General features: G+C 71.7%; 14 protein-coding genes and 11 pseudogenes (1 of these 25 only partly in view). 24 read left to right on the forward strand and 1 reads right to left on the reverse strand.

Translation table 11 applies throughout. The features are described from left to right. From Pflav_RS48380 to Pflav_RS44820, 15 genes and pseudogenes are all read left to right on the forward strand, one after another. Positions 1 to 5953, forward strand: a pseudogene (locus Pflav_RS48380) (SDR family NAD(P)-dependent oxidoreductase) (its annotated part extends 12194 nt beyond the left edge of the window); the annotation flags it as partial. A gap of 137 nt (positions 5954 to 6090) precedes the next feature. Further along, positions 6091 to 9318: an SDR family NAD(P)-dependent oxidoreductase gene (locus tag Pflav_RS49235; protein WP_197937896.1), complete on the forward strand. Its 3228-nt coding sequence runs from the start codon at positions 6091 to 6093 to the stop codon at positions 9316 to 9318. A 43-nt stretch (positions 9319 to 9361) separates the two neighbouring features. Further along, positions 9362 to 12099 (forward strand): annotated as a pseudogene (locus Pflav_RS48400) (type I polyketide synthase). A gap of 37 nt (positions 12100 to 12136) precedes the next feature. Beyond that, a pseudogene (locus Pflav_RS49240) lies at positions 12137 to 12922 on the forward strand (polyketide synthase dehydratase domain-containing protein); the annotation flags it as partial. Positions 12923 to 13138: 216 nt separating this feature from the next. Then, positions 13139 to 23244 (forward strand): annotated as a pseudogene (locus Pflav_RS47840) (type I polyketide synthase); the annotation flags it as partial. Positions 23245 to 23554: 310 nt separating this feature from the next. Next, a complete protein-coding gene (locus Pflav_RS44795) occupies positions 23555 to 24514 on the forward strand; it encodes a beta-ketoacyl synthase N-terminal-like domain-containing protein (protein ID WP_173033796.1) in 960 nt (319 codons plus the stop codon). After that, positions 24511 to 24720 (forward strand): annotated as a pseudogene (locus tag Pflav_RS44800) (hypothetical protein); the annotation flags it as partial. The gene Pflav_RS44795 and the pseudogene Pflav_RS44800, both read left to right, overlap by 4 nt. 350 nt (positions 24721 to 25070) lie before the next feature. Further along, positions 25071 to 32183: pseudogene (locus Pflav_RS44805) on the forward strand (SDR family NAD(P)-dependent oxidoreductase); the annotation flags it as partial. 206 nt (positions 32184 to 32389) lie between these two features. Further along, a pseudogene (locus tag Pflav_RS03905) lies at positions 32390 to 37141 on the forward strand (type I polyketide synthase); the annotation flags it as partial. 215 nt (positions 37142 to 37356) lie between these two features. Next, positions 37357 to 37641 (forward strand): annotated as a pseudogene (locus Pflav_RS48415) (polyketide synthase dehydratase domain-containing protein); the annotation flags it as partial. An 80-nt stretch (positions 37642 to 37721) separates the two neighbouring features. Further along, complete coding sequence (locus Pflav_RS43275; protein ID WP_232070968.1) at positions 37722 to 40622, forward strand: SDR family NAD(P)-dependent oxidoreductase; 2901 nt, start codon at positions 37722 to 37724, stop codon at positions 40620 to 40622. After that, positions 40559 to 41665 (forward strand): thioesterase domain-containing protein, encoded by a 1107-nt coding sequence (locus tag Pflav_RS03915; RefSeq protein ID WP_173033803.1) that lies wholly within the window; start codon positions 40559 to 40561, stop codon positions 41663 to 41665. Before Pflav_RS43275 ends, Pflav_RS03915 begins: the two co-directional genes overlap by 64 nt. Positions 41666 to 41676: 11 nt before the next feature. Next, positions 41677 to 42300 (forward strand): annotated as a pseudogene (locus tag Pflav_RS48420) (FAD-dependent monooxygenase); the annotation flags it as partial. A 290-nt stretch (positions 42301 to 42590) separates the two neighbouring features. After that, positions 42591 to 42662, forward strand: a pseudogene (locus tag Pflav_RS48425) (hypothetical protein); the annotation flags it as partial. A gap of 60 nt (positions 42663 to 42722) precedes the next feature. Continuing rightward, a complete protein-coding gene (locus tag Pflav_RS44820) occupies positions 42723 to 42881 on the forward strand; it encodes a hypothetical protein (RefSeq protein ID WP_173032611.1) in 159 nt (52 codons plus the stop codon). 338 nt (positions 42882 to 43219) lie between these two features. On the opposite strand, the gene Pflav_RS03930 is transcribed toward Pflav_RS44820, so the two are convergent. Further along, complete coding sequence (locus Pflav_RS03930; RefSeq protein ID WP_173032861.1) at positions 43220 to 44443, reverse strand: IS110 family RNA-guided transposase; 1224 nt, start codon at positions 44441 to 44443, stop codon at positions 43220 to 43222. Positions 44444 to 44931: 488 nt separating this feature from the next. Here Pflav_RS03930 and recN point away from each other — a divergent pair, with 488 nt between their 5' ends. The 9 genes and pseudogenes from recN (at position 44932) to Pflav_RS03975 (ending at position 57320) form a co-directional block, all read left to right on the forward strand. Then, positions 44932 to 46641 (forward strand): DNA repair protein RecN, encoded by a 1710-nt coding sequence (gene recN, locus Pflav_RS03935; RefSeq protein ID WP_173042215.1) that lies wholly within the window; start codon positions 44932 to 44934, stop codon positions 46639 to 46641. A 240-nt stretch (positions 46642 to 46881) separates the two neighbouring features. Next, positions 46882 to 48060 carry a putative cytokinetic ring protein SteA gene (steA, locus tag Pflav_RS03940; RefSeq protein WP_173033807.1) on the forward strand — a complete coding sequence of 393 codons (1179 nt, stop codon included), beginning with the start codon at positions 46882 to 46884 and terminating at the stop codon, positions 48058 to 48060. A gap of 15 nt (positions 48061 to 48075) precedes the next feature. Next, positions 48076 to 49017: a copper transporter gene (locus tag Pflav_RS03945; protein ID WP_173033809.1), complete on the forward strand. Its 942-nt coding sequence runs from the start codon at positions 48076 to 48078 to the stop codon at positions 49015 to 49017. Between the two features lie 73 nt (positions 49018 to 49090). Next, positions 49091 to 49915: pseudogene (locus Pflav_RS03950) on the forward strand (hypothetical protein). 28 nt (positions 49916 to 49943) lie between these two features. Next, entirely contained in the window at positions 49944 to 51545 is a 1602-nt protein-coding gene (murJ, locus tag Pflav_RS03955; RefSeq protein ID WP_173042216.1) for a murein biosynthesis integral membrane protein MurJ, read from the forward strand. Beyond that, the gene (locus Pflav_RS03960) at positions 51542 to 52648 is read left to right on the forward strand and encodes a glycosyltransferase family 4 protein (RefSeq protein WP_173033811.1); all 1107 of its coding nucleotides are present in this window, start codon (positions 51542 to 51544) and stop codon (positions 52646 to 52648) included. The genes murJ and Pflav_RS03960 overlap by 4 nt, the downstream gene beginning before the upstream one ends. After that, positions 52645 to 54948, forward strand: coding sequence for a hypothetical protein (locus Pflav_RS03965; RefSeq protein ID WP_173033813.1), 2304 nt, complete (start codon positions 52645 to 52647; stop codon positions 54946 to 54948). Before Pflav_RS03960 ends, Pflav_RS03965 begins: the two co-directional genes overlap by 4 nt. Before the next feature lie 48 nt (positions 54949 to 54996). After that, the gene (locus Pflav_RS03970) at positions 54997 to 56769 is read left to right on the forward strand and encodes a CTP synthase (RefSeq protein ID WP_232070969.1); all 1773 of its coding nucleotides are present in this window, start codon (positions 54997 to 54999) and stop codon (positions 56767 to 56769) included. Further along, positions 56766 to 57320 (forward strand): NUDIX domain-containing protein, encoded by a 555-nt coding sequence (locus Pflav_RS03975; protein ID WP_232070970.1) that lies wholly within the window; start codon positions 56766 to 56768, stop codon positions 57318 to 57320. The genes Pflav_RS03970 and Pflav_RS03975 overlap by 4 nt, the downstream gene beginning before the upstream one ends. Positions 57321 to 57671: the final 351 nt, after the last annotated feature.

Here is a 57671-nt window from a genome sequence, read left to right on the forward strand (position 1 = left end):
GATCGGTCAGATCGCGGCGTCCTATGTGTCCGGTGTCTTCGATCTGGCGGATGCGGCCCGTCTGGTGGCGGCGCGTTCGTCGTTGATGCAGGCACTGCCGGCCGGCGGGGCGATGCTGGCCGTCCGCGCTACCGAGGACGAGGTGTTGCCGCATCTGACCGACCTCGTGTCTGTGGCGGCGGTGAATGGGCCGACCTCGGTGGTGGTGGCCGGTGACGGCGGCCAGATCGACGCTCTCGAAGCCCATTTCCGCACCGAAGGCCGGCAGGTCAAGCGGCTGACGGTCTCGCACGCGTTCCACTCGCCGCTGATGGACCCGATGCTGGACGACTTCGCGGCCGCCCTCGCCGACGTCACGTTCCGGGAGCCGCTGCTGCCGTTCCCTGAGCCGGTGAACACCGCCGGCTACTGGGTGCAGCACGTACGCCAGCCGGTCCGGTTCGCCGACACCGTGACCTGGCTCGCCGAGCAGGGTGTGGACACGTTCCTGGAGCTCGGGCCCGACGGTGTCCTCACCGCGCTGATCCCCGAGACAAGCCAGGACGCGGTCACCGTCCCCTCCCTGCGGGCCGACCGCGACGAGGTCGAAGCGGCGGTCACCGCGCTGGCCGGGCTGCACAGCCACGGCGTCGACGTCGACTGGGAGGCGTTCTTCTCCCCGTGGCGGCCGGAGATCGTGGAGCTGCCGACCTACGCGTTCCAGCACGCGCGGTACTGGCTGGAAGCGACCCCCAGCGCGGCGGCCGACGTCGCCTCCGCCGGGCTCGGTGCGGCCGGCCACCCGCTGCTCGGCGCGGCGGTCAGCCTCGCCGAAGGCGACGGTGTGGTGCTGACCGGCCGGCTGTCGCTCGCCACCCACCCGTGGCTGGCCGACCACGCGGTCGCCGGCGCGGCCTGGCTGCCCAGCACCGCCTTCGTGGAGATGGCCATCCGGGCCGGCGACGAGGTCGGCGCCGACCTGCTCAAGGAGCTCACCGTGCACGCTCCGCTGGTGCTCCCCGAGCGGGGCGCCGTGCAGGTGCAGGTGACCGTCGGCGCGGCCGGCGAGCACGACCAGCGGCCGGTGACCGTCCACTCCCGCACCGAGGACGGCGACCCGCAGTGGCTGCGACACGCCACCGGTACCCTCGCCATCGCCCCCACCGCGCCCGCGGAGGAGCTGGTCAAGTGGCCGCCGCCGGGCGCCGACCCCGCCGGTGAGCCGGGTGGCAGCGTGCGGGCCATGTGGCGCGACGGTGCCGACCTGTACGTCGAAGCCGCCCTCGACGACGGCGACACGGACCGGTTCGGGCTCCACCCCGCGCTGCTGGAGGCGCTGCTCGAACCCGCCGCCGAGCCCGGCAGCACGGCCGTGCACTGGTCCGACGTGCGCCTCTTCGCCACCGGCGCCACCGCCGTACGGGCCAGGCTGCGGCCGGCCGGCGACGGTGCCTGGTCACTGCTCGTCACCGACCCGAACGGGACGCCCGTCGCCCAGGCGGAGTCCGTGGCGCTCGGCGCGATGGCCGTCTCCCAGACGCCGGCGGCGGGGTCCCTGTTCGGCGTCAGCTGGGTGACCGTGACCGGTGACGACCCCGCCGACCCCGTCGAGGTGGAGACGTGGGACGTGCCGGCCGGCGACGGCGGCGACGTCCCCGGCTCCGTACGCCGGGCCACGCACGCGGCACTCGGCATGGTGCAGAGCTGGCTCGCCGACCCCACCCGCGAGGCCGCCACCCTCGTAATCCGGACCAGTGGCGCGGTCAGCGTCGCCGGCGAGCCGGTCACCGACCTGGCTGGCGCGGCGGTGTGGGGCATGCTGCGATCCGTACAGGCCGAGCACCCGGGCCGCTTCGTCCTCGCCGACCTGCCCGTCGACGCGCCCACGGACCTGATCACCGGGCTCTCCGGTGAGCCGCAGCTGGCCGTACGCGACGGTGCGACCTGGGCACCCCGCCTCACCCGGGCCCTCGCCACGGGGGAGCCGCAGGCCTGGGACCGCGACGGCACCGTACTCGTGACCGGCGGCACCGGCGGGCTGGGCGCACTCCTGGCCCGGCACCTGGTCGCCGAGCACGGCGTACGCCACCTGATCCTGGCCAGCCGATCCGGCCCGGCCGCACCCGGCGCCACCGAGCTGACCGGCGAGCTGGCCGACCTCGGCGCGGACGCCACGGTGGTCGCGTGCGACATCGCCGACCGGCATGCGCTGATAGGGGTACTGGCTGGGGTGCCGGCGGACCGACCCCTGACCGCCGTCGTCCACGCCGCCGGCATTATCGACGACGGACTGATCGAATCTCTGACCCCACAACGCATGGACCAGGTACTGCGTCCGAAGGTTGACGCGGCATGGAACCTGCACGAACTAACTAGGGGTTTGGACCTCTCCGCTTTCGTGGTTTTCTCATCAGCGGCGGGCGTGTTTGGCGCGGCTGGCCAGGCAAACTACGCGGCGGCGAACGCATTCCTGGACGCCCTGGCTATCCAACGCCGGGCAGCGGGACTGCCCGCGATGTCGCTCGCATGGGGACTGTGGGCCGAGTCCGGGGGGATGGGTGGCCGGTTGAAGTCAGGCGATGTGGCAAGGCTCTCGCGAGCCGGCGCCGGCCTGTCCGCCGGTGAGGGCCTCGCACTGTTCGACCTCGCCGGCAGGACCGCCGACGCGCTGCTCGTCCCCACCCACCTCGACCTCGTCGCCATCCGCGCACAGATCAAGTCCGGGCCGGTACCCGCGTTCCTCCGCGCCCTGGTCAAGTCCACCGGCCGCCGCGCCGCCGGCACCGCCAACACCACCGGTGGCTCGGCTTTCGCGGAGCGGCTGGCGGGGCTGTCCCGTGTGGACCAGGAGCAGTTGGCGCTGGATTTGGTACGTGCGCAGGCGGCGGCGGTGCTGGGCCATGGCTCGGCTGATGCGGTGGATCCGGTGCGGGCGTTCAACGAGATGGGTTTCGACTCGCTGACCGCGGTGGAGTTGCGTAACGGCCTTGCGGCGGTCACCGGCCTGCGGTTGCCGTCGACGCTTGTCTTCGACCATCCGAACCCGACCGCGTTGGCTGGCTATCTGGTCGGTCGGGTCGTTGGTTCCGACGCTGTGGTGGTGCGCCGGCCGGCGGTGGTCGCGGATGGCGAAGATATCGCGATCGTCGGGATGAGTTGTCGCTTCCCTGGTGGGGTGTCGTCGCCGGAAGAGCTGTGGGCATTGCTCGCGGCCGGTGGCGACGGCATGTCAAAGTTCCCTTCCGACCGTGGCTGGGATGTCGATGCGCTCTTCGACCCAGATCCGGACCGGCCGGGTACGAGCTACACCCGCACTGGTGGCTTTCTGTCCGATGTGAGTGGCTTCGATCCGGCGTTCTTTGGGATCAGTCCGCGTGAGGCGACGGCGATGGATCCGCAGCAGCGGCTGTTGCTGGAGGCGTCGTGGGAGGCGTTCGAGCGTTCGGGAGTGGATCCGGCTGGGTTGCGGGGCAGCCAGACCGGTGTGTTCGTCGGTACCAACGGGCAGGACTATGCCGCGTTGTTGGCTGGTGCGCCGGCCGGCTCTGAGGGCTATGTGATGACGGGTAACGGCGCGAGTGTGGTGTCGGGCCGGTTGGCGTACTCGTTTGGTCTGGAGGGGCCTGCGGTCACTGTGGACACCGCGTGCTCGTCGTCGCTGGTGGCGTTGCATTTGGCGGCGCAGGCGTTGCGTCAGGGTGAGTGTGACCTCGCGCTGGCTGGTGGTGTGACGGTGATGTCGACGCCGGGCGCCTTCGTCGAGTTCAGCCGGCAGCGTGGTCTGGCGGTGGACGGCCGGTGCAAGGCGTTCGCGGCCGCGGCTGACGGCACCGGCTGGGGTGAGGGTGTCGGGCTGCTGCTGGTCGAGCGACTGTCGGACGCGCGGCGCAACGGTCACCGGGTCCTCGCGACACTGCGGGGGAGTGCGGTCAACCAGGACGGTGCCAGTAACGGCCTGACGGCGCCGAATGGTCCGTCGCAGGAGCGCGTGATCCGCCAGGCCCTGGCCAACGCTCGCCTGTCACCGTCTGATGTGGACGCCGTCGAGGCCCACGGGACCGGTACTCGGTTGGGTGATCCGATCGAGGCGCAGGCGTTGTTGGCCACGTATGGGCAGGGTCGGGAGCGTCCGCTGTGGCTTGGTTCGGTGAAGTCGAACATCGGTCACACCCAGGCTGCTGCCGGGGTCGCCGGGATCATCAAGATGGTGATGGCGATGCGCCACGGGACGTTGCCGCGTACGTTGCATGTGGACGCGCCGACTCCTGAGGTGGACTGGTCGGCCGGAAGCGTCGAGCTGTTGACCGAGCCGGTGCGGTGGACTCCGAATGGGCATCCGCGCCGGGCCGGTGTTTCCTCGTTCGGGGTGAGCGGCACCAATGCCCACGTGATCCTGGAAGAGGGCGACACCCCCGAGCACCCACCGGTCGAGGATGTAGCGCCGGTGGTGCCGTGGCTCGTCTCCGGCAAGACCGAAGAGGCGTTGCGGGGTCAAGTCCTTCGTCTGGCTGACGTCGCGACCGGGCCTGGCGTACGGCCGGTGGATGTGGCGTACACGCTGGCGACCGCGCGGGCCCGGTTCGCGCATCGGGCGTACGCGATCGGCTCCACAGCGGGCGATCTGAGGTTCTCGACCGGCGTGACACCGAGCGTTGGCCGGCTGGCTGTGGTGTTCACCGGTCAGGGTTCGCAGCGGTTGGGTATGGGCCGGCAGCTGCATGGTGTGCTGCCGGTGTTCACCGCCAGGTTCGACGAGGTGTGCGCCGCCTTCGACGGCCTGCTGCCGCGTCCGCTGGCGGAGGTGATGTGGTCCGACGGCGATGCGTTGGGCCAGACCTTGTACGCGCAGCCGGCGATTTTCGCGGTCGAGGTGGCCCTGTTTGCCCAGTTCGAGGCGTGGGGTGTGAGCCCGGACTTCGTGGCGGGTCATTCGATTGGTCAGATCGCGGCGTCCTATGTGTCCGGTGTCTTCGACTTGGCGGACGCGGCGCGTCTGGTGGCGGCCCGTTCGACGTTGATGCAGGCACTACCTGCTGGCGGGGCGATGCTCGCGGTCCGCGCCACCGAGGCGGAAGTGTTGCCGCACCTGACCGACCTCGTGTCTGTGGCGGCGGTCAACGGGCCGGCCTCGGTGGTGGTGGCCGGTGACAGCGGTCAGGTGGACGCGCTGGAGCAGCTGTGGCGTGGCGAAGGCCGCAAGGTCAAGCGGCTGACGGTCTCGCACGCGTTCCACTCGCCGCTGATGGACCCGATGCTGGACGACTTCGCCGCCGCCCTGGCCGATGTCACGTTCCGGGAGCCGTTGCTGCCCTTCGCGGAGCCGGTGGACACGGTCGACTACTGGGTGCGGCATGTGCGGCAGCCGGTTCGTTTCGCTGACACGGTCTCGTGGCTGGCTGGGCAGGGTGTGGGCACTTTCCTGGAGCTTGGCCCGGATGGAGTCCTGACCGCGCTGATCCCTGAGTGCTTTTCCGAGGACGGCCCGGTCGCGGTCGCGTCGCTGCGTGCCGACCGCGATGAGGTCGAGGCGGCGGTCGCCGCGTTGGCTGGGCTGCACGGTCACGGTGTCGAGGTGGATTGGGAGGCGTTCTTTAGCCCTTGGGAGCCGAGGATCGTCGACGTGCCCACCTATGCGTTCCAGCGGTCGCGGTACTGGCCCGAGCTGTCTGGCATGCAGATGGCCGGCTCGGCCGTGGGGTTGGGTCAGTCGGCGGCGGATCACCCGCTGCTCGGTGCCACGGTGAGCCTGGCCGACGGTGACGGTGTGGTGCTGACCGGCCGCCTGTCGCTGTCGACGCACCCGTGGCTGGCCGACCACGTCGTGGGCGGCGCCGTGTGGCTGCCCGGTACGGCATTCGTGGAGATGGCGGTCCGGGCGGGCGACGAAGTCGGCGCCGACGTACTGGAAGAGCTGACCCTGCAAGCCCCGCTCGTGCTGCCCGAACGCGGCGCGATCCAGGTGCAGGTGACCGTCGACGGCGCGGACGAGCAGGGCCGCCGCCCGCTGTCGATCCACTCCCGGGCCGAAGAGGGCGCCCAGGAGTGGACCTGCCACGCCACCGGCCTGGTCGGCAACACGGCAGTCGAAGCACAGCCGGCCGACCTCAGCGTGTGGCCCCCGCCGGTGCCGACCCGGTGCCGGTGGAGGACATCTACCCGTCCCTGGACGCGGTCGGCCTGTCGTACGGGCCGGTGTTCCAGGGCATCCAGGCGGTGTGGCTGCACGGCGACGACGTGTACGCCGAGGTCGCCCTGCCACAGTCCGCTGTGGAGCAGGCCGGCCGGTTCGGTCTGCACCCGGCCCTGCTGGACGCGGCCCTGCATTCGTTGAACGTCACCGGCTGGGACGCCCCCGGCCTCGGCGGCGTGCCGTTCGAGTGGCGTGGCGTACGGCTGCACGCCGCCGGCGCCGGAGGCCTGCGGGTACGCCTCTCCCAGGCAGCCGCCGGCGGGGTCACCCTCGCCGTGGCGGACGCGTCCGGCATGGCCGTCGCCTCCGTGGAGTCGCTGGTGCTCCGGGCGGTCACCGCCGCACCCACCGCGGCCGGCTCCGACTCGCTGTTCCGGGTCGACTGGCGTGAGGTGCCGTTGCCGGAGCACGCCCCGGCCGACTCGGTCGTGCTGCTGGGCGCACCACTGTCCGGTTTGGACGTACCGGTGGTGGAAGACCTGAGCGGCGCCGCTGGTGTGGCGGTGCTACTCGCGCAAACCCCGGCTGGACACGTGGTGGAAGGCGCGCACAGCGTGGCCGAGCGCGTGCTGGGCGCGGTGCGGGAGTGGTTGGCCAGCCCTGGTGAGCGGCTTGTCGTGGTGACGAAGGCCGGCGTGCTTGTGGGCAGCGACGGCGATGTCGATGCGGCGATGGCTCCGGTGTGGGGCCTGTTGCGGTCGGCGCAGTCGGAGCACCCGGGCCGGGTGGTCCTTGTCGACGTCGACGGCGACCCCGCCTCGGCGGGCCTGATCCCGCTGCTGGCGGTCGGTGACGAGCCGCAGGCCGCGGTGCGGGCAGGCAGGGTGTGGGTGCCGCGTCTGGAGCGGGTACCAGCCACCGCCTCGGAGACCGGTTGGCGGCTGGAGGTCTCCGCCGACGGCACCTTGGACGGTCTGCGTCTTGCTCCGGCACCGGAAGCGGTGGGCGCATTGGAGCCCGGCCAGGTGCGGATCGCGGTCCGGGCCGGCGGGATGAACTTCCGCGACGTGTTGATCGCGTTGGGCATGTACCCGGATCCGGCCGTGCTCGGTTCCGAGGGCGCCGGCGTGGTCGTGGAGGTCGGCCCGGGCGTGACCGAGTGGTCGGTGGGTGACCGGGTGATGGGCATGTTCTCCGGCGCCTTCGCTCCGGTCGCGGTCGCGGATGCCCGGATGATCGCGAAGATCCCGGACGGTTGGTCGTACGCGACGGCGGCGTCAGTTCCGATCGTGTTCTTGACCGCCTACTACGCCCTGGTGGATCTGACGGGTTTGAGGGCGGGGGAGACGATCCTGATCCACGCCGGCACTGGCGGTGTCGGTATGGCGGCTACTCAGTTGGCCCGCCACTTGGGTGCGAACGTGTTGACCACGGCGAGTAGGACGAAGTGGCCGGTGTTGCACGAACTCGGGTTCAGCGGCGAGCAGGTCGCGTCGTCGCGTGATCTGGACTTCGAGCAGGCATTCATGGACACCACGGGCGGTCGTGGTGTGGATGTGGTGCTCAACGCGCTGGCGGGCCCGTTCGTGGACGCGTCGTTGCGGCTGCTGCCTCGGGGTGGCCGGTTCGCGGAGATGGGTAAGACCGACCAGCGCGATCCGGCCGTGATCGCCGAGCAGCATCCGGGTGTCGCCTACCGAGCCTTCGACCTGGTCGAGGCCGGCCCGGACCGGATCGGGCAAATGCTGGCCCACCTTCTGGAGCTGTTCGACGACGAAACCCTCACGCCGCTGCCGGTCAAGGGCTGGGACATCCACGAGGCGCAGGAGGCGTTCCGGTATGTCTCGGCGGCCAAGCACATCGGCAAGGTCGTCCTCACCGTGCCGGCCGGCTGGTCCGGGGACGGGACCGTGCTGATTACCGGTGCGACCGGTGGTTTGGGTGCGGTGGTGGCCAGGCATCTGGCGGCGACGCACCGAGTGCCGCATCTGTTGCTGGCCAGTCGTTCGGGCCCGGCTGCCGAGGGTGTGCGGGAGTTGGTGGCCGAGCTGGCGTCATACGGTAGCCGGGCGACCGTGGTGGCGTGTGATGTCGCCGATCGGGAGCAGATTGCCGATCTGCTCGCCCACGTTCCGCAGGATCAGCCGTTGCGGGCGGTGGTCCACGCTGCCGGGGTGCTCGACGACGGGCTGGTGGAGTCACTGACACCGGAGCGGTTGCGGGCGGTGTTGAAGCCGAAGGTGGACGCGGCATGGCACTTGCATGAGTTGACGGTGTCGCTTCAGTTGGACAACTTCGTGATGTTTTCGTCTGCGGCGGCTGTGTTCGGGGCGGCTGGGCAGGGCAATTACGCGGCGGGTAACGCGTTCCTGGATGCGCTCGCGGTGCACCGGCGTAGCCGTAACCTGCCTGCTGTTTCGCTGGCGTGGGGTATGTGGGCGACCAGGTCGGGGATGACCGCGCACCTGTCTGATGCCGACTTCGCGCGGGTTGCTCGGGCTGGTGGGGCCCTCGATGAGGCGGAGGCGTTGACTCTGCTGGACCAGGCGCTCACCACGGGGTGGGCGAACGTGGTTCCGGCCCGTCTCGACGTGGCGGGGATCCGGGCCCAGGCCGGTGCGACGGTTCCGGCGCTGCTGCGTGGGCTGATCAAACCGGCCCGGCGCGCCGCGACCACGGTCGCCGTGGACACCGACAGCCTGGCCGGGCAGCTGGCCCGGCTCAGCCCGGCTCAGCAGCGGGAGCAACTGCTGACGGTGGTGCGTACGCACACCGCCGCGATCCTGGGTCACGCTGGCCCGGACACGGTGCCGCCGGAGCAGTCGTTCAGCAACCTGGGGCTGGACTCGCTGACCGCTGTCGAGCTGCGCAACGCGCTCAACAGCACCACCGGGCAGCGGCTGCCCGCCACGCTGATCTTCGACTACCCAAACCCGGCCACCCTCGCCGAATACCTGTTCGGCGCGATGGTCTCCGACGGCGCGCTGTCGTCGGCGTCGATCCTCGAAGAGCTCGACCGGCTGGAGGGCGTACTCGTCTCCTCGGCGGCCACCGACGCCGAACGCGCCCAGATCACCGTGCGGCTCCAGTCGCTGGTCATGAAGTGGGGCGAAACGCAGAGCACGGCCGGCGAAGCACCGGCACAGCTTCAGGTCACGACGGACGACGAGCTCTTCGCCTTCATCGACAAGGATCTCGGGGTCTCGTGATGCACGCAGGAATCGGACCGCGACTCGACTGTGGAGCCCGCGCATGAATAACGAAGACAAACTCCGGGACTATCTACACCGCGTAACGGTCGACCTGCAGAAGACACGGCAGCGCCTCATCGAGGTGGAGTCGAAGGACCAGGAACCGATCGCGATCGTCGGGATGAGCTGCCACTACCCGGGTGGTGTCAGCTCGCCCGACGAGCTCTGGAAGCTCGTCGCGGACGGCGTCGACGGCGTCGGCGCGTTTCCCACCGACCGAGGCTGGCGCACCGACGGGCTCTTCGACGCCGGTCCGGACAGCTCCGGCACCAGCCTCGCCCGCGAGGGTGGCTTCGTCCACACCGCGTCGCAGTTCGACACCGGGTTCTTCGGCATCAGCCCGCGCGAGGCGCTCGCCACCGACCCGCAGCAGCGGCTGCTGCTCGAAGCCACCTGGGAAGCGTTCGAAAACGCCGGTATCGACCCGCAGATCCTGCACGGCAGCCAGACCGGCGTCTTCATCGGCTCCGGCAGCCAGGACTACTCGGTGCTCACCGCCGCGAACCCCGGCAGCGTCGAGGGGTACGCCATGACCGGCCTGGCCAGCAGCGTCATGTCGGGCCGCATCTCGTACACGCTGGGTCTGGAAGGGCCGTCGCTGACCGTCGACACCGCGTGCTCGTCGTCGCTGGTCGCGCTCCACCTCGCCGCCCACGCGCTGCGGCAGCGCGAGTGCCCGCTCGCCCTCGCCGGCGGCATCACGGTCATGGCCACCCCGTCGCTGTTCATCGACTCCAGTCACTTGGGTGCCATCTCGGGCAGCGGGCGCTGCAAGGCGTTCGCCGCGGCCGCCGACGGCACCGGCTGGGCCGAGGGCGTCGGGCTGCTCGTCCTCGAACGCCTCAGCGACGCGCGCAACAACGGCCACCAGGTGCTCGCTGTGCTCCGCGGCAGCGCCGTCAACCAGGACGGCGCCAGCAACGGCCTCACCGCCCCAACGGGCCGTCGCAGGAGCGGGTCATCCGGCAGGCCCTCGTCAACGCCCGCATCCCGGCCGCCGAGGTCGACGTCGTCGAGGCGCACGGCACGGGCACCACGCTGGGCGACCCGATCGAGGCGCGGGCGCTGCTGTCGACGTACGGGCAGGGGCGCGACCCCGAAAAGCCGCTGTGGCTCGGCTCCATCAAATCGAACATCGGGCACACGCAGGCCGCCGCCGGGGTCGCCGGCATCATCAAGATGGTCATGGCGATGCGGCACGCGGTGCTGCCCAAGACGCTGCACGTCGACGAGCCCACCCCGCACGTCGACTGGAGCAGCGGCGCGGTGGCGCTGCTGACCGAGCCGGTCGCGTGGAAGGCGAACGGCCACCCCCGCCGCGCCGCGGTGTCGTCCTTCGGGGTCAGCGGCACCAACGCCCACGTGATCATCGAGGAGCCGGAGGAGGCGCCCGGCGGCGAGCCGGGGCCGGGCGTGGCGCCGACGGCCGTACCGTGGCTTGTCTCCGCCCGCAGCGAGCCCGCGCTCCGCGCGCAGGCCGCCCGCCTCGCCGACTTCGTCTCGGCCGGCGCCGCCGAAATCACCGACATCGGGTACACGCTCGTCACCAACCGCGGCGCCCTTTCGCACCGGGCGGCGGTCGTCGGGGCAGACCTCGACTCGCTGGTACGGTCACTGGGCGAACTCGCCGCCGGTGAGCCCGGCCCGGGTGTCGTGGTCGGTCCGGCGCTGGGCAGCGCGAGCGGCAAGGTGGCGTTCGTCTTCCCCGGCCAGGGCTCCCAGTGGGCGGGCATGGCAGCCGGCCTGCTCGCCGACTCGCCGGTGTTCGCGGCGTCGATCGACGAGTGCGCGGCGGCACTGGCGCCGTTCGTCGACTGGGACCTGCGCGCGGCGCTCGCCGACCCGGCGATGCTCGATCGGGTCGACGTCGTGCAGCCGGCGCTCTTCGCGGTCATGGTGTCGCTGGCCGCCGTGTGGCGCCACCACGGCGTGCACCCCGACGCCGTCGTCGGTCACTCTCAGGGCGAGATCGCCGCCGCGTACGTGGCCGGCGCACTGTCGCTTGAGGACGCCGCGCGGGTCGTGGCGCTGCGGTCGAAGGCACTCGTCGCGCTCGCCGGCGCGGGTGCCATGCTGTCGGTCGCCGCGCCCGTCGACGACGTCCGGTCCTGGTTGGACGGACACGACGAGGTCGCCATCGCGGCCGTCAACGGACCCTCGTCGGTGGTCGTCGCCGGTGCCACGGCAGCGGTGGAGGCGTTTCAGGAGACGCTGACCGTACGCACCAAGCGAATCGCCGTCGACTACGCCTCCCACTCACCCCAGGTCGAGGCGATCGCCGCCGAGCTGGCCACCCTGCTCGCCGCCGTGCGGCCCCGCCAGGCCGAGGTGGCCTGGTACTCCACTGTGGAGAGCCGGTGGATAGACGGGACTGGGGCGGACGCGGACTACTGGTACCGCAACCTGCGCAACACCGTCTGGTTCGCGCCGGCGACCGAGGCGCTGCTCGGCGAGGGCTTCCGGGCGTTCGTGGAGGCCAGCGCCCACCCCGTGCTGACCACCGGCATCCAGGAGAGCGTCGACGCCTCCGGGGCCACCGCGCTCGTCACCGGCACGCTGCGCCGCGACGAGGGTGGCGCCGACCGCCTGCTCACCTCCCTCGGCGCCGCGCACGTACACGGCATCCCCGTCGACTGGGCCACCGTCTTCGCCCCTGGCAACCCCGCCGGGTCGACCTGCCCACGTACGCCTTCCAGCGCACCCGCTACTGGCTCGAACCCCGGCCGCCGCCCCCGGTGACGTCACCGCCGCCGGCCTCAGCGCAGCCGGGCACCCGCTGCTCGGCGCCGCGGTACGACTCGCGAACGCCGACAGCGTCGTCCTCACCGGCCGCCTCTCGGTCAGCTCCCACCCGTGGCTCGCCGACCACACCGTCGACGGCACCGTGGTCGTACCCGCCTCGGCCTTCGCCGAGTGGGCGATCCGCGCCGGCGACGAGGTCGGCTGTGAGACGGTCAGCGACCTCGTGCTGCACACCCCGCTCGCCCTCCCGCCGCACGGTGGCGTCCAAGTGCAGGTCACCGTTTCCGCGGGCGAGGGCGGGCGCCGCGACGTCGGCGTCTACGCCCGCGACGAGGACGGGACGACCGAGTGGCGGCAGCTGGCCGGCGGCACGCTGACCTCCGCCGCGGAACCGGCCGCTGGCGACCTGCGCGCCTGGCCGCCGCCCGGCGCGGAGATCGTGCCCACCGACGACTGGTACGCCCGCACCGGCCCGTCCGGCGTCGACCACGGCCCCGCCTTCCAGGGCATCCAAGCGGTGTGGCGGCGCGACGACGACGTGTACGCGGAGGTCGCGCTCCCCGAGACCGTGCACGGCGACGCCGCCCACTTCGGCCTCCACCCCGCCCTGCTCGACGCCGCCACGCAGGCCGCCGGCGCCGGCCTCGACGCCGAAGGTGTGCCCACCGAGTGGCGCGGCATCCGCCTGTACGGGACCGGTGCGGCGGCGCTGCGGATCCGGCTCACCCTCCGTCCAGATGGGACGTTGGCGCTCCTCGCCGCCGACCACACCGGCGTCCCGGTCGCCACCGTCGAAGCGCTGACCCTGCGCCCGATCGCGGTCGAGCAGCTCGAGTCCGGTGCGCGCCGGGCGACCGGCCTGATGCACCAGGTCGACTGGGTCGCCGTGCCGCTGCCGGAAAACGGCGTCGGCTCGTACCCGGAGATCGGCGAGACCGGCGAGGAGGGTGAGGCGCCTGCGGCGGTCGTCTATCGCGTGCCCGGCGCGGATCCCGCCGCCGACCTGCCGGCCGAGGTGCGGCGGGTGACCGGCGCGGTCCTGGGCCAGCTGAGCGACTGGCTCGCCGATCCCGGCTCGGAAGAGACCCAGCTCGCCGTCGTCACCCGCGGCGCCGGGCCGGAGGGAGCCGACCCGGCCGCCGCGGCGGTGTGGGGCCTCGTCTCCTCGGCGCAGGCCGAAAACCCCGGCCGGCTTGTGCTTGTCGACATCGACGCGGCAGCCGGCGACGCGCTCGTCGCCGCGGCGGTCGCCTCCGGCGAACCGCAACTCGCGCTCCGCGACGGCGCCGCCCTGGCGCCGCGACTCGCGCCCGCCGCCACACCCACCGACCAGACACCACAATGGACCGACGAGGGTACGGTGCTCGTCACCGGCGGCACCGGCGGTCTGGGCCGGCTCATCGCCCGCCACCTGGTCAACCGGCACGGCGTGCGCGACCTCATCCTCGCCAGCCGCTCCGGGCCGGATGCGCCAGGCATCGCCGACCTCGTCGCCGAGCTCGGCGAAGCGGGTGCCCGGGTCGCGGCGGTCCGGTGCGACGTGGCCGACCGTGGCGCCCTCGCCGGCCTCATCGCCGCCATCCCGGCCGAACGTCCGCTGACCGGTGTGGTGCACGCCGCCGGTGTGCTCAACGACGGCATGATCACCTCCCTCACCGGCGAGCGCCTGGACAGCGTCTACCGCTCCAAGGTGGACGGTGCCTGGCACCTGCACGAGCTGACCCGCGACCTGCCGGTCACCGCGTTCGTCCTGTTCTCCGCGTTCGCCGGGCTCGCCGGCGGGCCGGGGCAGGCCAACTACGCCGCCGCCAACGCCGCCGTCAACGCGATCGCCCAGCGCCGCCGCGACGAGGGACTGCCCGCGGTCGCGCTCGCCTGGGGCCTCTGGGACGAGCCGGCCGGCATGGGCGGCCGGCTCGGCGAGGCCGGTCGCCGCCGGATGACCCGCGGTGGCCTCGATCCCCTCACCGCCGGCGAAGCTCTGGCCCTGCTCGACACCGCCACCGCCACCGCCACCGGCACCGCGCTGCTCGTACCCGCCGCCGTCAACCCGGCCACCATCCGCGCCGCCGCCGGCCCCGTGCCGTTCCTCTACCGCGGCCTAGTGGGCGGCACCGGGCGGCGCACCGTCCACGGTGGAGCAGAGGTCGCCGGCTCCACCTTCGCCGATCGTCTCGCCCGGATGCCCCGCCCCGAGCAGGAGCGCTTCCTGCTCGATCTGGTACGCGGCCGGGCCGCCGCCGTGCTCGGGTACGCGACCGGCGCCGACCTCGCACCCGAGCGGGCGTTCAACGAGCTCGGCTTCGACTCGATGACCGCGGTCGAGCTGCGCAACCGGCTCACCGAGGCCACCGGACAGCGGCTGCCCACCACCGCCGTCTTCGACTACCCCAACCCGGCCGCGCTTGCCGGCTACCTGCGCGAGAAGCTGGTCGGCGCCCGGCGGGAAGTCGTCGTACACACCGCGGTGGCCGCCGACGAGCCCATCGCGATCGTCGGCATGAGCTGCCGGCTCCCCGGCGGCGTCAGCTCACCCGCCGACCTGTGGCAGATGCTCGTCGCTGGCGCCGACGGCCTCTCCGGCTTCCCGGACGACCGGGGCTGGGACACCTCCCGCCTGCTCGGCGGCAACTCGGCCCAGGGCGGTCTCTCCCAGACCGTGCAGGGCGGCTTCCTGCACGACGCGGTCGAGTTCGACCCGGCCTTCTTCGGCATCAGCCCCCGCGAGGCCCTGGCCATGGACCCGCAGCAGCGGCTGCTGCTGGAAGCCTCGTGGGAGGCGTTCGAGCGGGCCGGGATCGACATCGGCCGGCTCAAGGGCAGCCCCACCGGCGTGTTCGTCGGCGCGGGCGCCACCGACTACACGGCGCTGCTCGCCACCGACCCGAGCAGCTTCGAGGGATACGTGCTGACCGGCAACGTCGCCAGCGTCGTCTCGGGCCGGATCGCGTACACGTTCGGCCTGGAGGGGCCGGCGGTCACCGTGGACACGGCGTGCTCGTCGTCGCTGGTGGCGCTCCACCTGGCGGCGCAGGCGCTGCGTCTGGGCGAGTGTGATCTGGCGCTGGCCGGTGGTGTGACGGTGATGTCGACGCCGGGTGCGTTCGTGGAGTTTTCCCGGCAGGGTGGTCTGGCCTTTGACGGTCGGTGTAAGGCGTTCGCGGCGGGCGCCGATGGGACGGGTTGGGCCGAGGGTGTCGGTGTGCTGGTGGTGGAGCGGCTGTCGGATGCGCGGGCCAAGGGGCATCATGTGTTGGCGGTGCTGCGGGGGAGTGCGGTCAACCAGGACGGTGCCAGCAATGGTTTGACCGCGCCGAATGGTCCGTCGCAGGAGCGGGTGATCCGCCAGGCCCTCGCCAGTGCGCGGCTAGCCCCGTCCGATGTGGACGCTGTCGAGGCCCACGGGACCGGTACGCGGTTGGGTGATCCGATCGAGGCGCAGGCGTTGCTGGCGACGTATGGGCAGGGTCGGGAGCGTCCACTGTGGCTGGGCTCGGTGAAGTCGAACATCGGTCATACACAGGCGGCGGCCGGGGTGGCCGGTGTGATCAAGATGGTGATGGCGATGCGGCACGGTGTCCTGCCGCGCACCCTCCACGTGGACGCGCCGACGCCTGAGGTGGACTGGTCGGCCGGAAGCGTCGAGTTGTTGACCGAGCCGGTGCGGTGGGAGGCGAACGGGCATCCGCGCCGAGCGGGGGTGTCGTCGTTCGGGGTCAGTGGCACGAACGCGCACGTGATCGTCGAGGAGGGCGATGCCCCTTCCGTCGATATCGTGGACGATCCGGCGCCGGTGGTGCCGTGGCTGGTGTCGGGCAAGACCGAGTCGGCGCTGCTGGCTCAGGCTTCGCGGCTGGCGTCGTTCGTTGCCGATGCGGGTGTGCGGCCCGTGGATGTGGCGTACACGTTGGCGACCGGCCGGACCCGCTTCGAACATCGGGCCTTCGCGGTCGGCTCCACAGCGGAGGGCCTGAGGTTTTCCACGGGTGTCACGCCGGGCGCCGGTCGCTTGGCTGTGGTGTTCACCGGTCAGGGTTCGCAGCGGCTCGGTATGGGCCGGCAGCTGCACGGTGTGCTGCCGGCGTTCACCACCAAGTTCGACGAGGTGTGCGCCGCGTTCGACGGTCTGCTGCCGCGCCCGCTGGCGGAGGTGATGTGGTCCGACGCCGACGCGTTGGGCCAAACGTTGTATGCCCAACCGGCCATTTTCGCGGTCGAGGTGGCCCTGTTCGCCCAGTTCGAGGCATGGGGTGTGACCCCGATTTCGTGGCCGGTCATTCGATCGGTCAGATCGCGGCGTCCTATGTGTCCGGTGTCTTCGACCTCGCGGATGCGGCCCGTCTGGTGGCAGCGCGTTCGTCGTTGATGCAGGCGCTGCCGTCCGGCGGAGCGATGCTCGCGGTCCGCGCCACTGAGGCCGAGGTGTTGCCGCATTTGACCGACCTGGTGAGCGTGGCGGCGGTGAACGGGCCCACGTCGGTCGTCGTGGCCGGCGATGCCGCACAGATCGACGCCCTCGAATCCCGTTGGAGGGGTGAGGGTCGGCAGGTTAAGCGGTTGACGGTCTCGCACGCTTTCCACTCGCCGTTGATGGATCCGATGCTGGATGACTTCGCCGCCGCGTTGGCCGGCGTCACGTTCCGGGAGCCGTTGCTGCCGTTCGCGGAGCCGGTGGACACTGCCGACTACTGGGTGCGGCATGTGCGGCAGCCGGTTCGTTTCGCTGACACGGTCTCGTGGCTGGTTGGGCAGGGTGTGGGCACGTTCCTGGAGCTCGGGCCCGAGGGTGTGTTGACCGCGTTGATCCCGGAGTCGAGCCAGGATGCCGTCGCGGTCGCGTCGCTGCGCGGGGATCGGAACGAGGTCGAGGCCGCCGTCACCGCGTTGGCCGGGCTGCACAGTCATGGCGTCGAGGTCGACTGGGAGGCGTTCTTCGGCCCGTGGCAGCCCCGGATCGTCGACGTGCCCACGTACGCGTTCCAGCACTCCCGCTTCTGGATCGACGTGACCCGTCCAGCGGGAGGGCTGGACGTGGTGGACTCGCGGTTCTGGGAGCTGGTCGGCCGGGGTGAGATGGAGCCGCTGGCCCTGGAGCTGGGCGTGCCCGCCGACTCGGAGGCCCTGCGCGAGCTGGTGCCAGCGCTCGTCTCATGGCGTGAGCGGGACACCCGCAAGGCGGTGATCGACGGCTGGCGGTACGAGATCGCCTGGAAGCCCTGGACACCGGCGGCTGCGCCCGCTCGCCTCGAAGGCCGGTGGCTTGTCGCCGGCGACCCGGCAGCGGTCGAGCACCTGGCTGCTGCCGGCGCGGAGGTCGTGCGTGTCGAGGGTGATCTGACCGACCGGGATGCCCTTACCGCACAGCTCGGCCCCTGTACGGGTGTGGTGTACGCCGGTAGTGACCCGCGTGCGGTGTTAGTGCTGGCTCAGGCGCTTGGTGAGGCCGGTGTAGACGCTCCACTGTGGCTTCTCACGAGTGGGGCGGTGTGGACTGACGACTCCGATCGGGACGTGGACGCTGAAGCTGCGCAAGTGTGGGGTCTTGGCCGGGTCATCGGGCTGGAGGCGGCGGGCCGGTGGGGTGGCCTGATCGACGTCCGGGACGCCGCCTGGGATCGGGTGGTCGACATCCTGGCTGGTGCGGGTGTCGAGGACCAATTCGCCGTCCGGCCGACAGGTGTCTTCGTACGTCGGCTGCGGCACGCCGCGCCTACCCCGACCGCCGTGGAGGAGCTGACCGTCGACGGCACGGTGGTCGTCACCGGTGGCACCGGTGCCCTCGGCGGTCACGTGGCCCGCTGGCTGGCCGGACGCGGCGCCGAGCGGCTGGTGCTGACCAGCCGCCGTGGCCCGGACAGTCCCGGTGTTGCCGAGCTGCGTGAGGAACTGCTCGCCAGTGGCGTCGGCCGGGTCGACGTGGTCGCCTGCGACGTGTCCGACCGCGACGCTCTGGCCGCGCTGCTGGCGGACATCCAAGACCTGACCGGTGTGGTGCACGCCGCCGGAGCGAGTGACCTGACCCCGCTGGCCGATTGTGGGCTGGAGGAGTTCGACGCCGTCCTGGCCGCGAAGGTCGACGGCGCCCGTCATCTGGACGAGCTGCTCGCTGACCGGCCGCTGAAGCTGTTCGTGTTGTTCTCGTCGATCGCCGCGATCTGGGGCAGCGGCGGTCAGGGCGCCTACGCGGCCGCGAACGCCTACCTAGACGCCCTCGCCGCTAACCGGGCCGCCCGCGGCCTCGCGGCGACGTCGGTGGCCTGGGGTGCGTGGGCCGGTGACGGGATGGCGGCCGGTGAGACAACCGACTACCTGCGCAAGCGTGGCGTGGTGCCGCTGGACCCGGCCACCGCGATCGCCGGGCTGCAAGCCAGTGTCGAGGCCGGCTACACCACCACGGTGCTGGCCGGGATGGACTGGGAGCCGTTCGTCGCCGGGTTCACCGCCGCCCGCCCCCGTCCCCTGCTCGACGACCTGCCCGAGGTCCAAGCCGCCCAAACACAGCCGGACGCGGGTGGCGCGTCGAAGCTGGCCGGACGGTTGGCAGGGCTCGACACCGTCGCCCAGAACGCCCTCGTCTTGCAGTTGGTGCGTGAGCAAGTGGCTCGAGTGCTCGGGCACGCCGGACCCGACGCCGTCGACCCGGCGGTGGCGTTCAACGACATGGGCTTCGACTCGTTGACCGCGGTCGAACTGCGCAACCTGCTGACCGAGACCACCGGCCTACGCCTGCCGGCCACCCTCGTCTTCGACTATCCAAACGCGGCGGTGCTGGCCGAGTACGTGCTCGGGCAGCTGTCAGGTGCCCGTGCTGAGGTGGTGGTGCATGCCGCGGCAGTGGTGGATGAGCCGATCGCGATCGTCGGGATGAGCTGCCGGCTACCTGGTGGTATCGATTCACCGGAGGAGTTCTGGTCGCTGCTGGCCGACGGCGACGTCGCGGTGACCGATTTCCCTGATGATCGTGGTTGGGACCTGACGCGGCTGTTCCATGACAACCCCGACCAGCCCGGCACCTCCTACGTGCGGCAGGGCGGATTTGTCTCGGCGGCCCAGTTCGACCCCGGCTTCTTCGGGATTAGCCCGCGCGAGGCGATGGGGATGGATCCGCAGCAGCGGCTGCTGCTCGAAGCGTGCTGGGAGGCGGTGGAGCAGGCTGGCCTCGACCCAGCTGGACTGCGTGGTAGCCGTACCGGTGTGTTCGTGGGCGCCGCTTCCACCGACTACACGGCGCTGCTCGCCGGTGGGGATCCGGCGGCCCTGGAAGGGTATGTGCTGACTGGGAATGTCGGCAGTGTGATTTCTGGTCGGGTGTCGTACACGTTCGGGCTTGAGGGTCCGGCGGTGACGGTGGATACGGCGTGTTCGTCGTCGTTGGTGGCGTTGCATTTGGCGGCGCAGGCGTTGCGGCAGGGTGAGTGCACGCTGGCGCTGGCCGGTGGTGTGGCAGTGATGTCGACACCGGCGACGTTTGTGGAGTTCTCCCGGCAGCGTGGCCTCGCACCGGACGGGTTGTGTAAGTCGTTCGCGGCTGGTGCTGATGGCACAGCGTGGGCTGAGGGTGTCGGTGTGCTGGTGGTGGAACGGCTGTCGGACGCTCGCCGTAACGGCCACAACATTCTCGCGATCGTGCGAGGTAGCGCGGTCAACCAAGATGGTGCCAGCAACGGTTTGACCGCGCCGAACGGACCAGCACAGGAGAAAGTGATCCGGCAGGCGCTGGCCAGTGCCGACCTCACCACTGGTGACGTGGACGTGGTGGAGGCCCACGGCACCGGGACCGTGCTGGGTGACCCGATCGAGGCCCAGGCGTTGCTGGCCACCTACGGGCAAGGCCGGGAACGTCCACTGTGGCTCGGCTCGGTGAAGTCCAACCTCGGTCACACGCAGGCGGCAGCTGGAGTTACCGGGATCATCAAGACAGTTCTGGCGATGCGGCACGGGATGCTGCCCCGTACGTTGCACGTGGACGCCCCGACCGGTCAGGTCGACTGGACCGACGGCGCGATCGAACTGCTCACCGAACCCGTCGAGTGGACTCCCAACGGCCGGCCCCGCCGAGCGGGCATCTCCGCCTTCGGCGTGAGCGGCACCAACGCCCACGTCATCCTGGAAGAAGGCGACACCCCCGAACCCCCACCAGCCGAAGATGTAGCACCGGTGGTGCCGTGGCTGGTGTCGGCGAAAACCGAGGAGTCGTTGCGGGGCCAGGTCCTTCGTCTGGCTGACTTCGCCGCTGGGTCTGGTGTGCGGCCGGTGGACGTGGCTTATACGCTCGCGACGGCCCGAGCCCGGTTCGCGCATCGGACGTACGCGGTCGGCTCCACTATGGAAGGTTTGAGGTTTTCGACCGGCGTGACAGCGAACCGGTCGGGTCGGCTGGCTGTGGTGTTTACCGGTCAGGGTTCGCAGCGCCTGGGTATGGGCCGACAGCTGCACGGTGTGTTGCCGGTGTTCACGGCGAAGTTCGACGAGGTGTGCGCCGCGTTCGACGGTCTGCTGCCGCGCCCGCTGGCGGAGGTGATGTGGTCCGACGCTGACGCGTTGGGTCAGACCCTGTATGCGCAGCCGGCGATCTTTGCGGTCGAGGTGGCGTTGTTTGCCCAGTTCGAAGCGTGGGGTGTCAGCCCCGACTTCGTGGCCGGTCACTCGATCGGCCAGATCGCGGCATCCTATGTGTCCGGTGTGTTTTCGTTGGAGGATGCGGCGCGGTTGGTGGCAGCCCGTTCGTCGCTGATGCAGGCACTACCTGCTGGCGGAGCGATGCTCGCGGTGCGCGCCACCGAGGCCGAGGTCCTGCCGCACCTGACCGACCTGGTGAGCGTGGCGGCGGTAAACGGGCCCACGTCGGTCGTCGTGGCCGGTGATGCCGCGCAGGTCGAGGCTCTGGAGTCCCGCTGGAAGGGCGAGGGCCGCAAGGTCAAGCGGCTGACGGTTTCGCATGCGTTCCATTCGCCGTTGATGGATCCGATGCTGGATGACTTCGCTACGGCTTTGGCCGGCGTCACGTTCCGGGAGCCGTTGCTGCCGTTCGCGGAGCCTGTCGAGACCGCCGGCTACTGGGTGCGGCATGTGCGGCAGCCGGTTCGTTTCGCTGACACGATCTCGTGGCTGGCTGGGCAGGGGGTCGGCACGTTCCTAGAACTCGGGCCCGAGGGTGTGTTGACCGCGCTGATCCCCGAGTCGAGCCAGGACGCCGTCGCAGTCGCGTCGCTGCGCGGGGATCGGGACGAAGTCGAGGCCACCGTCACCGCGCTGGCCGGGCTACACAGCCATGGCGTCGAGGTCGACTGGGAGGCGTTCTTCAGCCCGTGGCAGCCCCGGATCGTCGACGTCCCCACGTACGCGTTCCAGCACTCCCGCTTCTGGATAGACGTGACCCGCCCAGCGGGTGGCCCGGATGTAGTGGGGTCGCGGTTCTGGGAGCTGGTCGGCGGCGGTGCGGAGGCGTTGGGCCGGGAGTTGGGAGTTCCGGCTGACTCGGAGGCGTTGCGGGAGCTGTTGCCGGCGTTGGCGTCGTGGCGTGAGCGTGATGCCCGTAAGGCGGTGATCGACGGCTGGCGGTATGAGGTCGCCTGGAAGCCGTGGACTGCGGGGACGGCGTCGGGCGCTCTGACAGGTAGGTGGCTTGTCGCCGGCGACCCGGCCGCGGTCGAGCACCTGGCTGCTGCCGGTGCGGAGGTCGTGCGTGTCGAGGGTGATCTGACCGATCGGGATGCCCTTACCGCGCAGCTCGGCCCGTGCGCCGGTGTGGTGTATGCCGGTGGTGATGCCCGGTCGGTGCTCGTCCTGGCCCAAGCACTCGGCGAGGCCGGTGTGGACGCTCCACTGTGGCTGATCACCAGCGGGGCGGTGTGGACCGACGACACCGAAGCTGATGTGAATCCTGATGCTGCGCAGGTGTGGGGTCTTGGCCGGGTCGTGGGCTTGGAGGCAGCGGGCCGGTGGGGTGGCCTGATCGACCTGCACGACAACACGGGCTGGGATCGGGTGGTCGGCATCCTGGCCGGGGAGAGTGCGGAGGACCAGTTCGCCGTCCGCCCGGCAGGAGTGTTCGTGCGCAGGCTGCGGCACGCCACGCCGACGCCGGCAGCGCCGCAGGAGCTGACCGTCGACGGCACGGTGGTCGTGACCGGCGGCACCGGCGCCCTCGGCGCTCACGTGGCCCGCTGGCTGGCTGGGCGTGGTGTCGAGCGGCTGGTGCTGACCAGCCGCCGCGGCCTGAACAGTCCGGGTGCGGCCGAGCTGTGTGAGGAGCTACGAAACGCCGGCGTCCCGCAGATCGACGTGGTCGCCTGCGACGTCGCCGACCGTGACGCCCTGGCCGCGTTGCTGGCGGATATCCAGGACCTGACCGGTGTGGTGCACGCGGCCGGCGCGGGTCAGTTGACCCCGTTGGCCGATTGCGGGTTGGACGAGTTCGACGCCGTGCTGGCGGCGAAGGTCGGCGGTGCCCGAAACCTGGACGAGCTGCTGAGTGACCGGCCGCTGCGACTGTTCGTGTTGTTCTCGTCGATCGCCGCGATCTGGGGCAGCGGCGGTCAGGGCGCGTATGCGGCCGCGAACGCCTACCTGGACGCCCTTGCCGCTAACCGGGCCGCCCGCGGCCTGGCCGCGACGTCGGTGGCGTGGGGTGCGTGGGCTGGTGACGGGATGGCGGCCGGTGAGACCACCGACTACCTGCGTAAGCGTGGCGTGGTGCCGCTGGACCCGGCCACCGCGATCGCCGGGTTGCAAGCCAGTGTGGAGGCCGGCTACACCACGACAGTGCTGGCCGGTATGGACTGGGAGCCGTTCGTCGCCGGGTTCACCGCGGCCCGCCCCCGTCCCCTGCTGGACGAGCTGCCCGAGGTCCAAGCCGCCCAGACACATCCGGATGCCGGTGGCGAGTCACGACTGGCTACCCAACTGGCCGGTCTGGACAACGCCGGCCAGCAGGCACACATCCTGGAGCTGGTACGCGACCAGGTCGCCCGAGTGCTCGGACACGCCGGACCCGACGCCGTCGACCCGACGGTCGCGTTCAACGACATGGGCTTCGACTCACTGACTGCGGTCGAACTGCGCAACCTGCTCACCGAAACCACCGGCCTACGCCTGCCGGCCACCCTCGTCTTCGACTACCCCGACGCGACAGCGCTGGCCGGATACGTACGGACGAAGCTCGTACCGGACGAGGGCAGCGCGACCGACCCGATCATCGCGGACGTCGACAAGCTGGAGTCCGCGCTGCTCGCCGCGAGCGTCGACGACGCGGACCGGTCCAGGATCACGATCCGGCTCCAGACGCTGATGGCCAAGTGGAGCGAGGCGCAGGCGTCCGACAACGCGGCCGTGGCGGACCGCATCACCGCTGCCTCGGCAGACGAAATCTTCGACTTCATCGACAGAGAACTCGGTCGCGCCTGATGCGAGTGTCTCCAAGCGTTGCGGCTGAGGAAGGGCTGACCCGGAAATGACGCGCGAAGAAAAGCTCATGGACTACCTCAAGTGGGTAACCGCCGACCTGCACCAGACACGGCAACGGTTGCTCGAGGTGGAGTCGGGCAAGCAGGAGCCCATCGCGATCGTCGGGATGAGCTGCCGGCTGCCGGGTGAGGTGTACTCGCCCGAGGACCTGTGGGACGTCGTCGCGTCGGACCGGGACGTGATCGGGGAGTTTCCGTCCGACCGCGGCTGGGACATCGACCGCATCTACCACCCCGACCCGGACCACCCCGGCACCTCGTACGCCCGCGAGGGTGGCTTCGTCAGCAGCGCGTCCCGCTTCGACCCGGCCTTCTTCGGGATCAGCCCGCGTGAGGCGCTCGCGATGGATCCGCAGCAGCGGCTGCTGCTGGAGACGTCGTGGGAGGCGCTCGAGCGAGCCGGCGTACCCGTCACCGGGCTGAAGGGGAGCCAGACCGGCGTCTTCGTCGGGGCGAGCGGCACCGACTACTCAGCTTTCCTGGCCGCCAACCCCAGCGACGCCGAGGGTTTCATCTCGACCGGCAACGCCGGCAGCGTGGTCTCCGGCCGCCTGGCGTACGTCTTCGGCCTCGAAGGGCCGGCCGTCACAGTGGACACCGCCTGCTCGTCGTCGCTCGTCGCGCTCCACCTGGCCTGCCAGGCGTTGCGCCAGGAGGAGTGCACGCTGGCCCTCGCGGCCGGTGTCGCCGTGATGTCCACGCCGGGCGCGTTCGTCGAGTTCAGCCGGCAGCGGGGCCTTGCCGCCAACGGGCGCTGCAAGTCGTTCGCCGCCGCCGCCGACGGCACGGGCTGGGGCGAGGGCGCCGGTGTCCTCGTGGTGGAGCGGCTCGCCGACGCCCGCAGAAACGGCCACCGGATCCTCGCCGTCGTACGGGGGAGCGCGGTCAACCAGGACGGTGCCAGCAATGGTCTCACCGCCCCAACGGCCCCTCGCAGGAACGGGTGATCCGCCAGGCCCTCGCCAGCGCGAAGCTCACCACCGCCGACGTCGACGTCGTCGAGGCGCACGGCACCGGCACCACGCTCGGCGACCCGATCGAGGCGCAGGCGCTGCTCGCGACGTACGGCCAGGGGCGCGACACCCGACCGCCGCTGTGGCTCGGCTCGGTGAAGTCGAACATGGGCCACACCCAGGCCGCCGCCGGCATGGCGGGCATCATCAAGATGGTCATGGCGATGCGGCACGGCCTGCTGCCTCGCACTCTCCACGTGGACGAGCCCACACCGCACGTCGACTGGTCGGCCGGTGCCGTACGGCTGCTCACCGAACCGGTGGAGTGGAAGCCGAACGGCAGCCCTCGGCGGGCGGGCGTCTCCTCCTTCGGGTCAGCGGCACCAACGCCCACGTCATCATCGAGGAGCCGGGCGAGTTCACCCCGGAGCCCACCGCCGAGACCCTCCCGCCACTGCCAGCGCAGCCGGCCACCGTCGTCCCGTGGCTCGTCTCCGGGCGCAGCGCGGCGGCAGTGCGCGCCCAGGCGACCCGGCTCGCCAACCACGCCGCCGCCACCGGCGCCCGGCCCGTGGACACCGGGTTTTCCCTCGCCACCGACCGCGTGCACTTCATGCACCGCGCGGCCATCGTCGCCGAGGACCGCGCCGAGTTCGTCCAGCGGCTTGAAGCCTTGGCACGAGGCGATGCCGCCCCCGGCCTCGTGACCGGCACGACCGGTGCCGCCGGGCGGCTGGCGGTGGTGTTCACCGGTCAGGGCTCGCAGCGGCTGGGCATGGGCCGCGACCTGCACGGCGTGCTCCCCGCGTTCACCGCGAAGTTCGACGAGGTGTGTGCCGCCTTCGACGGCCTGCTGCCGCGCCCGCTGGCCGAGGTGATGTGGTCCGACGGTGCGGCGCTGGGCCGGACCCAGTATGCCCAGCCGGCCATTTTCGCGGTCGAGGTGGCGTTGTTCGCCCAGTTCGAGGCGTGGGGTGTGAGCCCCGACTTCGTGGCCGGCCACTCGATCGGCCAGATCGCGGCGGCGCACGTCTCGGGTGTGTTCACTGTGGACGATGCCGCTCGCCTGGTGGCGGCGCGGGCCTCGCTGATGCAGGCACTGCCGGCCGGCGGGGCGATGCTCGCCGTACGGGCCACCGAGGACGAGGTTCTGCCGCACCTGACCGACCTGGTGAGCGTCGCCGCCGTCAACGGGCCATCCTCGGTCGTCGTCGCCGGCGACAGCGGCCAGATCGACGCGCTGGAGCAGACGTGGCGCGGTGAAGGCCGGAAGGTCAAGCGGCTCACCGTCTCGCACGCGTTTCACTCGCCGCTGATGGACCCGATGCTGGACGACTTCGCCGCCGCCCTCGTCGGCATCACGTTCGAGCAGCCGTCACGACCGTTTCATGAGCCCGTGCAGACGGCCGACTACTGGGTCGGTCACGTACGCCGGCCGGTCCGTTTCGCCGACACCATTGCCTGGCTCGCCGAGCAGGGTGTGGGTACGTTCCTGGAGGTGGGCCCGGATGGCGTGCTGAGCGCGCTGATCCCCGAGTGCCTGCCCGACGGCAGCCCCGCGACGGTCGCCAGCCTCCGCGGCGACCAGCCGGAGCTCGGCGCCGCCCTCACCGCGGTCGCCCGGCTGCACTGCCACGGCGTCGAGGTCGACTGGCCGGCCGTGCACGCACCCTGGCAGCCCGAGTCGACCGACCTGCCCACTTACGCGTTCCAGCACGACCGCTACTGGCTCGACGCCCCGGCCGTGCTCGGCGACGTCGCCTCCGTGGGGCTCGCCGCCGCCGGGCACCCGCTGCTCGGCGCCGCGATCGGCCTGGCCGACGGTGACGGTGCGGTGCTCACGGGCAGGATCTCCTTGCGTACGCACCCGTGGCTGGCCGGCCGGACCGTCGCCGGCCACATCCTGCTCCCCGGCGCCGCGTTCGTGGAGCTGGCGGTCCGGGCCGGTGACGAGGTCGGCGCGGACGTGCTGGAGGAGCTGACCCTGCACACGCCGCTGATCCTGCCGGACCGCGGCGGCGTACAGGTGCAGATCACCGTCACCGGCACCGACACGCCAGGCCGGTACAACGTCACCGTCTACTCCCGCGCCGAAGACGGGACACCGGACTGGATCCGGCACGTCACCGGCGTACTGGCCGTCGAAACCGAGACGTGGGTCAGCGAGACGCGGCACGAGCTCGCCGAGTGGCCGCCCGGCGGCGCCGAAGCCGTGCCGGTCGAGGCGGGAGAGGGCGAAGAGGCGCCGTCGGTGTGGCGGCGCGGCGACGACATCTTCGTCGAGGCCGCGCTCCCAGCCGAGCGGCGCGGCGAGGCCGGCGGGTACGGCCTGCACCCCGCGCTCCTCGAAGCCGTGCTCTCCACTGTGGACGAGGGTGACGCCGTCGCGCACGAGTGGACCGGCGCTCGGCTGCACGCGACCGGTGCCGCTGCGGTGCGCGCCAAGCTCTCGCCCGTACCCGATGGCGGATTTGCGATCCTCGTCGCCGACGACAGCGGTGACCCGGTCGCCACGGTCGAACGGCTCGCGCTCCGCCCCCTCGCCGCCGATCAGCTCGACGCCGCGCGGGGTGGCACGGTCGATTCCCTGTTCCAGGTCGACTGGACTCTCGTCAATACGGCAGACGAGCCGTACGACGGCTGGATCGCCATCGGTGAGCCTTTCGACGGCGTGCCCGGGTACCCGACGCTGGAGGCCGCGACCACCGGCCACGACGGCGTGCCGGCGGCGATCGTGTGGCGGCTGCCCGCGCCCGACCCGGAGGCCGCGACGCCCGACGCCGTGCGGGCAGCCACAGGAGCGGCGCTCGACCTGATCCAGGCCTGGCTTGCCGACACCACCTGGGCGACCACCCCGCTCGTCGCCGTCACCGCCGGTGCGGTCAGCGTGGACGGCGAGCCGGTCACCGACCTCGCCGGATCGGCGGTGTGGGGGCTGCTGCGCTCCGCGCAGTCCGAACACCCCGGCCGGCTGGTCCTCGCCGACCTCGACGGCTCGCCGGAGGCCCACGCGGCGCTGCCCGGCGCGATCGCCTCCGGCGAACCGCAGCTCGCGATCCGCGGCACCGGCGTACGGGCGCCCCGGCTGGCCAGGGCGGTCACCCCGGCCGCCGCACCGGCCCACGCGTGGGACAGCGACGGCACGGTCCTCGTCACCGGCGCCACCGGCGGGCTGGGCGGGCCCCTCGCCCGCCACCTGGTCGGCACGTACGGCGTGCGGCACCTGCTGCTCGCCAGCCGCTCGGGTGCGGACGCCGCCGGCGCCACCGCGCTCCGCGACGAGCTGGTGGGCCTCGGCGCCGACGTTCGGTTCGCCGCCGTCGACGTGGCGGACCGCGCCGCGCTCGCCGCGCTCGTCGACAGCATTCCCGCCGCACACCCGCTCACCGCCGTCATCCACGCCGCGGGTGTGGTCGACGACGGCGTCGTGGAGTCGCTGACCCGGGAGCGGCTCGACGCCGTACTCCGCCCCAAGGCCGACGGCGCATGGCACCTGCACGAGCTGACCGCGGCGATGCCGCTCGCCGCCTTCGTCTGCTTCTCCTCCTCGGCGGGCACGTTCGGCGGGCCCGGCCAGGCCAACTACGCCGCCGCGAACGCGTTCCTCGACGGCCTCGCACAGCACCGCCGCGCCCAGGGACTGCCCGCGCTCACGCTCGCCTGGGGCATGTGGGCCGCGACGACCGGCATGACGAAGGGACTCGGCCAGGCCGACCTCAACCGGGCCGCCCGCGCCGGCGGGGCGCTCCCGCTCGACGAGGGCTTGCGGCTCCTGGACATCTCGCTCACCCTGGGCTGCCCTGCCGTCGTACCCATCCGGCTCGACCTCGCCGGCATCCGCTCCCAGGCCGGCACCGGCCCGGTCGCGCCGCTGCTGCGCGGCCTCGTCCGCACCCCCGCGCGCCGCGCGGTCCAGAGCGGCGTCGCCTCCGGTGGCTCGCCGCTGGCCCAGCGCCTCGCCGGTCTCACCCGCGAAAAGCAAGATCAAATTCTTCTTGATTTGGTACGGGCACAGACTGCCACGGTCCTCGGACACACCTCCCCCGACGCCGTCGAACCAGGCCTGGCCTTCAGCGAGATGGGTTTCGACTCGCTCACCGCCGTCGAACTCCGTAACGGCCTCAGCGCCGTCACCGGACTGCCGCTGCCTGCCACCCTCATCTTCGACTACCCCAACCCGGTCGCACTCGCCACGCACCTCGGCACCCGGGTCGCCGGCGCCGCACCCGCCGCGGCGGTGCGGATCCCGACCACCATCGACGCCGGCGAGCCCATCGCCATCGTCGGGATGAGCTGCCGTTTCCCGGGCGGCGTCAGCACACCCGAGGAGCTGTGGCGGATGCTCGCCGGCGGCGTCGACGGGATGTCCGGCTTCCCGTCGGACCGCGGCTGGGACCTCGCCTCGCTCTTCGACGACTCGTCGCAGACCGGCCGCAGCGCGACGGCCGACGGTGGCTTCCTGACCGACGTGAGCGGCTTCGATCCGGCGTTCTTCGGGATCAGTCCGCGTGAGGCGACGGCGATGGATCCGCAGCAGCGGCTGTTGCTGGAGGCGTCGTGGGAGGCGTTCGAGCGCTCCGGAGTGGATCCGGCTGGGTTGCGGGGCAGCCAGACCGGTGTGTTCGTCGGCACCAACGGGCAGGACTACGGTGCGCTGCTGGCGGGAGCGCCCGCGGGCACCGAGGGCTACCTGATGACCGGCGCGTCGAGCAGTGTCATGTCGGGCCGGGTGTCGTACGTCTTCGGCCTCGAAGGGCCTGCGGTCACTGTGGACACCGCGTGCTCGTCGTCGCTGGTGGCGCTCCACCTGGCGGCTCAGGCGCTGCGGCAGGGCGAGTGCGATCTGGCGCTGGCCGGCGGTGTGACGGTGATGTCGACGCCGGCCGCGTTTGTGGAGTTTTCCCGGCAAGGTGGTCTGGCATTTGACGGGCGGTGCAAGGCGTTCGCGGCGGGCGCCGACGGTACGGGTTGGGGTGAGGGCGTCGGCATGCTGCTCGTGGAGCGGCTGTCGGACGCGCGGCGCAACGGTCACCAGGTCCTCGCGACACTGCGGGGTAGTGCGGTCAACCAGGACGGTGCCAGTAACGGCCTGACCGCGCCGAATGGTCCGTCGCAGGAGCGGGTGATCCGCCAGGCTCTCGCCAGTGCGCGGCTGTCACCGTCTGACGTGGACGCGGTCGAGGCTCACGGTACGGGTACTCGGTTGGGTGACCCGATCGAGGCGCAGGCGTTGTTGGCCACGTATGGGCAGGGTCGGGAGCGTCCACTGTGGCTTGGATCGGTGAAGTCGAACATCGGTCACACCCAGGCGGCCGCTGGTGTGGCCGGGATCATCAAGATGGTGATGGCGATGCGGCACGGGACGTTGCCGCGCACATTGCACGTGGATGCGCCGACGCCCGAGGTGGACTGGACGGCCGGAAACGTCGAGCTGTTGACCGAGCCGGTGCGATGGAGCCCGAACGGGCATCCGCGCCGGGCCGGTGTTTCGTCGTTCGGAGTGAGCGGCACCAACGCCCACGTGATCCTGGAAGAGGGCGACGCCCCCGAACTCCTACCGGTCGAGGATGTGGCACCGGTCGTGCCGTGGCTGGTGTCGGCCAAGACCGAGGAGTCGTTGCGGGGTCAGGTTCTTCGTCTGGCTGACGTCGCGACCGGGCCTGGCGTACGGCCGGTGGACGTGGCGTACACGCTGGCAACCGCTCGGGCCCGGTTCGCGCACCGGTCGTACGCGGTCGGTTCCACAGTGGAAGACCTGCGGTTCTCGACCGGCGTGACAGCGAACCGGCCGGGTCGCCTGGCTGTGGTGTTTACCGGTCAGGGTTCGCAGCGCCTGGGTATGGGCCGGCAGTTGCACGGTGTGCTGCCGGTGTTCACGGCGAAGTTTGACGAGGTGTGCGCCGCGTTCGACGGTCTGCTGCCACGTTCGTTGGCGGAGGTGATGTGGTCCGATGCCGATGCGTTGGGCCAGACCCTGTATGCCCAGCCGGCGATCTTCGCGGTCGAGGTGGCGTTGTTCGCCCAGTTCGAGGCGTGGGGTGTGAGCCCGGACTTCGTGGCCGGTCACTCGATCGGTCAGATCGCGGCGTCCTATGTGTCCGGTGTCTTCGACTTGGCGGACGCGGCCCGTCTGGTAGCGGCGCGTTCGACGTTGATGCAGGCACTGCCGTCCGGTGGGGCAATGCTCGCGGTGCGCGCCACCGAGGCAGAGGTGTCGCCGCACCTGACCGACCTGGTCAGTGTCGCGGCGGTCAACGGGCCGTCGTCGGTGGTCGTCGCGGGTGACGGTGGCCAGGTCGACGCTCTCGAGGCCCTCTTCCGCGCCGAAGGCCGGCAGGTCAAGCGGTTGACGGTCTCGCACGCGTTCCACTCGCCGCTGATGGACCCGATGCTGGACGACTTCGCCGCCGCCCTGGCCGATGTGACGTTCCGGTGGCCGTTGCTGCCGACTCTCGATCCCATCGCGACCGCCGACTACTGGGTGCGGCACGTGCGGCAGCCGGTTCGTTTCGCCGAAACGGTGCGGTGGCTGGCCGAGCACGGCGTTGGCACCTTCCTGGAGCTCGGCCCGGACAGCGTACTGACCGCGCTGATCCCCGAGTGTTTTCCCGAGGACGGCCCGGTCGCGGTCGCGTCGCTGCGCGCCGACCGGGACGAGGTCGAGGCCGCCGTCACCGCACTGGCCGGGCTGCACAGCCACGGCGTCGACGTCGACTGGGACGCCTTCTTCAGCCCGTGGCAGCCCCGGATCGTCGACGTCCCCACGTACGCGTTCCAGCACTCCCGCTACTGGGTCGACCCGATCGCCGGCGCACCCGCCGACGTCGCCGCCGCCGGTCTCAGCGCCGCCCGCCACCCGCTGCTCGGCGCGGCGGTCAGCCTCGCCGACGGCGACGGTGTGGTGCTGACCGGCCGCCTCTCGCTGTCGACGCACCCGTGGCTGGGCGACCACGTGGTCGGCGGCGGAGTCTGGCTGCCCGGTACGGCGTTCGTGGAGATGGCGATCCGGGCCGGTGACGAGGTCGGCGCCGACGTACTGGAAGAGCTGACTCTGCAAGCCCCGCTCGTGCTGGCCGAACGCGGCGCGATCCAGGTGCAGGTGACCGTGGGTGCCGCCGACGACCAGGGCCACCGGAGCGTCGGCGTCCACTCGCGGCCCGAGGGCGGCGACGGCGAGTGGACCTGCCACGCGACCGGCCTGCTCGCCAACACGGCGGCCGAGGCGCGCCTGCCCGACCTGACCGCATGGCCGCCCGCCGGCGCCGAGCCCGTGTCGCTCGACGGCTGGTACGAAGCCCTCGCCGACCTCGGCCTGCGCTACGGTCCCTGGTTCCGGGGACTGCGCGGGCTGTGGCGGGCCGGCGACGACGTGTACGTCGAGGTGTCGCTACCAGACGGACAGGCCGACGAAGCCGCCCGGTTCGGGCTGCACCCGGCTCTGCTCGACGCGGCCCTGCACGGCATCGCGGCCGGCGGCTGGGAGGGATCCGGCCTGTCCGGCGTGCCGTTCGAGTGGAACGGTGTACGGCTCCACGCCTCGGGCGCCGGTGTGCTGCGGGCGCGGCTGTCCCGCCTGCCGGCCGGCGGCCTGGGACTGCTGGTCGCGGACGGCTCCGGTGCGCCGGTGGCGTCGGTCGACTCGCTCGTGCTGCGGCAGGTCACCGCGACGGCCGCCACGGCCGGCTCCGACTCGCTGTTTCGCGTCGACTGGCGTGAGGCCCGCTGCCGGAACACGCCCCGGCCGACTCGGTGGTCGTGCTCGGCTCCGGACTCCCGGGCCTCGACGCACCGGTGGTGGAAGACCCGACCGGCGCCGCCGGTGTGACGGTGCTGCCCGTGGCGGCCCCGACCGAAGACGCCGGCGCGGCGGCGGGCGCTCGCGGCGTAGCGCAGGACGTGCTCGGTGTCGTACGGGAGTGGCTGGCCGGCCCCGGCGAGCGGCTTGTCGTGGTGACCCGGGCAGGCGTCCTGGTCGGCGCCGACGAGGGAGTGGACGTGGCGGTGGCTCCCGTGTGGGGTCTGCTGCGGTCGGCGCAGTCGGAGCATCCGGGCCGGGTTGTGCTTGTCGATGTGGACGGTGACCCGGCCTCGGCGGGTCTGATTCCGCTGCTGGCGGCCGGTGATGAGCCGCAGGTTGCGGTCCGTGGTGGTCGCCTGTGGGTGCCGCGTCTGGAACGCGTGCCTGTTGCGGGCGCCGATTGGCTTCTGGAGGTTTCGGCCGACGGCACGTTGGACGGTATGCGCCTGGGCCCCGCGCCGGAGGCGGCCGTGTTGGAGCCCGGTCAGGTGCGGATCACGATCCGGGCCGGTGGGATGAACTTCCGCGACGTGATGATCGCGTTGGGCATGTACCCAGACCCGGCCGTGCTCGGTTCCGAGGGCGCCGGCGTGGTCGTGGAGGTCGGCCCGGAGGTCACCGAGTGGTCGGTGGGTGACCGGGTGATGGGCATGTTCTCCGGCGCCTTCGGGACGGCGGCGGTGGCCGACGCTCGGATGATCGCCCGGATTCCGGACGGCTGGTCGTACGCGACGGCGGCGTCAGTTCCGATCGTGTTTTTGACCGCCTATTACGCCCTGGTCGATCTGACCGATCTCAAGTCGGGGGAGACGATCCTGATCCATGCCGGTACGGGTGGTGTGGGTATGGCGGCTACTCAGTTGGCCCGGCACTTGGGTGCGAACGTGTTGACCACGGCGAGTAGGGCGAAGTGGCCGGTGTTGCACGAGCTCGGGTTTACACCGGAGCGGATCGCGTCGTCGCGGGATCTGGACTTCGAGCAGGCGTTCATGGACACCACGGGCGGTCGTGGTGTGGATGTGGTGCTCAACGCGTTGGCTGGCCCGTTCGTGGACGCGTCGCTGCGGCTGCTGCCGAGGGGTGGCCGGTTCGCGGAGATGGGTAAGACCGACAAGCGTGACCCCGCCCAGGTCGCGAAGGAGCATCCGGGTGTCGCCTACCGGGCGTTCGACCTCTCGGAGGCTGGGCCGGAGCGGATCGGCCAGATGCTGGCCCAGTTGCTCGACCTCTTCGACCAGGGTGTGCTCAACCCGCTGCCCGTGCGCGGCTGGGACATCCATCAAGCTCAGGACGCGTTCCGTTACATGTCCGCCGCCAAGCACATCGGCAAGGTCGTCCTGACGGTGCCGGCCGGCTGGTCCGGGGACGGGACCGTGCTGGTTACGGGCGGGACCGGTGGTTTGGGTGCGGTGGTGGCCAGGCATCTGGCGGCGACGCATCGAGTGCCGCACCTGCTGCTGGCCAGTCGTTCGGGACCGGCCGCGGAGGGTGTCGAGGAGTTGGTGGCCGAGCTGGCCGGTTACGGTAGCCGGGCGACCGTGGTGGCCTGCGACGTCACCGACCGGGAACAGATCGCCGATCTGCTCGCCCACGTTCCGCAGGATCAGCCGTTGCGGGCGGTGGTCCACGCGGCGGGTGTGCTCGACGACGGGCTGGTGGAGTCGTTGACGCCGGAGCGGTTGCGGGCGGTGCTCAAGCCGAAGGTCGACGCGGCATGGCATCTGCACGAGTTGACCGCGTCGCTTCAGCTGGACAACTTCGTCATGTTCTCGTCTGCGGCGGCCGTGTTCGGGGCAGCTGGGCAGGGCAATTACGCGGCCGGCAACGCGTTCCTGGATGCCCTCGCGGTGCACCGGCGCAGCCGTAACCTGCCTGCTGTTTCGCTGGCGTGGGGTATGTGGGCGACCAGGTCGGGGATGACCGCGCACCTGTCGGATGCCGACTTTGCGCGGGTTGCTCGGGCTGGTGGTGCCCTTGACGAGGCAGAGGCGTTGACTCTGCTGGACCAGGCCCTCACCACGGGGTGGGCGAACGTGGTCCCCGCCCGTCTCGACGTGGCCGGGATCCGCAACCAGGCCGGCGCGAGCGTCCCGGCGCTGCTGCGCGGGCTGATCAAACCGGCCCGGCGCGCCGCGACCACGGTCGCCGTGGACACCGACAGCCTGGCCGGGCAGCTGGCCCGGCTCACGCCGGCTCAGCAGCAGGAGCACCTGCTCACCGTGGTGCGTACCCACACCGCCGCGATCCTCGGTCACGCCGGCCCGGACACGATCCCGCCGGAGCAGTCGTTCAACAACCTCGGCCTGGACTCGCTCACCGCTGTCGAGCTGCGCAACGCGCTCAACAGCACCACCGGGCAGCGGCTGCCCGCCACGCTGATCTTCGACTACCCCAACCCGAGCGCCCTCGCCGAATACCTGCGAAACCTCGTCGTCGGCGCCGCCAAGGACAGCGCGGTCGAGGCCGCACGCACCACCCGGAGTGCCTCGGACACCGAAGAGCCCATCGCCATCGTCGGCATGAGCTGCCGCTTCCCCGGCGGCGTCAACTCGCCGGAAGACCTGTGGCGGATGCTCGCCGACGGCGCCGACGGGCTCTCCGCCTTCCCCACCGACCGCGGCTGGGACCTCGGTTCGCTGCTCGACCCCGACCCGTCACAGCCGGGCCGCAGCGCCACCGGGATCGGCGGGTTCGTCACCGACCCGGCCGGCTTCGACTCGGCGTTCTTCGGCATCAGCCCGCGCGAGGCGCTCGCCATGGACCCGCAGCAGCGGCTGCTGCTGGAAGCCTCGTGGGAGGCGCTCGAACGCTCCGGCGTCGACCCCGCCCGCCTGCACGGCGGCCAGACCGGCGTCTTCATCGGCACCAGCACCCACGACTACGCGGCCCTGCTCGCCATGACGCCGGCCAGCGAGGGCTACATGGTGACCGGCACCGGCGCCGCGGTCATGTCCGGCCGGATCGCGTACACGTTCGGCCTGGAGGGGCCGGCCGTCTCCGTGGACACGGCGTGCTCGTCGTCGCTGGTGGCGTTGCATCTAGCGGCGCAGGCGCTGCGGCAGGGCGAGTGTGACCTCGCGCTGGCCGGTGGTGTGACGGTGATGTCGACGCCGGGCGCGTTCGTGGAGTTCTCCCGGCAAGGTGGTCTGGCCTTTGACGGCCGGTGCAAGGCGTTCGCGGCGGGCGCCGACGGTACGGGCTGGGCCGAGGGCGTCGGTGTGCTGGTGGTGGAGCGGCTGTCGGATGCCCGGGCCAAGGGACATCACGTGCTGGCGGTGCTGCGTGGAAGTGCGGTCAACCAGGACGGTGCCAGCAACGGCCTCACCGCGCCGAACGGCCCGTCGCAGGAGCGCGTGATCCGCCAAGCCCTCGCCAGTGCGCGGCTAACCCCGTCCGATGTGGACGCTGTCGAAGCCCACGGCACGGGCACGCGGTTGGGTGATCCGATCGAGGCGCAGGCGTTGTTGGCCACGTATGGGCAGGGTCGTGAGCGTCCGCTGTGGTTGGGCTCGGTGAAGTCGAACATCGGGCACACCCAGGCTGCTGCTGGTGTGGCTGGGATCATCAAGATGGTGATGGCGATGCGGCACGGGACGTTGCCGCGCACACTGCACGTGGACGCGCCGACGCCTGAGGTGGACTGGTCGGCCGGAAACGTCGAGCTGCTCGCCGAGCCGGTGCAGTGGGCGGCGAACGGCCGGCCGCGCCGGGCTGGTGTCTCGTCGTTCGGGGTCAGTGGCACCAACGCGCACGTAATCCTGGAGGAGGGTGACGCCCCGGCTCCTTCAGCGGCGCAAGACACGGCACCGGTGGTGCCATGGCTTGTGTCAGGCAAGACCGAAGAGGCGCTGAAGGCACAGCTCGTCCAGTTGGCGTCGTTCACGGCGGATACTGATGTGCGGCCGATGGACGTGGCGTACACGTTGGCGACCGCCCGGACCCGGTTCGCGCATCGGGCATACGCGGTCGGCTCCACTATGGAGGACCTGCGGTTTTCGACCGGCGTGACAGCAAACCGGTCGGGTCGCCTGGCCGTGGTGTTCACGGGTCAGGGTTCGCAGCGGCTGGGTATGGGCCGGCAGTTGCATGGTGTGCTGCCGGTGTTCACTGCCAGGTTTGACGAGGTGTGTGCCGCGTTCGACGGTTTGCTGCCGCGTCCGCTGGCGGAGGTGATGTGGTCCGACGTCGATGCGTTGGGTCAGACCCTGTTTGCGCAGCCGGCGATCTTCGCGGTCGAGGTGGCCCTGTTTGCCCAGTTCGAGGCGTGGGGTGTGAGCCCCGATTTCGTGGCGGGTCATTCGATTGGTCAGATCGCGGCGTCCTATGTGTCGGGTGTCTTCGATCTGGCGGATGCGGCTCGTCTGGTGGCGGCGCGTTCGACGTTGATGCAGGCACTACCTGCTGGCGGGGCGATGCTCGCGGTCCGCGCCAACGAGGACGAGGTCCTGCCGCACCTGACCGATCTGGTGTCGGTGGCGGCGGTGAACGGGCCGACCTCGGTCGTCGTGGCCGGTGATGCCGCACAGGTCGAGGCTCTGGAGTCGCGCTGGAAGGGTGAGGGCCGCAAGGTCAAGCGGCTGACGGTGTCGCACGCGTTCCACTCGCCGTTGATGGATCCGATGCTGGACGACTTTGCCGCCGCCCTGGCCGATGTGACGTTCCGGGAGCCGTTGCTGCCGTTCGCGGAGCCGGTGGACACGGTCGACTATTGGGTGCGGCATGTGCGGCAGCCGGTTCGTTTCGCTGACACGGTCTCCTGGCTGGCTGAGCAGGGGGTCGGCACGTTCCTGGAACTCGGGCCCGAGGGTGTGTTGACCGCGCTGATCCCGAGTCGAGGCAGGACGCTGTCGCGGTCGCATCGCTGCGCGGGGATCGGGACGAGGTCGAGGCCGCTGTCACGGCGTTGGCCGGGCTGCACAGCCACGGTGTCGACGTCGACTGGGACGCCTTCTTCGCCCCGTACACGCCGCGGATCGTCGACGTCCCCACGTACGCGTTCCAACGGTCGCGGTACTGGCCGGAGCTGTCTGGCGTGCAAATGGCTGGCTCGGCGGTCGGGTTGGGTCAGTCGGCCGCGGACCATCCGTTGCTGGGTGCCGCGGTGAGCCTGGCCGACGGTGACGGTGTGGTGCTGACCGGCCGCCTGTCGCTGTCGACGCACCCGTGGCTGGCCGACCACGTCGTGGGTGGCGCGGTGTGGCTGCCGGGTACGGCGTTTGTGGAGATGGCGGTCCGGGCTGGTGACGAGGTCGGTGCCGATCTGCTCGAAGAGCTGACCCTCGAGGCGCCGTTGGTGCTGCCCGAGCGGGGTGCGGTCCAGGTGCAGGTGACCGTCGGCGCGGCGGACGAGCAGGGCCGCTACCCGCTGTCGGTCCACTCCCGCCCTGAAGCCACGGACGGCGAGTGGCTGCGGCACGCTTCCGGCACGCTCGCCAGCATCCCGGCCACCCCGCGCCCGAGGTGCCGAGCCACTGGCCGCCGGCCGGCGCGGAGTCGGTATCCGTCGACGAGATCTACCCGGCGTTGGCGGCGATCGGGCTGTCGTACGGGCCGGTCTTCCAGGGCATCCAGGCGGTGTGGAAGGCCGGCGACGACCTGTTCGCGGAGGTGGCCCTGCTGCAGTCGGCGGTGGATCAGGCGGGTCGGTTCGGGTTGCACCCGGCCTTGTTGGATGCGGCGCTGCACGCGTTGAACGTCAGCGGCTGGGACGGCCCTGGTTTGGCGGGTGTGCCGTTCGAATGGCGGGGCGTACAGCTGCACGCCGCCGGCGCCGGGAGCCTGCGCGTACGCCTCTCCCGGGCAGCCGGCGGCGGCATCACGCTTGCCGTGGCGGACGCCTCAGGTATGGCTGTCGCGTCGGTGGAGTCGCTGGTGTTGCGGGCCGTCACCGCCGCACCCGCCGCGGCCGGCTCCGACTCGCTGTTCCGGGTTGACTGGCGTGAGGTGCCGCTGCCGGAACACGCCCCGGCCGAGTCGGTGGTCGTGGTGGGTGCTGGACTGCCCGGCCTGGACGTGCCGGCGATAGCGGACCCGACCGAGGCCACCGGCGTGGTCGTCCTGCCCGTGGCGGCGACGCCAGGCACCGATGTGGCCGGTGAGGCGCATCGCGTGGCCGAGGACGTGCTGGGCGTCGTACGCGATTGGCTGTCCGGCCCCGGTGAGCGGCTTGTGGTGGTGACCCGGGGCGGTGTGTCGGTCGGTTCCGATGCGGACGTCGACGTGGCGGTGGCTCCCGTGTGGGGTTTGCTGCGGTCGGCGCAGTCGGAGCATCCGGGCCGGGTTGTGCTTGTCGATGTGGACGGTGACCCGGCCTCGGCCGGCCTGATTCCTGTGTTGGCGGCCGGTGACGAGCCGCAGGTTGCGGTCCGTGGTGGTCGCCTGTGGGTGCCGCGCCTGGAACGCGTGCCCGCTGCGGGCGCCGGCTGGGTCCTGGAGGTCTCGGCCGACGGCACGCTGGACGGTATGCGCCTGGCCCCGGCACCGGAGGCGGCCGCGTTGGAGCCCGGTCAGGTGCGGATCGCGATCCGGGCCGGTGGGATGAACTTCCGCGACGTGATGATCGCGCTGGGCATGTACCCAGACCCGGCCGTGCTCGGCTCCGAGGGCGCCGGCGTGGTCGTGGAGATCGGCCCGGAGGTCACCGAGTGGTCGGTGGGTGACCGGGTGATGGGCATGTTCTCCGGTGCCTTCGGGACGGCGGCTGTCGCCGACGCTCGGATGATCGCGAAGATCCCGGACGGCTGGTCGTACGCCACGGCGGCGTCGATCCCGCTCGTGTTCCTGACCGCCTACTACGCACTCGTGGACCTGACCGAACTCAAGTCGGGGGAGACGATCCTGATCCACGCCGGCACCGGCGGTGTCGGTATGGCGGCCACCCAGTTGGCCCGCCACCTGGGCGCTGACGTGCTGACCACGGCGAGTAAGGCGAAGTGGCCGGTGCTGCACGAACTCGGGTTCAGCGGCGAGCAGATCGCCTCGTCGCGTGATCTGGACTTCGAGCAGGCGTTCATGGACACCACGCAGGGCCGTGGTGTGGACGTGGTGCTCAACGCGCTGGCCGGCCCGTTCGTGGACGCCTCGCTGCGGCTGCTGCCAAGGGGCGGCCGGTTCGCCGAGATGGGTAAGACCGACAAGCGGGACCCGGCCCAGGTCGCTTGGGAGCATCCGGGTGTCGTCTACCGGGCGTTTGACCTGGTGGAGGCCGGGCCGGAGCGGGTCGGTCAGATGCTGGCCCACCTTATGGAGTTGTTCGCCAACGGAACCCTGACGCCGTTGCCGGTGCGTGGTTGGGACATCCATCAGGCCCAGGACGCCTTCCGTTACATGTCCGCCGCCAAGCACATCGGCAAGGTGGTCCTGACCGTGCCGGCCGGCTGGTCCGCGGACGGGACCGTGCTGATCACCGGTGCGACCGGTGGCCTGGGTGCGGTAGTGGCCAGGCATCTCGCGGCCACGCACCGAGTGCCGCACCTGCTGCTGGCCAGCCGCTCGGGACCGGCCGCCGAGGGTGTCGAAGAGCTGGTGGCCGAACTGGCCGGTTACGGCAGCCGAGCGACCGTGGTGGCCTGCGACGTCACCGACCGGGAACAGATCGTGGCCCTGCTCACCCACATTCCGGAGGACCAGCCGTTGCGGGCAGTGATCCACGCGGCAGGGGTGCTCGACGACGGCTTGGTGGAGTCGCTGACGCCGGAGCGGCTGCAGGCCGTGCTCAAGCCGAAGGTCGACGCGGCATGGCACCTGCACGAATTGACCGCGCCCCTTCAGCTGGACAACTTCGTCATGTTCTCGTCCGTGGCGGCCGTGTTCGGCGCGGCCGGGCAAGGCAACTACGCGGCCGGCAACGCCTTCCTGGACGCCCTCGCCACCCACCGGCGGACCCGTAACCTGCCCGCCGTCTCGCTCGCCTGGGGCATGTGGGCGGAGGAGCGGGGATGGGCGGCCGCCTCGCCGACAACGAGCGCGGCCGCATCGCCCGCACCGCCGGCGCACTCGGCAACGACGAGGCACTCGCCCTGCTCGACAAGGCCCTCACCAGCGGGTACGCCAACCTCGTACCCACGAAACTGGACCTGTCGGGGCTCCGGGCGCAGGCAGGCAGTCACGGCGTACCCCCGCTGCTGCAAGGTCTCGTGCGGCCACCCGCGCGTCGCGGGACCAGCGGGGCCACCGCGGCGGCCGGCGGCCGTTCGCTCACCGACCGGCTCTCCGGGCTGGCCCGGGCGGAGCAGGATCGCGTGCTGCTCGACCTCGTACGGGCGGAGGCGGCGGCGGTGCTCGGACACGCCCACGCGGACGTGATCAAGCCGGAGAGCGAGTTCGTCGAGCTGGGCTTCGACTCGCTGACCTCGGTCGAGCTGCGCAACCGGCTCAACGCGGCCACCGGGCTGCGGCTCTCCGCGGCGGCGATCTTCGACGACTCGTCGTCACCGCAGGCGCTCGCCACCTACCTGGCAGGTCAGCTCGACCTGCCGGAGACGGCACCCGCCGCCGAGGAGGATGGCGGGACGAACGCCACCATCGCGCGCATGTTCATCGAGGGCACCGAGCGCGGCAAGATCGAGGAGTCGTTCGAGATGGTACGGGCCATCGCGCGCCTCCAGCCGGCCTTCGACACACCCGAGGAGTTGACCGACCCGCCGCGCCCGCTCGAGCTGGCTCGCGGCCCCGCGGTGCCGCACCTGCTCTGCCTGCCCTCGTTCAGTCCGGCGTCCGGCCCGCACGAGTACGTGAACCTCGCAGCCCACTTCCAGGGCGTCCGCAACGTGTCGGTGCTGCCCGAGCCGGGCTTCGTCAGCGGGCAACTGCTGCCCGGCAACCTGGACGCGCTCGTCCGGTTCCAGGCCGAGGCGGCGCTGCGGTGCGCCGACGGGCAGCCGTTCGCGCTGGTCGGGCGGTCCGCGTCGGGCCTGCTCGCACACGCCGTCGCGACCCACCTCGAAGCGGCCGGCGTGAAACCGGCGGCGGTCATCATGCTCGACACGTACTTCTCCGAGCGGGCCGGGGAGATGGGCGTCGGCGAGATCGCCGTCCGGGCGATGGTCGGCCGGGAGAGCCGGTCGTCGCTGTTCAGCGACACCCGCATCATCGCGGTCGGCGGCTACATGAACGCCCTGAACGAATGGACACCCGGGGACCTGGCCGCACCGACGGTGCTGCTGCGGGCGTCCGCACCGTTCTCCGAGGAGCTCGCCGAGTCGGCGGGCGACGAGGGCGACTGGCGTTCCTCGATGGATCTTCCGCACGTCCTGGTGGATGTGCCCGGCAACCACTTCTCGATGTTGGAGAACGAATCCGCCTCGACCGCGCAGGCAATCAGCGAATGGCTGTCCACTCAGGACTAAGGAGGTAACGGATGAAGATTGTCATCATCGGCGCAGGGGTCGGCGGACTTGCCTCCGCGGTCGGCCTCGCCGGCGCCGGGCACGAGGTGCAGGTGTACGAGCAGGCTCCCGAGCTGCGGGTCGGCGGCAACGGCATGATCGTGTGGCCGAGCGGCGCCTCGATCCTCGGCGAGTTCGGCATCCCGTACGACGAGATCGGCCAGCCGATGAACGTCACGAACACGCGCATCTTCATGGGCTTCACCGTCGCCCGGATCGACTGGTCGAAGGTGGGCCAGCAGTACGGCGCGCCGCCGATCCTCGCCCGGCGCGGCAAGATCATCGAACGCCTCGCCGAGCAGCTGCCCGAGGGCGCGCTGAAGCTCGGGCTCGGCTGCCGCAGCTTCGAAAACCGCACCTCCGGCGGCACCGAATCGGTGAAAGTCACGCTGACCGACGGGAGCAACGTCGAGGCCGACGTGCTGATCGGCGCCGACGGTCACCGCTCGTCGGTGCGCCGCGAGCTCTTCGGGGACAGCACGGCCGGGTACACCGGCTGGGCCGCCTGGCACGGCGTCACGCTCATGCCGCCGGACCTCAACCCGCCCAACGAAGTCAACGTCTACATGGGAGAGGCGGGGCTCGTCGCGCTGCACCCGCTCGGCGACGACCTGCTCTACTGGGCGTTCGAGACGCCGTGGCAGGACGGCGAGACGCTGCCGCCCGGCGCGGTCGGGCCGGACGGCGTCACCAGCAGGTCCGAGTCGGCGGCTGCCAACCTGCGGGACCGGTTCGCGGCGTACGCCTCGCCGATCCCCGAGCTGCTCGACATGGTCAAGGACGCCGACATCAACCTCTTCCCGTTCGTCCGGCATCGCGTCCTGCGGCAGTGGGGCGCGGGCGGGTCACCCTGGCCGGCGACGCGGCGCACGTCGTGCCGCCCCGGATGGGACAGGGCGCCAACCAGGCGCTCGAGGACGCGTGGATGCTGCGGCACGTCCTCGCGAACACCACCGACGCGACCAAGGCCCTGCGCCGGTACGAGCGGACCCGGCGCGCGACGGTCCGGCGGATCTCGATGACCGCCAGGTTTGTCGACAGCAAGCTCGGCCCGAAGATCATGAAGCTTCTCTACGGCCGGAAGGGACCGGTCGACCGGGAGGCGGAGCACAAGGAGATCACCCGGTACAGCAACTACTTCGTCGAGCGGGACCGCCCCGCACCGGTCAAGGTGTGACGTTTCTTTCGCGAGCGGCCCCACCGGGGCCGCTCGCGTCTCTAGTGAGCTTTTGGAGTGGGGTGGCCTCGGCGTCTTCTCGCGGATAAAGATCCAAAACCAAGGAGATCGAGCTACCGCGACGTCCGCTGTGGTCCAGACCGTCGCTCCCGCGGCCTCACCCTCCGCCGTTGGGCAAGCTCACACCCCGGGTCGTGGTCGACCGAGCGCGACCTTCGCTGCCGGTCCGCGCCTGCGTACCCACCCTTACCCTCGTCCGACGGCGATCCCGGGTCGGGGTTGGGGGTTGGGCTTGGACCGCGGACCCGGCAGCGCAGACATCCCATGTGGATTTGTTGTCAAGCGGCAGTGTCAAGATCTTTTCTGTGGTGTGCCCAGGCGATGTCTTCGCTGTATGGCTTGCCTGTTTTGAGGCATCCGTGGAGGATGCCGACGAGACGGTTGCCGAGCTGGCGGAGCGCGGCGCGGTGGCCGACGCCTTTGGCCCGGAGTTGGTCGTAGTAGGTGCGGGCGCCTGGTGAGTTGTTCAGTGCGGTGAAGGCCTGCTGGCCGAGGGCGTCGACCAGCCTGTCGTTGTGGACGTAGCGGGCCAGCACAACCTTCTTCTTGCCGGACTGGCGGGTGATCGGACTGGTCCCGGCGTAGTTCTTGCGTGCTCTTGCGTCGGCGTAACGCTGTTTGTCGTCGCCGAACTCGGCGAGCACCCGGGCGCCGAGCACGACGCCAAGGCCGGGCTGGCTAAGGTAGACCTCAGCGTCCGGGTGCTCGGAAAAATGGGCCTCGATCTCCTTACCCATGGTCTTGATCTCGGCGTTGAGGGTGCCCAGGATCGCCACGTGCGCGCGCACGGTCGCGGCGAAGGCGGTAGCCACTACTGGGGGCTGGCCCAGATGCTCGGCCCGCAACGCGGCCGCGATGGCCTCGGCCTTGGCTGCCCTGCCGTGGCGGCGTGCGCGCTTGAGCGCTTCGTTGATCCGTTCGGTGCTCAGCGCGGCGGCTGCGGTCGGTTCCGGCGCGGCGCCCAGCAGCTCAAGGGCCTCCGGGGCGGTGAGATCGTCGAAGGCGACCAGCGCGGCCGGGAAGAACTCACGCAGCGCGTGACGCAGCCGCAGCATCTGCCGGGTACGGTCCCAAATCAGCGTCTTATGCACACGGGACAGGACCTTGACCGCCTCGGCCTGGGCGCTGTCCCCGGCGACCGGGCGCAGCTGGTGGCGGTCGGTGCGCACCATGTCGGCCAAGGCATGTGCGTCACCGGTGTCGCTCTTGGCACCCGACACACCACGACGCTCACGGTACCGGGCCACCTGCAGCGGATTGATCGCATAAACCTGGTAGCCGGCCGCGATCAGCGCCTGCACCCACGGGCCGCGGTCGGTCTCGATACCGACCACCACCGTCGCCTCGTCGTCCTCACCCAGGTGCTCGCCGATCATCGCGTGCAGCCGCCCGATACCCGCCACACCCTCAGGCAGCTTCGCCCGGCCCAACACCCGGCCCGTCTCGTCTTGCAACTCGACGTCGTGGTGATCCTCCGCCCAGTCATCTCCGACGAACAGCAAACTCGACTCCAATCCATAGCGGACAGATCTGCTCCGGCGAGCCTGCGGAGAACTACCAGCGACCTAATAAACGAGTGCTCACGCCACAGTCAGCGAGGCACGACATCCCATCAGCGGTCCTGTCTCCCGACCACCAACGGGGGCACGATCTGCGCTGAGGACTCAACGTCCTGGTCAGGGAAGTGCTCACCCGCCGGCGGCTACCGGAGCCGAGTATGACTGCCGCCCTACCCGGTTGCTCTTATTAGGTCGGGGATCTCGGCGAGCGCCAGCGAGCCGCCGACCTGCGCGGTGCCCGCGGGAGCATACGGTCTGCGACTGACGCGGACCGGGGCAAATACCGATCTTAAGAAATCGAATATGACCCTGAAAGATCTCTGTCTTGGTATTGATCATTGGGTGCCGCCGGGCGTGGGCACGGCGCGAAACCCTAGATCGGGGTGCGGCGGGTGGCCAAGGGTCGGACACCACTACTACTGTCTGGTGACGTGCTGGAAGAGCTGCGCATCACCGGCCTCGGCGTCATCGAGGACACCACCCTCCCGCTCGCCAGCGGGATGAATGTGATCACGGGTGAGACCGGCGCGGGCAAGACGATGGTCGTCACCGGGCTTGGCCTGCTCTTCGGCGGTCGCGCCGACGCGGGGCGGGTGCGCGCGGATCCCGGGCGGGCGGTGGTCGAGGGGCGGCTGCGGCTCAGGAAGAAGGCGGCCGACGCGGTCAACGCGCGCATCGCCGACGCCGGGGCCGAGCCCGACGACGACGGCACGGTGCTGCTGAGCCGCACGGTCACTGTGGAGGGCCGGTCCCGCGCCCACGTGGGTGGCCGCAGCATGCCGGTGTCCGTGCTCGGCGACGTGGGCGAGCAGGTTGTCGCGGTGCACGGGCAGTCGGACCAGCTGCGCCTGCTCCGGCCGGCCGAGCAGCGGGCGTCGCTCGACAGGTTCGCCGGGGCGGATCACGAAAAGCTGCTGGAGACGTTCCGCGAGGCGTACACGCAGTGGCGGGCGGTCGAGGACGACCTGGCCGACCGCCGGCGCAACGCCCGCGAGCGCAACCAGGAGGCCGACCTGCTGCGGCTCGGCCTCGACGAGATCACCCGGGTCGACCCGCAGGCCGGCGAGGAAGACGAGCTCAAGGCCGAAGCGCAGCGGCTGGAGCACGCCGAGGGGCTGCGCACGGCGGCCGCCCTGGCGTATGGGTCGATCGCCGCCGGCGTCGAGGGCGGCGACGAGGCCCCCGACGCGACGAGCCTGATCGGCACCGCGCGGCGCACGCTGGAGGCCCAGGCCGGCCTGGACAGCAAGCTCGGCGACCTGGCCGCGCGGCTGGAGGAGGCGGCCACGCTGATCGGCGACGTATCGGCCGAGCTCTCCGCCTACCTGGACGCGCTGGACGCCGACCCCGCCCGCCTCGAGTCGGTGTACGAGCGCAGGGCCGCGCTGCGCGGTCTGACCCGCAAGTACGCCGACGACGTGGACGGCGTGATCGCCTGGGCCGAGCGCGCCCGGGTCCGCCTGTCCGAGCTGGACACCTCCGACGAGCTGCTGGAGGAGCTCGACCGCGAGCGCCAGCGGCTGGCCGCCGAGGCCACCGAGCTGGCCGGCCGGCTGACCGCCGCGCGGCAGGAGGCGGCTGTCCGCTTCGCCGAGCAGGTCACCGTCGAGCTGGCCGGCCTCGCGATGCCGCACGCCCGCATCGAGGTCGCCGTGATCCCGCGCGAGATCGGCCCGGACGGCGCCGACGAGGTCGAGCTGCGGCTGCTGGCCCACCCCGGCGCCCCCTCGCTGCCGCTTCAGCGCGGCGCCTCGGGGGGTGAGCTCTCCCGTGTGATGCTCGCGATCGAGGTGGTCTTCGCCGGCGCGGGCGGCCCACCCACCCTGGTCTTCGACGAGGTGGACGCCGGCGTGGGCGGCCAGGCCGCCGTCGAGATCGGTCGCCGCCTGGCCCGGCTGGCCCGCAGTCACCAGGTCCTGGTGGTCACTCACCTGCCGCAGGTGGCCGCGTTCGCCGACCGTCACCTGGTGGTCGCGAAGGACACCGGGGGAGCGGTCACCACGAGTGGGGTACGGGTCGTGGAAGACACCGACCGTGCCCGCGAGCTGGCCCGCATGCTCGCCGGCCTGCCCGACTCCGACCTGGGCATCGCCCACGCCGAGGAGCTGCTCGCGGTGGCCGCCCGGGAAAAGCGCCACTAGGGGGTCGCGCGGCCTCACCCTCCGCCGTCCACCACCCCACGGCGGGGTGCCGGGCTTGCGGGGCGGTGGGAGGTTTACGGGGTTGGCGGTGTTCTCGGGGTTTGTCCGGCTCTGGGATGGGCGCGGATGGCGGGCGATAAGGCGTGCGGACAGTGACGCCGGTCACACCGATTTTGCCTTCTCCCTGGTCATGCGCGTCGCGTCCGGAAAAAGACGCCGCGACATGCCACGATGGTCACGATGCGTCTACCAGCCTTGCGCCGGGCCCGGAGCACAGAACCGGGCAACGTAACCGGCACCGCGCGCCTCGACCGCCGGACCAAGCGTCTGGCGGGCCGGCTGCGCCCAGGCGACGTCGCCGTGATCGATCATGTCGACCTGGACCGGGTCGCCGCTGATTCGCTGGTCGCGGTCGGAGTGTCGGCGGTGCTCAACGCGAAGCCGTCCGTTTCGGGGCGGTACCCGAACCTCGGTCCCGAGGTGCTGGTCCGGGCCGGCATCCCGCTGCTCGACGACCTCGGCGAGGACATCTTCCAGCAGGTGCGCGAGGGCGACACCGTGCGCGTCGACGACAACACGGTGTATGTCGACGGTGAGCCGGTCGCACACGGCGTGCGGCAGGACCTGGAGAGCGTCGCGAAGTCTATGGCGGACGCCCGCGAGGGGCTGTCGGTGCAGCTGGAGGCGTTCGCGGCAAACACCATGGAGTACCTCAAGCAGGAGCGTGACCTGCTGCTCGACGGTGTCGGCGTGCCGGACATCGAGACCCACATCGGCGGGCGTCACTGCCTCATCGTCGTGCGCGGCTACGACTACAAGGCCGACCTGGACGTGCTGCGGCCGTACATCCGGGAGTTCAAGCCGGTGCTCATCGGCGTCGACGGCGGTGCCGACGCGCTGGTGGAGGCGGGTTACACGCCCGATCTGATCATCGGGGACATGGACTCGGTCACCGACGACGTGCTGCGCTGCGGCGCCGAGGTGATCGTCCACGCGTACCCGGACGGGCGCGCGCCGGGGATGGCCCGGGTGCAGCAGCTCGGGCTGTCGGCGATCACGTTTCCGGCGGCGGCGACCAGCGAAGACCTGGCGATGCTGCTGGCCGACGAAAAGGGTGCCTCGCTGATCGTGGCGGTGGGCACGCACGCGACGCTGGTGGAGTTCCTCGACAAGGGCCGCGGCGGGATGGCCTCCACCTTCCTCACCCGGCTGAAGGTGGGCGGCAAGCTTGTCGACGCCAAGGGCGTGAGCCGGCTGTACCGGCAGAGCATCTCCGGATCGTCCCTGCTCCTGCTCGTGCTTTCGGCGGTGGCCGCGATGGCGTCGGCGGTCGCTGTGTCCACGGTGGGCAAGGCTTACCTCGCTGTGGTTTCGGAGTGGTGGGACAATTTGGTGTTCCAGCTCGGTCAGCTCTTTTGAGGGACGGCAGTAGGCGTGATCAATTTCCGCTACCACGTGGTGTCGTTGACCGCGGTCTTTTTGGCCCTGGCCATCGGACTGGTGGTGGGCACCGCGGCACTTAACGGTCCGGTCGCCGACTCGCTCAGCGACAACGTCAACGCGCTGCGCAAGGACAACCGCCAGCTGCGGGAGACGGTGAGCAGCCTCCAGGAGGAGGCCAACCGCGAGGAGGAGTTTGCCACCGAGGCCGCGCCCATCATGCTGGCCGGCAAGCTGACCAACCGCCGCATCGCGGTGGTGACCACGCCGAGCGGTGACGACCTCGTGGACGGCGTGGTGGAGATGCTCACCCAGGCCGGCGCGACGATCACCGGGCGGATCAAGATCGAGGACAAGTTTGTCAGCCCGGACAACAGCCCCGAGCTGCTCGACCTCGCCGACCGCGCCTCGCAGCCGACGATCCCGCTGACCGGCCTGCCGGCCAACAGTGTCGGCGTCGAGACGGCCAGCGCGCTGCTCGGCACCGCGCTGCTCGACCGCCCGGCGCCCGCGCCGCAGGTGGCGCCGAACGACCTGAAGGCCCTGGTCACGGCGTACACGTCGGCGGGGTACATCGGTGTCAAGGACAACAAGGTCGCCGGGCCGGCCGAGGCGATCGTCGTGGTGGCCGGTCAGCCGCACACCGACAAGGACTCGGCGCAGAAGGACGAGGCCGTGGTGACCATCGTGTCCCAGCTGGACAAGGCGGGGCCGGTCATCGTCGCGGGCAGTTGGGGCGGCAACGGCAACGTGCTCGGCGCGGTGCGGGGTGACCCCGCGCTCGCCAAGGGCATCTCCACTGTGGACAACGGCAACACCGCGCAGGGCCGCCTGGTCACCTCGCTGGCCGTGGCCGAGCAGCTGGTCGACGGCAAGGCCGGGCACTACGGCCTCAACGCCGGCGCCAGCTCCCTGCTGCCGAAGCCCAAGGGGTGAGGCGTCTTCTCGCGGTCGCTGCCGGGGTCGCCGGGGCCCGGGCGGTGCTTCGCGCGCTCGGGGCCAGGAGGCCCTGTCCAGGACCAACTTCCGGGGCGCACCGTCTCGCTCGCCGGGGGCCGGCACTGGCCGCCGGCGCCGCGGTGTCGGCCGCGGTCGCGGCACCCAGCCCGGCCGCCGCGGCGGCCGCGCTCACCGCGGGCGTGGGCTCCGGCGCCGTCGGCCTCTACGACGATCTCGTCGGTGAACTTTCTTGGCCGGTCCCCCACGCGGACCGGCGGCGGACGTCGGACGCCAACCGGACAAGATTGTTCATTGACCGGCCCGAGCAGAAGACGGCCAAGGGGTTCGCCGGGCACCTCGCCGCGCTGCGCGACGGGCGGGTGACCAGCGGGCTCATCAAGATCGCTGGTGTGGGCGCGGCCGGGCTGGCCGCGTCCGCGCTGCTCGCCGCCGACCCGCGGCGCCCGCGCCGGGCCACCCGGGCCGGGCGGGCCGCCGACCTGCTGCTGGGCGCGGGGGTCATCGCGGGTACGGCCAACCTGCTCAACCTCTTCGACCTGCGCCCCGGTCGGGCGATCAAGGCGGGCGGGCTGATCGGGGCGCCGCTGTCGCTGGGGCGTACGGGTGGGTTGGCCGCCGGGCCGCTGGGCGTCGCCGCGAGCGTGCTCCCGACGACCTCGACGAGCGGGTCATGCTCGGCGACAGCGGGGCGAACGCGCTGGGCGCGCTGCTCGGCGTCGCGCTCGCCGCGCGTACCGGGCCGGCCGGGCGGGCCGCCGCGCTCGCCGCCATCGCCGCGCTGACCGCGGCCAGCGAGAAGGTCAGCTTCACCAAGGTCATCGAGGCCCACCCGGTGCTGCGCACGGTCGACGCGCTCGGGCGCCGCAGCACCTGACGTGCTGCGCGAGGACAGCGACAAGACGATGTCCACCGGCCTGGGAACGGCGCGGATCGCCGGAGCGGCGACGCTTATCGCACTGCTCACCGTGGCGAGCCGGCTGGCCGGGTTCGCTCGGACGGGTGTATTCGCCTGGGTGGTGGGTGACACCGACGTCGGTGGCATCTACGTGGTGGCGAACACCGTCCCCAACATCATCTTCGAGATCGTCGCCGGCGGGGCGCTGGCCAGTCTCGTCGTACCGCTGCTGGCCGGCAGCGTGGCGGCCGGTGACCGGGCCGCGGTCTCGGCCACGACGTCGGCGCTGCTGACCTGGACGTTGTCCCTGCTGCTGCCGCTGGCCGCGCTCGTCGCGGTCGCGGCCGGCCCGATCATGGCGGCGCTGGGCACCACCGACGACGCGGCCGCGCGCATGCTGCGGGTGTTCGCGCCCCAGCTGCCGCTGTACGGGATCGGGATCGTGCTGACCGGCGTGCTCGAGGCGCACCGCCGCTTCGCCTGGCCGGTGCTCGCCCCGCTGCTGTCCAGCGTGACTGTGATCGGCGCGTACCTGCTGTACGGGGCGGTCGAGGGGCGGCGCGCCGACCTGCACCAGGTCGGGATCACCGGTGAGCTGATCCTGTCGGTCGGCACCACGCTCGGCGTCGTCGTGCTCTCGCTCTGCCTGGTGATCCCGGTACGGCGGCTCGGGCTGCGGCTGCGCGCGGCGTACCGTTTCGACGGCGCGGCGCGGCGCGCGGTCGGCGGGCTCGCGGTCGCCGGTGCGGCGACGGTGGGCGCCCAGCAGGTGGCGCTGCTGATCACGCTGCGGCTGGCGCTGGACGGCCCGGTGGGTACCCCGGTCGTGTACAACCTGGCGCAGACGATCTACCTGCTGCCCTGGGCGGTACTGGCGGTGCCGCTGGCCACGGCCGCCTACCCGACGCTGGTGGCCGCGCACGCCGAGCGCGAGGGGCAGCGGTACCGTGCCACGCTCGCCCCGACCGCCCGCGGCGTACTGCTGCTGAGCTGCGCCGGCGCTGCCGCCCTGGTGGCGGTGGCGGGGCCGGTGGAGCGCTTCTTCGACATGCCCGGCGCCGCGGACGGGATCGCCGGGTTCGCGCCCGGACTGCTCGGTTACGGGCTGTTCGCGGTGCTGACCCGCGCGCTGTACGCCCGCGGCGAGCCGCGACCCGCCGCCCTGGCCACGGTCGCCGGCTGGGCCTGCGCGGCCCTCGCCGCGGTGGCGCTCGCGGCCGGACTCGCCGAGGATCAACGGGTGCTCGCCCTCACGTTGGGTAACTCGATCGGGATGGTGCTTCTCGGCGCGCTGCTGGTGGCGGCCGTGCTGCGCCGCGCCGGGCGCCACGCACTGGCCGGCCTCGACCGCGCGGCCGCCGCGGGCCTGGTGGCGGGCGGTGCGGCGGCCCTGGCCGGGTGGCTGGTCACCCGCGCGACCGGCACCCCGGGCGACGGCGGCGCGGTGCTTCAGGGCATGCTGTCCGGAGCCGTCGTAGGCGCCGTGTTCCTCGCTGTCGCATATCCGCTGGACCGCCGCGACATGGGCCCCCTGCTCGCGGTGATCTCGCGACGGCTGGGACGGGGTCGCACGGGCGCCAGCCACACGGGGGAAGGAGCCAATCCTTGAGTTTCGACGGGGCCGTCGCCCTCGTCCTCGCGTCGAGTACCGGCGGGGTGGGCCAGCACGTCGCGTCGCTGGCCCGCGGGCTCGTCGCCGCCGGCGCCACCGTCACGGTGTGCGGGCCGGCGGCCACGAACGAGCGGTTTCGCTTCGCCGAGGCCGGTGCCCGGTTCGAGTCCGTCGAGATCCCAGCCAACCCCCGGCTCACCGACGCCCGCGCGGTCGGCGAGCTGCGCCGCGCGATGGGCCCGGTCGACGTGGTGCACGCGCACGGGCTGCGCGCCGGTTTCGTCGCGGCCCTCGGCCGTCCCCGCCCGCCGCTGGTCGTGACCTGGCACAACGCGGTGATCGCGAAGGGTATGCGGGGGACCGCCTCGCGCCTGGCCGCGCGGGCCGTCGCCCGGGCCGCGCGGATCACGCTCGGCGCCTCGGAGGACCTTGTCGAGACGGCCCGGGAGCTCGGCGCGCGGGACGCCCGGCTGAGCCCGGTCGCCGCGCCGGTGCTACCGCCGCCGCGCCGCTCCCGCGCGGCGGTGCGGGCCGAGTTCGCGGTCACCGGCGACCGGCCGCTGGTCCTGTCGGTGGGGCGGCTGCACCCTCAGAAGAGGTACGACCTGCTGGTGGACGCCGCGGCCCGCTGGCGTGAGCTGGACCCGGCACCCGTCGTGGTGATCGCGGGCACCGGGCCGGCGTACATGCCGCTGGCCGCGCGCGTCTCCGAGATGCGGGCGCCGGTCACCCTGCTCGGCCACCGCGACGACGTCTCCGACCTGCTGGCCGGCTCCGACCTCGCGGTCGTGACCAGCGACTGGGAGGCGCGGCAGCTGTTCGCGCAGGAGGCGCTGCGGGCCGGGGTACCGCTGGTGAGCACCGCGGTCGGCGGCGTGCCCGGCCTGGTCGGCGACGCCGCGCGGCTGGTGCCACCGGACGACGTGGACGCGGTCGACGTGGCCGTACGCGAGCTGCTCGCCGACCCGAAGCTGCGTGCCGAGTACGCCCGGCGGGGCCCGGAACGGGCGCAGACCTGGCCCGACGAGGCCGAGATGGTCGAGGCGATCCAGGCGGTGTACGCCGAGGTCGTGGCGGCGGAGCGGGCGCATCCGTCATGAGGCGGTGGGTGGCCGTCGTCCCGCTGGTGCTGGCTGTGTTCAGCGGCACCGCGGCACAGGCCGCCCCGGCGGGCCTCGCCCAGATCGTCGACTACGTGATCATCGCTGGCGTACCCGGGCTGCGCTGGGAGGACGTGAGCCCGCAGACCACGCCCACCCTCTGGGGGATGGCCGAGCGCGGCTCGATCGCCTCGCTTTCGGTACAGTCCGCGGACCAGCCGACCTGCCCGCTCGACGGATGGGTCACGCTCGGCGCCGGCAACCGCGCGCTCTGGAACGCCGGCCCGGCCGCCTCACCCGCACCCGGCGTGGCCTGCCCGGACGTGCCGGTCGAGGTGCAGCGGCCGGACGGGATCGGCGGGTTCCTGCCGGACCAGCGCGACGTGGTGCGGCACAACCAGCAGCGGCAGCCGTACGGTGCGGTGCCCGGCGCGCTGGCCGAGTCGGTGCGGTGCACGGTCGCCGTCGGTACCGGCGCGGCGGTCGCGGCGGCCCGCCCGTTCGGCCGGGTCGACAGGTACGAGCCGCAGCTGCCACCGCAGGCCGGCGACCTGCTCGACAAGTGCGTACTCGGGATGGTCGACCTCGGCGCGGTCGCCGGGACCGAGGAGGCGACCCGGAAGGCGCAGGCCCGCGCCGCGGACGAGACGCTGGCCCACGTGCTGGCGGCCCGGCCACCGCACTCGCTGGTGATCGTGGCCGGCCTCTCCGACACCGACGACTCGCGCCGCCTGCACGTGGTGGTGGCCGACGGGCCGGGCTGGGAGCGCGGGTGGCTGACCAGCGCGAGCACCGGCCGGGACGGGTACCTCCAGCTGGTCGACCTCGCGCCGACCGCGCTCACCGCGATGGGCCGGGCGCTGCCGCAGGACGTGTTCGCCGGCCAGCCGGCCCGCAGCGTGCCCGGCCGCCCGGACAAGCTCGACGTGGCGGTCACCCAGCCCGCCGACGCCGACCGCGAGGCGGACGCCCAGCGGCGGATCGCCACGTGGTTCTTCGGCCTGCTCGCCGCGGCGCAGTTCGGGCTCGCGGTCGCGGTCGTGCCGCTGCTGCGCCGGGCCCGGACGCCAGTCGTCCCGCTGGAGTCGACGTCGCCGCGCTTCGGGTTCCGCGGGCTGGTGCGGCGGGCCGGCGGGACCGCGCGGCCGCTGGCCGTACCCCGGCCGGTGGTCAACACGATCGAGGTGCTGCTCGTCGCGGCCGCGCTGGCCATCCCGGCCGCGCTTGTCGCCGACGCGGTGCCGTGGTGGCGCGCCGAGCAGCCCGGTCTGCTCTTCGCCGCGGTCACGCTCGCGCTGCTGGCGGTCGGCACCGCGGCGGTGCGGCTCGCGCCCGCGTACCGGCAGACACTCGGCCCGCTCGCCATGGTCGCCGCGATCGCCGCGGTGGTCGTGGCCGCCGACGTGCTGACCGGCGCGCGGCTCCAGCTCAACGGTGTGGCCGGCTACTCGACGCTCACCGGCGGCCGGTACGCGGGTCTGGGCCGGGTCGGGCTCGGCGTGTTCGTGGCCGGGACACTGCTCGTCGCCGGCTGCCTGGCCCAGCGGGTACGCCGCACGTGGCGCCCGTACGTGGTCGGGACCGTCGGCGGGGCTGGCGTACTGCTGGCCGGCAGCCCGTTCCTGGGCGCGGACGCGGTCGGTGCGATCGCGCTGACCGCCGGGGTGGGCATCGCCGCGGCGATCAGTACCGGCGGGTGGCTGACGTTCGGCCGGCTCGCGTGGGCGATGCTCGCCGGGCTCGTGGTGACCGCCTTCTTCGCGCTGGTCGACCTGAGCCGGCCGGACGCCGAGCGGGATCGGCTGGGCCGGTTCCTGGTTGCGCTCGGCGACGGTACCGGGGGACGGGCGGTGCAGCGGGCGGCCGCGTCGAGCGCGAGCGCCCTGGACAGCCCGTTGACGGTCCTGGCCCTGGTCGGTGCGGTACTCGTGTGGTTCGCGCTGCTCCGACCGTGGGGCGGACTTAGGCGACTTTTCGGGATATATCCGACGATACGGGCGGCGATGGCCGGGATCGCGACGGCGGCCGTGATCGGTGGCGTGCTCGGCGGTTCCGGGCTCGACGTGGCCGGCGCGGTCGCCGCACTGACCGTGCCCATGGCCGCGCTGGCGTCACTGCGCGTGCTCGACCACGCCTCGGACCGTACGCAGCCACCGCTCGCCCCGCGAACGCCGGAGGACGCCGAGCCGGACCCGCCGGCCGCGACGGACAGTGATCAGCGACACGAGCAGGGCGGCGGCGTGCGGTTGGCGGCGAAGGTGTTACCGTGGAATCCCGTGGATAGCGCGATCACCACTTGATCAGCGCTAGTCCGCAAGACCGGACGGACTATCCCACGGGAGCTGGCCTTGGCCCCATCAGCACGGACGACCAGGCACATCTTCGTCACGGGGGGCGTCGCCTCCTCGCTTGGCAAGGGCCTCACCGCCTCCAGCCTCGGAAACCTGCTCAGCGCGCGCGGCCTGCGCGTGGTGATGCAGAAGCTGGACCCGTACCTGAACGTCGATCCCGGCACCATGAACCCGTTCCAGCACGGCGAGGTCTTCGTGACCGACGACGGCGCGGAGACCGACCTCGACGTCGGTCACTACGAGCGGTTTCTCGACCGGGACCTGTCCGGCAAGGCGAACGTCACGACCGGCCAGATCTACTCGGCCGTGATCGCCAAGGAGCGGCGCGGCGAGTACCTCGGTGACACGGTGCAGGTCATCCCGCACATCACCAACGAGATCAAAGCCCGTATCCGGGCGATGGCCGCCCCGGACGAGGACGGCCGCACGGCCGACGTGGTGATCACCGAGGTGGGCGGCACGGTCGGCGACATCGAGTCGCTGCCGTTCCTCGAGGCGATCCGCCAGGTGCGCCACGAGATCGGCCGGGACAACTGCTTCTACCTGCACGTGTCGCTGGTGCCGTACCTCGCGCCGTCCGGCGAGCTCAAGACCAAGCCGACCCAGCACTCGGTCGCCCAGCTGCGCAACATCGGTATCCAGCCGGACGCCATCGTCTGCCGCTCCGACCGGGAGATCCCGGACAAGCTCAAGCACAAGCTCTCGCTGTACTGCGACGTCGACCGCGAGGCCGTGATCGCCGCGCCGGACGCGCCGAGCATCTACGACATCCCCAAGGTGCTGCACCGCGAGGGCCTCGACGCGTACGTGGTGCGCCGGCTCAACCTCTCCTTCCGCGACGTCGACTGGGCCAGCTGGGACGACCTGCTCCAGCGCGTGCACCACCCGCACCACACGATCACGGTCGCGATCGTCGGCAAGTACGTCGACCTGCCTGACGCGTACCTGTCGGTGAGCGAGGCCATCCGCGCCGCCGGGTTCGGCCACCGCGCACGGGTCCTGCTCCGCTGGGTGCCCAGCGACGAGTGCGTCAGCGCCTCCGGCGCCGCCTCGGCCCTGTCCGGCGTCGACGGCATCGTGATTCCGGGCGGCTTCGGTGTCCGCGGCATCGAGGGCAAGATCGGAGCCAGCCGGTACGCGCGGGAGAACGGCATCCCGATCCTCGGCCTCTGCCTGGGCCTCCAGTGCATGACCATCGAGGTGGCGCGGCACCTGGCCGGGCTCGACGGGGCCAACTCGCGGGAGTTCGACGAGGACGCCAAGCACCCGGTCATCGCCACCATGGCCGACCAGGAGGACATCGTGGCCGGCAAGGGCGACCTGGGCGGCACGATGCGGCTGGGCGCCTACCCGGCCCAGCTGGCCGAGGGCTCGATCGTGGAGGAGGCGTACGGCACCGACGAGGTGAGCGAGCGCCACCGCCACCGGTACGAGGTCAACAACGCCTACCGCGAGGCGCTCACCAAGGCCGGGCTGCGCATCTCGGGTACCTCGCCGGACGGGCGGCTTGTCGAGTTCGTGGAGCTCGACCCGGCGCTGCACCCGTTCTTCGTGGCCACCCAGGCGCACCCGGAGCTGAAGAGCCGACCCACCCGCCCGCACCCGCTGTTCGCCGCGTTCGTGAAGGCCGCGGTCACGTACTCGCAGGCCGACCAGCTGCCGGTCGACATCGAGCCGGCGCCGACCACCGCTCCCGCGCGTGGCCCGCGCAACTCGCGGACCGGCACCCCCGCTCCCGTCAAGCCGGCGACCACGGCCGCCACGTCGTGACCGCCTCGCACACGTACGAGGTACGCGCGCAGCACGAGCGCTTCCGGGGACCGGTCTTCCGGGTGGTCACCGACGAGGTGCTGATGCCCGGTGGCCGGGTCGTCGACCGCGACTACCTCCAGCATGTCGGCGCGGTCGGCGTGGTCGCCGTGGACGACGACGGCCAGGTGGTGCTGATCCGCCAGTACCGGCACGCGGTCCGCCGCCACATGTGGGAGATCCCAGCCGGGCTGGCGGACGTGCCCGGCGAGGAGCTGCCCGAGGTGGCCGCGCGCGAGCTGGCCGAGGAGACCGACCTCGAGGCCGGCCAGCTGGAGCAGCTGCTGGAGCTGCACACCACGCCCGGCTGCTCGAACGAGCGGATCCGCCTCTACCTGGCCCGCGACCTGCGCCCGACCGCGGCGAGGTTCGAGCGGCACGACGAGGAGGCGGAGCTGGAGGTGCGCCGCTTCCCGCTGGCCGAGGCGGTGTCGCTGGCCCTGGCCGGCGAGATCACCAACGGCCCGACCGTGGCCGGCATCCTCGCCGCCTCCCACTTGCTGTCCCGCTAACGGGCCGGCACCGCCGTTCCAACAGATCGTGGTATTTAACTGCCGCTATAACGGCAGCTAAATACCACGATCTGCTTCCGTCGCCGCGAGAAGCGGGCATCCGGTCATGCTGGCCCGCGTGGGGCGACCTGCGCGGTGCACAACTCAGCCCGCGCGGCCAGCGGCCGGACTCTGATCGCGACAAGCTCTCGAGCTGGGCGCATGGATGCACCCGGCAGGCGATCGACGCCGGTTGCTGTGGTCGTCCCGCAGGCAGATGCGGGCTGGCTGGGCGCAGTGCTGCGCCCAGCTCGAGAGCTTCGCGTAAGCGAAGCCCGACGCAGCGCCGCGGCCGCGCGCCGGCGTGGTTGT

The sequence above is a fragment of the Phytohabitans flavus genome (assembly GCF_011764545.1).
Classification (GTDB): Bacteria; Actinomycetota; Actinomycetes; order Mycobacteriales; family Micromonosporaceae; genus Phytohabitans; species Phytohabitans flavus.

What these genes read in the sequence shown, in the direction of transcription:
- Pflav_RS44795 (WP_173033796.1), top strand. Translation starts at nt 23,555, where the DNA reads ATGACGCGCGAAGAAAAGCTCATGGACTACCTCAAGTGGGTAACCGCC.
- Pflav_RS44820 (WP_173032611.1), top strand. Translation starts at nt 42,723, where the DNA reads ATGACCGCCAGGTTTGTCGACAGCAAGCTCGGCCCGAAGATCATGAAG.
- steA (WP_173033807.1), top strand. Translation starts at nt 46,882, where the DNA reads ATGCGTCTACCAGCCTTGCGCCGGGCCCGGAGCACAGAACCGGGCAAC.
- murJ (WP_173042216.1), top strand. Translation starts at nt 49,944, where the DNA reads ATGTCCACCGGCCTGGGAACGGCGCGGATCGCCGGAGCGGCGACGCTT.
- Pflav_RS03965 (WP_173033813.1), top strand. Translation starts at nt 52,645, where the DNA reads ATGAGGCGGTGGGTGGCCGTCGTCCCGCTGGTGCTGGCTGTGTTCAGC.